The organism is Streptomyces sp. NPDC104367, from assembly GCF_055583825.1.
This window is the reverse complement of sequence record NZ_JBVJND010000007.1, coordinates 226,090-283,760: the sequence shown is the minus strand read 5'-3', so window position 1 is coordinate 283,760 and position 57,671 is coordinate 226,090. Positions and strand designations below refer to the sequence as shown.

Genomic DNA, 57,671 nt, shown 5'->3' with positions numbered 1-57,671 from the left:
CTGCGCGGGCTTCGTGCACGCGCTGGCGACAGCGGACTCGCTGATCCGGTCGGGGAACAGCCGGCATGTCGTGGTGGTCGGTTCGGAGCGGATGTCCGACATCGTCGACCCCACCGACCGCGGCACGGCCTTCCTCTTCGGCGACGGTGCCGGAGCCGTGGTCGTCGGCCCGGCGGACGAGCCGGGCATGGGACCGGTGGTGTGGGGCTCGGCGGGCGACCGCCACGGGGCCATCGCCCATTCCGGGCCCTGGCCCACCCCGGGCACGCCGGTCGCGGTGGCGCCGACGCTGCGTATGAACGGGCCGGCGGTGTTCCGCTGGGCGGTGGCCACGGTGCCGGCGGTGGCCCGTGAGGCCCTCGCCGCGGCGGGTGTGGACCCCTCCGACCTGGCGGCGTTCGTCCCCCATCAGGCCAACCTGCGCATCGTCGACGGCGCGGCGGCCGCGCTGCGGCTGCCGCCGCACGTGGTGGTGGCCCGTGACGTGGTCCGTACGGCCAACACGTCGGCGGCGTCGATCCCGCTGGCCCTGGAGGAGCTGCTCGCGCGGGGCGCCGTCCCGCGCCGCGGTCTCGCGCTGCTGGTGGGCTTCGGCGCGGGCCTCGGTCACGCGGCGCAGGTGGTGGCGCTGCCGTGACCGGGACCGGCCTGCCCAACACCGGCCCACCCGGCACCGGTGCACCCGGGACCGGTGTGCCCGGGACCGGTGTGCCCGGGACCGGTGTGCCCGGGACCGCCCTTCCCCGGCACAACGCTTCCGGGCACGACCCTTCCCTGCACGCCCCTTCCCTGCATGCCCATTCCGGGCACGACCCTTCCGGGAGACCCCCTTCAGGGATCCGCTCCGCGGGGTACCGGTGTTCAGGTGAGCCAGGGCCCGGTGACCGCCTGGACCGCCGAGCCGTCCAGGTCGGCCAGCTTGATCGCGGCGAGCCCGCGCGCCAGGTCCGAGGTCTGGACCCGGAAGGGCGGCTCCTCCGCGCCGAGCACGTCGACGACCGCGGCCGCGGCCTCGGCCGAGCTCTGCGCCTGCTCGAAGAGTCCCGCCGTACTGGCGAAGTACGCCTTGAACGCGGCCTCGTAGGGCCCGGCGTTCTCGATCAGGCCGGGTACGGACGGCTCCAGATGCGCCACGAACTCGCTGGCGACCGGGCCGGGTTCGACGACCGACACCCGCACCCCGGTCGTCGCGGCGACCGTGGCCAGCGACTCCAGGAAGCCTTCGAGGGCGAACTTGGCGGCGCAGTAGGCCTCGTTGAAGGGCTGCCCGATGAGACCGCCGAGGCTGGACACGGCGATGAGCCGGCCGCCGACGGCGCGCAGGTGCGGCAGCGCGGCCTTCGTCACCTCCACCGCTCCGAAGAAGTTCACCTCCAGCGTCGACCGGAAGGCCTCGACGCCGATCTGCTCGACGGTGCCGAGCCGCCCGACGCCGGCGTTGTTGACGACCGCGTCCAGACGGCCGTACTCGTCGATCACCTCGGCCACGGCGGCGGTGACGGACCCGGGGTCGGTGACGTCGAGGCGGGTGATCCGGACGCGGTCGCTCACGCCCGCCGCCTCGACGGCCGCGCGCAGCGCTCGGTCGCGGCCGGTGTCACGGAGGGTGGCGACGACGTGCCAGCCGGCCTCGGCGGCCCGGACCGCGGTGGCCAGGCCGATGCCGGAGGAGGTGCCGGTGACAAGGACGGTACGCAGGGCAGTCATGGATGTCTCTTCCGGTTGAGCGCGGCCGCACAGCGGCGGAAGCGGAACGGGCGTCCCGCCCACCGTGACACCGGCCCCGGAACCGGCCAACCCCTATGTTCCCGGCCCCCTTCCCTACCTTTCGCGTATCCGCGCGAACCACTTGACAACACGCCGGACCCGCTGGCGGCCCCAACAAGGAACAGTACGACCAAATGATCGCAATCACTTATCGGTTGATGCTAGCGTGCGGCCATGAGACCGGTCTTTGACATCATCGCGCTGCGCAGTCTGGTCGCGGTCGCCGACGAGGGCGGATTCCGCAGGGCGGCCGAGTCTCTGACGCTCAGTCAGTCGGCGGTGAGCCAGCATGTGCGGCGGCTGGAGAAGACCCTGGGACGGCCGGTCGTCGAACGGACCGGGCGCAGCACCCGCTTCACCACGGCGGGCAGACTCCTCCTCGACGAGGCGCGCCGGATCCTCGACGTGCACGACGAGGCGGCCCGCCGGCTGCTCGGCTCCGGGTCGGCCACCGTCGTCATCGGCTCCGCCGAGCACATCGCGGACCTCATCCTGCCGAGGATCACCGCGGCCGTCCACGAGACGATGCCGAACTGCCAGGTGAGGTTCCGTGTCGACCGCTCCGCCCGGCTCGTCGAGGCCGTGGACCGCAGGTCGGTGGACCTGGCGGTGTACGTGACCGAGGCGGTCGCCGTGGAGGGGGTGCCGGTCGGGGAGCTGCCCCTGAGGTGGTACGCGGCTCCCGGGTGGACCGCGCCGCCGGCCCCGGCCGCGATACCGCTGGCGGCGATCGAGGAGCCGTGCGCGGTGCGCCGTCAGGCTCTGGACGTCCTCGCCGCCCACGCCGTCCCGGCGTCGGTGATCTGCGAGGCCGGCTATCTGACCGGAGTGCTGGAGGCCGCCCGCGCCGGACTGGGCGTGGCCCTCCTGGCGGCCACCGGCCGGGGCTACGACGGGCTGGTCGAGTACCCCGGCCTCCCCCAGGCCCACCCCATCCGGATGAGCGCCCACGCCCGGCCGGGCACCGACCCCTCCATGGCCATGAACATCGTCGGAACGGTCCGCTCGCTCCTGACGGAACTGGCCGCGTCGCCCGCCGCCCCCGGCACCGCCCCGGGCCAGGACGGCCTCACCGACGCCCAGTGGAAGGCGGTCGTCCCCCTCCTCCCCCTCGGCGAGCGCGGCCCCTGCCCGGAGGGCCTCCGCGATCAGTTCGACGGGGTCATGTGGCGCTTCCGCACCGGCAGTTCATGGCGGAACATGCCCGAACGCTACGGCGCGTGGCAGACCGTGCACCACCGCTTCCAGCAGTGGGCGCTGGCCGGCACCTTCGAGACGCTCATCCGCACGTCCGGGACCACGACGACGCGAACACCGCTGCTGGCCCCTCTCAAGAAGGCCGCCGAGGAAGAACACCGACTCCGTACCCGCACCCGCCCCGACGAATCCGACTGACCCCGCTCCCGAGCCGTGGGCCGGTGCGGCACGTCGGGGTGGTGCCGCTCGCCGTACGGCACGCGCCGCCGGTTCCGATCGGCCGCACCAGCGAAGTCGTCCGCCGGACCCCGAGTGCGTCGGATTACCGGTGCGGCCCCTTCCTTCGGCAGGATGGGCACCATGACCGAGATCCGCACCCCACGCCTGCTCCTGCGCCGCTGGCAGGACGACGACCTCGCGCCGATGGCCGACATCAACGCGGACCGCCGTGTCATGCGCTGGATCGACGACGGCTCGCCGCGCGACCTGGACGACACGGCGGAGGCCATCGAGCGGTGGGAGGAGGAGTGGGACGAGGAAGGCTTCGGCCTCTTCGCCGTCGAGCTGCTGGCCTCGGGTGAGCTCGCCGGATTCACCGGCCTGTCCGTACCGGAGTTCCTGCCGGAGGTGCTGCCCGCCGTGGCGATCAGCTGGCGGCTCGGCTCCCCGTTCTGGGGCCAGGGATACGCCTCCGAAGCCGCCCACGCCACGCTGGAGTTCGCCCTCCAGGACCGCGGCCTCGACCGCGTCATCAGCATCAACCGGCTCGGGGACGACGCCTCGGAGAACGTCATCCGCAAGCTCGGGATGATCCCCGAGCGAGAGACGACGCACCCGGTGTACGGCTATCCCCTGCACGTGCACGCCATCGACCTGACCGAGTTCCAGGCGTGAAGCGCCGTATCCTCGCGCCCGAGACGTCAGCGGCCCGACCGGCACGGCACCGGTGCCCGAGTGCGATCGCGCCGCTCTCCCAGCCCGGCACGGAGGTCAGCCCGTAGGGGTGTTGTAGTTGACGATGCCCTCCACCATGAGGGCGACCGCGCCGGCCAGTGGGTTGGGGGTTCCGAGGGCCACGACGTCGGGCAGTCTGTGGGCCTCGCTCTCGGTGACGGCGACCATGCCCCAGAACGCGTTGAAGCCCGAAGGGTCCGCCGGCTTGTCGGTGGCCGCTCCCACGGTCAGGACCCCTCCCGTCTCGGCCACGGCCAGCGCGCCCATCTGCCGCAGCGTGTCGTGGTCCCGTTCCTCGGCGGCCACCACGCTCCACCCGGCCACCTCCGCCTGCCGTAAGGCGTCCAGCAGTCTGCCCGGTGCGTCCGCGCCCGCGACAACGATGTCCGGCAGGACGAGGGCGACCGGGCCCTGTGTCATCGGCAGGGCGGACCGGATCGCCCCGTCGAGACCGGACCCCAACGACTCGTCCTGGTAGACGAAGACCATCTGGAAGGTGTCGGCGTACCGCGCGAGATGGCTCACCGTGTCCAGCTTGTGCGTGCCGAACACCACGACCAGGCGCACGTTGAGCCCGCTCTTGGCGAGTTCGACGACCGCTTCCAGACTGCGGTCCAGCACGGTGACCCCGGGGGCCAGACAGTGCAGCTCCTTCGGGTAGGGGGCGCCGAAACGTGTTCCGTAGCCGGCACAGGGGAGGATCACGGAGACATCGGGTACGGGTGTGGACGAACTCTGCATCGCGTGGCACTCCGGTTGTGTGGACGATGGGGGATCTTGCACACCTCGCCGAGCACAGACTGCCCAGGGCTGACCGCGGCCGAACCTCCGGCCCCACCCGCACCACGGTCCCCGGACCGGCTGCTCCCCGTAACGCCCGAAGGTCCAACTCTGCGCTGAATCGGTCGAGTTGAGCGCCATGGCCGGGCGCGGTGACGCGTGGTGATCACCGTTCACCCGGGCCGCCGGGCGACCTACACTGCTGCCGATCATTCCCGACCGCATGGCCGACCCGACGAAAGAGGACGCTGGATGCGGGTGCTGTTGTCTACATACGGGACGCGTGGCGACGTCGAGCCGCTGGTGGCGCTCGCGGTGCGGCTACGGGCGCTCGGCGCCGCGGTGCGGATGTGCGCCCCGCCGGACGAGGAGTTCGCCGAGCGGCTCGCCGGCATCGGAGTGCGGCTGGTCCCGGTCGGGCCGGCCGTCAAGGAGCTGATGCGCGGCAAGACGCTGCCGTCGGCGACGGACCTGGCGCGCTACCGGAACGAACTGGTCGAGACGCAGTTCGCCACGTTCCCCGCGGCGTTCGACGGATGCGACGTGGTGGTGGCGGCAGGCCTGGGGCAGGTCGCCGCGCGGTCCGTGGCCGAGGCCGCCGGGATCCCCTACCTGTACGTGAGCTACGCGGCGGTCCACCTGCCGTCGCCGCACCACGCGCCACCGCCGCGGCCGGGCTGGCCAAAGCCGGGGACCGCCGACAACCGGACGCTGTGGGAGCTGGACGCCCGGAACGTCGACGCGCAGTTCGGCGAGGCGCTCAACACGCACCGGGCGGTGCTCGGTCTGCCGCCGGTGGACGACGTGCGCGACCACATCCTCACCGACCGCCCATGGCTGGCGGCGGACCCGGTGCTGGGGGCGTGGCGGGAGGCACCCGGCCTCGACGTCGTGCAGACCGGCGCGTGGACCCTCCCTGACGAACGCCCCCTCCCCCCGGACCTGTTGAAGTTCCTGGACGCCGGCGGCCCGCCGGTCTACGTGGGCTTCGGCAGCATGTCCCCGGCCGAGGGCATCGGCGGCATGGCCGTCGAGGCGATCCGCGCGCAGGGGCACCGGGTGCTGGTGTCCCGCGGCTGGGCGGACCTGGATCTCGTGGACGGCGGGGACGACTGCTTCGCCATCGGCGAGGTCAGCCACCAGAGCCTGTTCGGCAGGGTCGCCGCCGTGGTCCACCACGGCGGCGCGGGTACCACGCTGACGGCGGCCCGGGCGGGAGCGCCGCAGGTGGTGATACCGCTCCAGCTGTCGGACAACCCGTACTGGGCGGGCCGGGTGGCTGCGTTGGAGCTCGGAGCGGCCCTCGACGCCGCGACCACGACCGTCGAGTCGCTGGGTATCGCGCTCAAGACCGCTCTGTCACCGCAGACCCGGGCGCGGGCGCGGTCCCTGGGCGGCCGGCTGCGCGCCGACGGAGCGGAGGTGGCCGCGCACCGGTTGGCAGACGGGTCGTGGTGAACGACGGCGCCCCGTAGCCCGCGGAGCGGTCAGGGCGGGACTCAGCGGTCACACTTGCCGAAGTCCCGGGCGGGGCACGCCCGTTCGGGGCCGAGGCAGGCCGATGTCGCGGCACCCGCGGCCGATCGCCCCGCGACGGACACCGCGCCCCGGGTTGCTAGCGTTCGGATCATGGATGACGGCGTGTACGTGGGCAGTGCGGGCAAGGACGCGGCGGTGAACCGGGGGTGGCTGCTCGGGCACTTCATGGAGCGGGGCGATCCCCGCCACAGTGACGCCGTCGAGGTCAAGTGGGGTGTGCATCCACGCGGCGAGCGACGGGCGCAGTGGGTGGAGGGCGAGGTGCGGACGGCTCTGCTGGTGCTCGTCTCGGGACGCTTCCGGATGGAGTTCCCCGGCCGCAGCGTGCTGCTGGAGCAGCAGGGCGACTACGTGGTCTGGGGCCGGGGCGTGGATCACTCCTGGTGCGCCGAGGACGACTCCGTGGTCATGACCCTGCGCTGGCCGTCCGTCTCCGGATACGCCGTCCCCGACGAGGGGAGCGAGGCACCCCCGAAGTGAGCGCGGCACCGGCGAGGTGACACGGCACGACCGAAGTGGGCCGTTGGCCGCATGTGGTCCGCTATCTTCGGGCAAAACCCTTAATGTCGCGTGCCGAGCGCAAACAGTATTCCGCCGCCGGACGGGTGTGGCGTTGGTCACGGTTGACCGTCTATTCGAAGCGCATTTAGCATCGACGCAAATGAGCCACCGCACGGGGCCCGAATAAGCAGAACCGTCCGCGATCGCTACCCTGCACACACCTCGCTCAACTTTATAGAGTTTTTCCCGCGCTCCGCGCTGCTCGCGCAGCGGCGCGACGATGGCGTTGACCAGGTCGGATAACCGATCTCCCCAGCCGGGGCCCTACCAAAGAGCAGAAGAGCCGAGCCCTGTAGGCATTGCGCCGACGCCACTCTTCGCCCCCTTTTCACCGCGCTCTCTTCTCGTGAAGGGTAATCCGTGTCTTTACCCCGAATCACAGCCAATAATCGTTCCGACGAAGAGACAAAATCCGCGCCATTGTCACTGGCGCAGGAGCGTCTATGGGTGATGGCGCGCATGGACGGAGACGCCAGCGCCGCCTACAACGAGCCGATGCCCTTCGATATCCGGGGGCCGCTCGACCGGGACCTGCTCATCAGGGCGCTGGGTCTGCTCGCGGACCGGCACGAGGCGTTGCGCACCCGGCTGGTGCCCGCAGGGGGTTCGGCTCTGCAGGTCGTCGATCCGCCGGGCACGGGGTTCCCGGTGGCCTTCGAGGATCTGACGGGACTGCCGGACCGGGCGGAACGGTTCGCACGCATACGGTCGCAGGTGGAGGGCACCCCGTTCCGGCTGGGCGAGGAGCCCATGGTGCGCGGCTGCCTGACAGCCCTCGAACCGGACCATCACGTCATGATCCTGGTGGCGCACCACATCGTCTTCGACGGCTGGTCCCGCTCGCTGCTGCTGCGCGAGCTGGGCCTGGTGTACTCCGCGCTGCAGCGGGAGGAGGACGCCGAACTGCCCGAACTGACCTGGCAGTACAGCGACTACACGCGCTGGCAGTGGGAGTGGGTCTCGGGCGCCGAGCCCGCCGCGCACGCCGGCTACTGGACCTCCGCGCTGGCCGGCACCCCGGCCGTGATCTCCCTGCCCACGGACCGGCCCCGCCCGCCCGAACAGGACTTCCGGGGCGACCGGTTGGCCGTGACCGTCGACGAGGAGCTGACCCGGGCCCTGCGCGCACTGGCCTCGGACAACGATGTCTCCCTCTACGCGACCGTCCTCACCGGCTGGTCCGTGCTGCTGTCCCTGCTCTCCGGGCAGGACGACATCGTGGTCGGCGCACCCACGTCCAACCGCCGGCGCGGAGACGTCGAGGGGCTGATCGGCCTCTTCGTCAACACCCTCGCCCTGCGCGCGGATCTCTCCGGCTCCCCCACCGTCAGGGACTCCCTGAAGCGGGTGAACCAGCGGATCCGTGACGCCCTCAGCCACGTCGACCTCCCCTTCGAGCGGGTCGTCGAACTGGTCAACCCACCGCGGAGCCCCGCCTGCACAGCCCTCTTCCAGACCATGTTCGCCTGGGTCCCCTCCATGCGGGGGGAGTTCGAACTCCAAGGCCTGGACGTTGAGTTGCGGGAGGACGCGGCCCACGTACCCGCGAAGTTCGACATGGTCCTGGCGCTGGCCGACGAGGGCCGGATCCTCACCGGGGAGATCGACTACGCGGTGGCGCTCTACGACCGGGCGACGGTCGAACGGTGCGTACGCCAGTTCCTGCGCGTGCTGCGGCTGATGACCGAGCGGCCGGATGCCGAGGTCGCCGATCTGACGCTGCTCGACGAGGAGGAACAGCGTGCGCTGCTGGCCGGCTTCAGCACCGGGCCCGGCGTGTCCGGCCCGGCGTCGGCCGGTGTGCTGGAGCGCTTCGCCGCGCAGGTCCGTGAACGCCCCGGGCAGAGCGCGGTGGTCGCCGGTGACACGGAGCTGGACTACGCGACGCTCGACCGCCGGGCCAACCGTCTCGCCCATGCGCTGATCGCCCGCGGTGCCGGTCCCGACCGCGTGGTGGGCCTGCACACCGGGCGTACGGCCGAACTCGTCGTCGGCGTGCTCGGCATCCTCAAGTCCGGGGCCGCCTACCTGCCCCTCGACCCCGGCCAGCCCCCGGAGCGGCTGACCGCCATGGTGGACGACGCCGGACCGGTCCTCGTACTGACCGACCGGCGGGACACCCCCGACGGCGGCGGGCGGTCGTGGGAGCACCTGGCGAAGGTGGAGGCGGAGGGGACGCACGACGAGGCACCGGCCCTCGGCACGGACCCGGCCCGCCTCGCCTACGTCATCTACACCTCGGGCTCGACCGGCCGCCCCAAGGGCGTGGCGGTGACGCACCGCAGCGTCGTCAACCTCTTCGACCACTGGCGCGAACTCATGGGGGACGCCCCCGGCGAGGCCTCCTCGGCCTGGTCGAGCATCGGGTTCGACGCGTCGGTGCACGAACTCCTGGTCCCCCTGGCCACCGGCGCCGTACTCCACCTGGTGCCCGACGAACTCCGCGGTGACCCGCGGGCGTTGCTGGACTGGATGCGCGACCGCAAGGTCACCCAGGCGTTCCTGCCCCCGTCCTACGTCCTGTGGATCGGCGAGGATCCGGCCGCGCGGCTGGCCGGGTCGAGCCTGCGCCAGCTGCTCACCGGAGTGGAATCCCTGCCCGAGAGCACCCTGTACCGCATGCGTGAGCTGCTGCCGGGCCTGCGCATCTGCTTCGGCTACGGCCCGACCGAGGCCACGCTCTACTCCACCGCGTACACCGACCCGCAGCCGTACGAGCGGTCGTGTCCCATCGGGCGTCCGCTGCGCGGCACCCGTCTGTACCTGCTCGACGGCCGTATGCGCCCGGTGCCCGTGGGAGTTCCCGGGGAGGTCTACCTCGGCGGCGCGAGCCTGGCCCGCGGCTATCTCAACCGCCCCGACCTCACCGACGAGCTCTTCGTGCCCGACCCGTTCGTGCCCGGAGAGCGCCTCTACCGCACCGGGGACCTGGCACGGTGGCTCCCGGACGGCAACGCCGAGTACGTGGGCCGTCGCGACGACCAGCTCAAGCTGCGCGGGTTCCGGATCGAGCCGGGCGAGGTCGAGGCGGCGCTGCTGGCGGTCCCCGGTGTGCGGGAGGCCGTCGTGCTGGCCGATCGCGACACACCCGGCGGCCCGCACCTGGTGGCCGGCGTCGGATGTGACGGCGGGGCCCCGCGGCTGCCGTACGAGTGGCGGGCGGCCCTCAAGGACCGGCTGCCGGACTACATGATCCCGACGGTGGTGGCCGAGTTCCCGCGGCTGCCGTTGAACCGCAGCGGCAAGGTGGACCGGGCGCAGGTGCTGCGCGCCACGGCCGGGACCCGCGCGGGGCGGGTCAACGCGGCCGCGCCCCGTGACCACGTGGAGATGGCGCTGTACCGGGTCTGGCGCGGTGTGCTGCTGCACCCGGACATCGGCATCGGTGACAACTTCTTCGAGCTGGGCGGCACTTCGATATCGGCGATCAAGATGGCGTCCGCGGTCCAGGAGGAGCTCGGCGTCACGCTGCCCGTCCGGGACGTCATGCTGCACCCCACCATCGAGGCGCTCGCCGAGCGGGTCCGCGGCCACGGCGGTGCTGCCGCGCGGTCGCCGGAGACCAGCAGCCTGGTCGAGTTCCGTGCCGGCGGCGGCCGACGGCGTGTGGTGTGTGTGCACCCCGCCGGCGGCACCGCGTTCTGCTACCTGCCGCTCTCCGCCGAACTGGCCGACGACATCGGCGTGGTGGGGCTTCAGGCGCCCGGCATCAACCCGGGCGAGGCCACCCTGCCCGGTGTCGGGGCGATGGCCGAGGAGTACCTGCGGCTCGTCGCTCCCCGGGCCGACGAGGCACTGGTGCTGTGCGGGCTCTCCTTCGGCGGTCTGATCGCGTACGAGATGGGCCGCCGTCTGGTGGCGGCCGGGCACGAGAGGGTGAGCGTGGTCCTGCTCGACACCCACGGTGCCCAGGACGACGAGGAGCGCGCCGCGATGGCGCCGGTCGGCATGGCGGAGTTCCGGGAGAAGCTGGTGCGCTTCAACGGCATGTACCCGGGCATCGACGACGACCAGGTGGCCCGGTACCTCGACGTCTACAACCACCATCGCGAGACGGGGCGCGACTACGCCGTACCCGAGTCGTCCGCCCGTGTCGTGCTGATGCAGGCGACGGCCGTGGAGGACGAGGACGCCGAGGGTGCTGCCGCTCGTCTACGCGCGTTCTGGCGGCACCGGGCCGGCGGCGGGTTCGCGGTCGAGCCGGTCGCCTGCGGTCACTGGGACATGCTGGAGAGCGACGAACTCCCGCGCGTCGCCGCCGTCCTCACCACCGAACTGCACCGGCTGACGTCTGCCCCCGGCCAGGGCGGGCCGGAGCGCACGACTTCCTCAGGCACTTCGGAGGCACGATGAAACCGCGCGTCGAGACGTCCCCCGCCGATGCGGCCGAGGACCGGGACTCCCCTGCCGGAACGGCCCTTCGGATCCACCGCCGGGCCCTGCGCACACCGCACGCCGAGGCGCTCGTCGACGGCGACGTCGTCCTGGACTACGCGACGTTGAACGCGACGGCGGCCGCCGTCGCCGAGGAGCTGGCACGCCGGGGCGTCACGGCGGGGCAGGCCGTGGCGGTGGCACTGCCGCGGTCGTGGCGGCTGGTCTGCGTGATGCTCGGGGTGCTGCGGCTGGGGGCACGGGTCGTGCCCCTCGACACGCAGAGCCCCGCCGAGCGCCGTCACTTCGTCCTCCGGGACTCCGCCGCGGTCGCCCTGGTGCACGACGGGGTCGAGGCGTCCGGTCAACTCCCGCAGGAAGTAGTGCCGTTCGCGGTGGACGTCCTGCTGTCCGGGCTCCCGGACGCCGGCACCACCGTGCCGGCACCGTCCGCCCCCGCCGAGGTGTCGTTCCTGTTCTACACCTCCGGAACGACCGGGCAGCCCAAGGGAGTCGAGGTCGGGGACGCCGGCGTACGGCGGCTGGCACAGCCCGGCTACATCCGCGTCGAACCCGGTCTGCGCTACGCCTGCCTGGCCAATCCGGCGTTCGACGCGCTGAGTTTCGAGGTCTGGACGCCCCTGCTCACCGGTGGCTGCTGCGTGGTCCTGAGCGACGCGGACGTGCAGACTCCGCAGCGGTTCGCCTCGGCCCTGCGGCTCGGGCGCGTGGACACCGTCTTCATCACCACGGCGCTGTTCAACGCGATGGTCACGGCCGTGCCGGACTGCTTCGCCACGGTCGGCGAGGTCCTGGTGGGCGGTGAGCAGCTCAACCCCCGGGTGATGCAACGCTGGTACCGGGACAACGCCGACAGCGCCACCCGCCTGTTCAACGTCTACGGGCCGACCGAGTCCACCACCTTCGCCCTGTGCCATCCGATCCCACGGGACTTCGACGGGGACGTGGTGCCGATCGGCCGCCCCTTGCCGGGAACCGGTGCGCTCCTGGTCGTACCGGGGCAGGAGCGGGTCGCCGCGCCCGGTGAGGTCGGCGAACTCCTGCTGAGCGGGGCCGGACTCGCCGTCGGGTACCGCAACCTTCCCGAGGAGACCGAGCGGCGTTTCGTCCGGCTGCCGTGGCTCGACGCAGGCGCGGAGCGGTACTACCGCACCGGTGACCTCGTCCGGGCCGACGACGAGGGTCTGGTGGAGTACGTCGGCCGAACGGACCGGCAGGTCAAGGTCCGTGGCTTCCGGATCGAGCCCGGCGAGGTGGAACGCCGTGTTCTCACCCACCCGGCGGTCCAGCGGGCCTTCGTGTGCACGCGCCGCGCGGGGCCGGAGGGCCCCAACGAACTGCTGGCGTTCGTCGTCCTCGGCCGGGAGCTGTCCTACGAGGAGTTCGACGGCCACCTGGCGGCCCACCTGCCCGCCTACATGCGCCCCCACCAGATCCATCGCGTGGGCGAACTGCCGCTCAACGCCAACGGAAAGGTCGACCAGGCCGCCCTGCTGCGGCAGGCCGACCGGCCCTGGCGGCCCGCCGGCTCCGGCGCACCGGTCATGACGGAGACGGAGCGCCGGGTCGTGGAACTGGCCGAGGAGATACTCGGCACCACCGGTCTCGGGCTCGGCGACCGGTGGATCGCCAGCGGCGGCGACTCGTTGAAGGCGCTGAGGTTCTGCTTCGCCGTACGGCAGCGGTGGGACCGCGAGTTGACCCGGGCGGCCGTCCTCCACGGCGACCTGGCCGCCGTCGCCCGGTCGTTGGCCACGGTCGGGTCCGACGCGGCGGGCCCCTTGCCGGCGCCGGTGGTCTCCGGCGCCCGCTCGGCGCCCGCCACCAGCGAACAGCAGCGGCTGTGGCTGCTCCAGCGCCGCACCCCGGACTCGCGGGCCTACTCCGTCAACCAGGCCTTCCACGTGGACGGGCCCGTGGACACCGCCGCCCTCCGGCGGGCGCTGCGCGACCTGGTGGCCCGGCACGCGGCACTGCGGACGGGCTTCGCCGCCGGACCTGACTGCCTGGAGCAGAGCGTAGGCGAGCCCTACGACCCCTGGCACGAGCCGGGACCGAGGCGGACCTGGGACGAGCGGGAGGCGCACGCCTTCGCCGACACCTTCTTCGCCGAGCCGTTCGACCTCGCGGTCCCCCGCATGCTCCGGGCCTGCTGGCTGCCGCGCGCCGACGGCGGCACGCTGCTGCTGCACCTGCACCACATCGCCGTGGACGGCTGGTCGTTGAGCATCCTGCTGCACGACCTGTCGGCCGCCTACGCGGGAAGCGGCCGGTCCGGGGATCCCGGTCCGACCCCGCTGGACCTCGCCGTCTGGCAGGCCGGCCGGTTCGCGAGCCCGGCCTACCGGTCGCAGCGCGACGAACTCCTCGCGTTCTACCGTGATCTGGAGGAGCCGCCGGAGCCGCTGCCCTCCCAAAAAGCGGGTCCCGCGCCACGGGCGCACCTGCTGCGCACCTCGCTCGACGTCGTTCGGCGGGCCCGGGTGGACCAGGTGTGCGCCGAGTCCGGACTGACCCGGTTCCAGGTCCTGCTGACCGTCTTCTCCTGGTGCCTGTACGGCGTGACCGGTCTGGTCCGTCCGCGCGTCGCCGCGCCGGTCGCGGGCCGCGCGGTGCGCGAGTTCGAGAACAGCGCGGGCATGATGGCCAACACCGTGCTGCTGCCTCTGACCGTCGTACCCGGCGCGGACCTGCGCTCGCACCTCGACCGGGCCGGGGCCGGCACCGGGCAGGTGCTGGAACGCCAGGACGTGGCGCTCACGGACGTCCTGACCGGCTGGGAGGGTGTCGGCGACGGCACACCGTTCGACTTCCTGTTCGTCCTGGAGAACACCGACTTCGAGGCGCTGCGGCTGCCCGGCTGCACCCAGCGCCCGCTGTGGTGGGCGGCCCCGGAGGCCAAGTGCCCGATGACGGTCTCCGTGGTCGAGCACGCGGACGGACTCGACGTGCTGTGGGAGTACGCCGAGGACCGGTTCGGCGGCGCAGAGGTCGAGGCGATGGCGGAGCTGTTCCGGCGGGGCGTGGACGCGCTCGCGGCCGGTGGCCGGTCCACCGCCCGGGAACTCGTCGTACCGTACCGGCGGTCCCTTCCCGAGCACGGACGCGGACCCGCTCCGGAGCCGGGGTTCCGTACGATCGCCGAGGGCTTCGGACGGCAGGTCGCCCGCACGCCGGACGCCCCCGCCGTCGTCACCGCCGACGGTGACAGCCTCAGCTACGCGGCCCTCGACGCCCGTGCGGCGGCCCTCGCCGCGGAACTCGCCGACCGCTACCCGGTGCCGGCCGACGGCGGCCCCTGCCGGGCGGCCCTGTACCTGGATCCCTCCGTCGAACACGTGGTGGCGCTGCTGGCGCTGGCCAGGCTGAACATCACCGCCGTCCCGCTCGACCCCTCCTACCCCGCCGACGTGCTCCGCCGCGTCCTGGAGCGGGTCGACCCGCTCTGCGTCCTCACCACGCGCGACAGCGCTCCGGCGCTGGACACGCTGCTCCCCGAGGGCGTGCCGCGCCACCTCGTCGCACCGGCGGCCCCGGCGCCACGGGACGGCGACAGCGACAGCGACAGCACGAGTGCGCCGTACGGCCGGAGCGCGGTCGGCGTGCCCGCGCACGACGGCGCCCGCCCCCTGTACACGCTGTTCACCTCCGGCTCCACCGGCGTCCCCAAAGGCGTGCAGATCCACGACCGCACCCTGTGCGACCTGATCAGGTGGCAGTCCGGCCCCGGTGGCCTGACCGCCCCCGCGGTCACCCAGCAGTTCTCGATGCTCGCGTTCGACGTGTCCTTCCAGGAGATCTTCGGAACGCTCTGCACCGGGGGCAGCCTCCGGCTCGTGCGCCCCGAGTGGCGTCAGGACGCGCCCGCGCTCCTGGACCGGCTGGAGGCCACGGGCGCCGAGCGGATCTTCATGCCCTACGTGGCCCTGCAACTGCTCGCCGAGTACGCCGTCCGCCTGGGCAGGTATCCCTCGCGCTTGCGTGAAGTGGTCACCGCCGGAGAACAGTTGGTGTGCACCGAGAGCATACGGCGCTGGTTCGCCGGACTGCCCGGCGCACGCCTGTTCAACCACTACGGGCCGACCGAGACGCATGTGGTCAGCGCCCTGTGCCTGGAGGGCGACCCCGGGCGGTGGCCCGAACGGCCCGCCGTAGGACGCCCGGTGGCCGGCGCGGATCTGCGGGTGGTGGACGCCCAGGGAGACCCCGTGCCCGCCGGGTGCACCGGCGAGCTGCTGATCGGCGGCACCATGACCACCCGCTGCTACCTCGGCGAACCGGCCCTCGACGGTGCCCGGTTCGTCGAACTGCCCGGCGCCGGCCTGTTCTACCGCAGCGGTGACCGGGCGTTCTTCGACCCTGCGGGCCTGCTGCACTACGCGGGCCGCGACGACCAGCAGATCAAACTGAGCGGGCACCGGCTGGAACTCGGCTCCGTCGAGGCGGCTCTGCTGCGCCATCCGGCGGTGGTCAACGCCGTCGTGACCCGTGACGGGGAGAGGCTGACGGCCGGCCTGGAGCTCCGTGGCGAGGCGCCGTCCGCCGACGAGCTGACCGCGCACCTGTCCGCCCTGCTGCCCTCCTACGTCCGTGTGGACCGTTTCCGCAGGCTGGAACGGCTGCCCCGCACCCCCAGCGGCAAGCTGGACCGGCAGGCGGTCGTCCGGGCGCCGGGCGAGGAGATACGTCGTTCCGCGACCGCCCGGACGGCTCTGTCGGCCGAGGAGGAACGGCTGACCGCCGCGTTCGAGGAGGTCACCGGCACGGCGATCGCACCGGACCAGACCTTCTTCGAGGCGGGCGCCTCCAGTCTCGCGCTGATGCGCTTCCATCTGCGGTGCACGACGGCGCTCGGTCTGCGCTTCGGCGTCGCGGACCTGTTCGAGCACGTCACCGTCCGCGCCCTGGCCCGCCACCTCACCGCCCCCCGTCCGCTCACCCCGTCGGCCGCGGCGCACGACGCGCTCCCCGCGCCGGGCGAGCCGGTCGCGGTCGTCGGGATGGCGGTGCGGGTGCCCGGCGCCCCCGATCTGGCCGCCTTCTGGGACCTGGTGGTCTCCGGCGGCACCGGGATCCGCCGGATCGACGCGCCGGAGGGAGTCGTCGGCGCGCACAGCACGCTCGACGGCATGCTGGACTTCGACCCGGGCCACTTCGGCATCAGCCCGCAAGAGGCGCGCCTGATGGACCCCCAGCAGCGCCATCTGCTGATGGCCGGCGTGCAGGCCCTGGCGCACGCCGGGCTGGCGGACACCTCGGCCACCCGGGTCGGGCTGGTGGCCGGCGCGGGCGAGAACACCTACTTCCAGTCCCTGCTGCGCGAGGCGGACCCCGGCCGGCTGCCGGACGGCTTCCAGCTCGCCCTGCACCATGAGAAGGACTTCCTGGCCACCAAGGTCGCCTACCACCTCGGGCTGACGGGTCCCGCCTTCGGCGCCCAGACGGCCTGCTCCAGCTCCCTGGTCGCCGTACACCTGGCGGCCGGTCTGCTCCGGCAGGGCGAAGCCGACGCGATGCTCGCGGGCGGAGTGCTCGTCGACCCCGGGCTGACCGGCGGCTACCGCTACCGCCCGCAGCACATCTTCTCGGCGGACGGCGACTGCCGGCCCTTCAGCGACGACGCCACCGGCACGGTCGGCGCGAGCGGTGTCGGCGTCGTCGTCCTCAAGACGCTGCGGCGGGCGCGGCGCGACGGCGACACCGTCTACGCGCTGATCACGGGCTCCGCGATCAACAACGACGGTGCGGCGAAGATGAGTTACACCGCGCCGTCCCTGGCCGGGCAGCGGGAGGTGATCCGCACCGCCCTGTCCCGGGCCGGACGCACGGGCGCCGACCTCGGCTACGTGGAGGCGCACGGCACCGGCACCCGGCTGGGCGACCCGATCGAAGTGGGCGCGCTGCGGCAGGCGTTCGACGTGAGCGAGTCCGGTCGCTGCGCGCTCGGTTCCGTCAAGAGCCAGCTCGGCCACATGGGTGCGGCCGCCGGAGTGGTGGGCCTGGTCCGCGCGGTCCTCGCCGTGCACCACGGGACGCTTCCGCCGAACCTCAACTTCCGTGCCTTCAACCCCGAGATCGGTCCCGACCCCACGCCCTTCTTCGTGCCGACCGAAGCCGCGCCCTGGCCCGGAGGACGCGAACGGGTGGCCGCGGTCAGCAGCTTCGGGATCGGCGGCACCAACGCCCATGTCATCGTGGAGCAGGACACCGCGCCCGTGACGCCGGCCGCCCACGAGGTGGCGGAGTGCCTCGTGCTGTCGGCCTCCGGCCCGGACGCCCTCGCCTCCGACGCCGACCGCATCGCCGACTACCTCCGCCTCCACCCGGAGCGCCTCGGGCCGGTGCTGCGGCACCTCCAGTCCGGCCGGGTCCCGCGCCGTCTGCGGACCGCGGCGGCCGTGCCGGACGCCGCCGCGGCCGAACGCTGGCTGCGCGCGGTGGCCGTGGGAGTGGTACCGCACGGTACGGCGGACCCGGACGCCCCGGCCGTCCACGCGGACGGCCGTACGGCCGACGGTCTCGCCGCGGACTGGGCAGCCGGGCACCCCGTGGACTGGGGTACGGGCTCGGCTCCCGCGCCCTGGGACTTCCCGCCCCCGTCCTTCTCCCTCGCCGCGTACGACTTCGACCGACGGCCCGATGCCCCGCCCCGGGACCCGCCCGGGGGCTCGCCCGAGGACGGGCGTGCGGCCCCGGCCGCCGTGCCCCGGCGGCTGCCCCGGGAGAACTGGCTGCACCAGCCGCACTGGGTCAGGTTGCGCCGGGCCGCCGTCGCGGACACCACCGTGCCGTCCGGGCACGCGTCCGCCGTGGTCGTCGTGGCCGCCGAGGACACACCGCGGACAGCGCTCGCGCCCTTCAAGGCGGTGGCGCCCCGGGTGATACGGGTGTACCCGGCCGGTGCCTTCGCCCGCAGAGGACCGGACGCCTACGCCGCGGACCCCGCCGATCCTGCGTCGCTGCGCCGGCTGCTCGACGCGCTGTCCGAGGACGGTGTCCCGGCCTCCGCCGGCCTGGAGTGGGTGCACGCCCTGCCCCTCGACGTGACCGGGCCGGTCGGTCCCGCGGCCCTGGCACACGCCCGTCGCGCCTGCCTGGACAGCACGGCGGCGCTGGCCCGGGCGCTGAGCGGGCGGACCGGATCCCCACGGGTGTGGTGGCTGTCGTACGGCGCCCGGCCCGTGGCAGGGGTGGTGGACCGGCCCGAACTGGCGCTGCTCGCCGGGCCGGTGGAGGTCGGCCCGCAGGAGTCGGCCCTGCACGGTCACTGGCTCGACCTCCCCGACGGCGACCTCACCCGCTGGGCCGGGCAGGTGGCCTCGGTCGTCGCCGAAGCGGGTGCGGCCGGTCGTCCCGACGGTCCGGGTCTGCCGCGTCAGCTCGCGCTGCGGCAGGGGTACTGGTGGCGGCCGGACACCGTGCCGGTACCGGAGCCGGAGGGGACGCGGTCACTCGTCCCGGCCGGGGCGGACACCGTGCACCTGGTGCTCGGCGGCACGGGCGGGATCGGCAGCGCCGTCGCCGCCTGGCTGCTCGAACACACCCGTGGCCGGGTGCTGCTGCTGTCGCGGGACCCGCGGCTGCCCGGGGAGTTGAGCGGGTGGGCCCACCGCGTCGGTCTCGTCCGGGCGGATCTCGCGACCCTGGCCGTACCCGAGGTGGCGGCGGCCGTCGCCGCGCACACGGCACGGCTGGACGGCGTGGTCCACGCGGCCGGTCTGGGACACGGCGGGCTGCTCGTACGGCGTGACGCGGACGCGATGCGGGAGGCCTCCGCGGTCCGTGAGCGGGGCGCACTGGTCGTCGAGCACCTGGTCGAAGCCTTCCGGCCGGAGATCGCGGTCTACTGCTCCTCGATGTCGGCCCTGCTCGGCGGGGTCGGCCAGAGCGACTACGCGGCCGGTGCGAGCCTCCTCGACGCCTTCGCCCACCACCGGGCCACCGGGACGGAGACGACCGTCCGGATCGGCATCGACTGGGACGTCTGGCGCGAGACCGGGATGGCGACCCGGGTCCTGGACGCGGACAGCCGCCATCAGGCCCACCTCGCGGTCGGCCTGACCGTCGAGGAGGGCAGGGCGGTCTTCGCCCATGCCCTGGCCCTGCAACTGCCCCAGCTCCTGGTGTCCACGACCGACATCGATGTCTCCCGGGCCTTCTACGCGCCCGCCGCGGCAGCGGACCGGTCCGCGGGTTCCGGACCCGCGCGGGGGACGGACCCGGAGCCGGAGGCAGTCTCCGGCGCCGGCGGTCCCGGAGCGCGGGCGGAGGCCATGGACCGGGTGATCCGGGAGCTGCTGGGCGTGGCCGAACTGGATCCCGAGGACTCCCTCTACGACCTGGGCGCCGACTCACTGACCATGATCAGCCTGATCGCCGAGATCGAGGACGACTACGGCGTCGAGTTCGACCTGGCCTCCTTCAGCCACCGCGTCAGCCTCACGGAGATCCTCAAGCACATCGAGGCGGCCCTCACCGCCGTCGAGCCCACCGTCGAGCCCACCGCCGAGGCCACCGCCGAGGCCACCGCCGAGGCGCCCGACCGCGCCTCCCGGGTCGTCCTCGACATCTGGCAGGAGGGCACCGGTCCGGCCGTCCTGTGCCTGGTGCACCCCGTGGGCGGGGACATCCAGGCCTACCGCTCCCTGGTGGCGGCGCTCGGCCCCGAGCCGACGGTGTGCCTCATCGCCGACCCGGCGCTCCGCGACAGCGAGACGCCCGCGTGGTCCCTGGCCGAGCGGGCCGGTCACTACGACAGGGAGCTGCGGGCCCGCTTCGGCGGACCGGACCACCGGCTGCACCTGGCCGGATGGTCCTTCGGCGCCCGCGTCGCGATGGAGATGGCGGGACTCGCCGAGGCGAGCGGCCGGCCGCCGGAGGCGCTCTACCTGCTGGATCCGCCGCCGCCCGAGGCGACGGCGCTGGTCGCGGCCTACGACGAGGCCCGTCTGGAGAAGGTGTTCGCCGCCGAACTGGGCACCGGGGCCTCCTCGTCGCCGACCGAGCACGCGCAGGCGTACGCCGAGCGGCTGGCCCGCTGCTGCCGCGCGAACCTGCGCAGCCTCGGGGAGCACCGCGTGCGACCGCTCGTCTCCGTCCCCACGTACCTGTGGCTCGCCGAGCGTCCCACGGAGGGCCTGCCCGCCCCCGCGGACCCGCGGGAGGCGGACCGGCAGTGGAACGGCTGCCTGCCCGCGTCCGCCGTACGCGGGTACCTGCCCACGGACCACTACGGCGTCGTCGCGGCACCCCATGTGAACACGGTGGCCGAGGCCATCGGCGCGACGCTGGCGTCCCCGGGTTCCGGCGGTGCCGGTTCCCGGCCGGCCGCCGACCTGTAATCCCCCATCCCCGTTGGAGGTTGACATGGAGTCATACGAGCGCGAGGCGCTGGAAGCGGTGACCACGCGTCCGCTGCATCCCTACCGCACGCTCGCCGTCGAACGGATCACCCCCGTGCTGGGTGCGGAGGTCTCGGGCGTCGACCTGTCTCAGGAGATCCCGGCGGAGCAACTGGAGGAGATCCGGGCCGCGTTCCGCGACCACCATGTGCTGGTCTTCCGCGATCAGACGATCACCGCGGAGCACCACAAGCGCTTCGCCGCGGCCTTCGGTGAGCTGCGCCCCGTCAACCCGCCGCCGCCCGGCGGCGATCCGTACATCCTGGAGATCCGTACGGCGTCGGCCGCGGCGGACGTGGCGGGCAACGGCTGGCACGCGGACGGCACCGCCGACGCCGAACCGTCACTCGGGTCGATGCTCTACATCACCGAGGTGCCCGAGCCGGGCTGCGGCGGCGACACGCTCTTCGCCAACATGCATCTCGCCTACGCGATGCTCTCACCGGCCATGCGCGCCCTGCTGGACCCGCTGACCGCGATCCACGACGGTGCGCAGGCCCTGGCGGGGTACACACCGCCCGCGGACTACGTCGTCCCCAGGAGCGAGCACCCGCTCGTCGCCCGGCACCCCGAGACCGACCGGCAGCTGCTGTACGTCAACAAGGCCTACACCAGCCGTATCCCGCAGCTCTCGGCCGACGAGAGCCGGGCCCTGCTCGACGTGCTCTTCGACATCATCGCGCGCAGGCCGGTGCTGCACTGTCGCGTCCGCTGGACGCCGGGCACGCTCGTCTTCTGGGACAACCGCTGCGTCCAGCACCACGCGACGTACGACTACTACCCCTACTCCCGCTACGGGCAGCGCGTCGCCATCAACGGCGGCCCGGTCAAGGGCTGACGTCCGGGACGGTGAGGTGCCCGCGCCGGGGCGACGGACCTGGACGTGTTTCCTGGGTGGCCGGTCGCCCCGGGTGCCGTGGTCCCGGGCAGCGGTCGTTGTCCGAGCAGATCGTGGTGTTCCCCTGGTCGTGGGAGCGCATGGCGCCCAGGGCACCCGGTTCGGGGACGGCGTCGGACAGCGGGGCGGCCGTCACCGTCCGGGTGCTGACGGGTTTCCTCAGTGGTGCGCGGCGGGTGGAGTGCGGTGGGCGTCGAGCAGGCGTCGGCCGTCCCGATGGGCCGCGTGCCAGTCGGCCCAACGGCCCTCGGCGCGGGCGGCCAGGAGGACGAAGACCTCGCCCGTCCGGTCGGCCGCGACGGCCAGCGCGCACAGCCGGTCGGTGAGTTCCGCGGACGTGTCACCGTCGGCGGGCGTGCCGTGGAGTGCGCGTACGAGGGCGACGGTGACGGCGTCCCGGTCCGTGACGGGGTCGTCGGCGAGCAGCCGGCCGAGCGCCTCCGCGGTGGCGGGCAGCGCGGCGATGCCGAGGAGCGGGCGCAGTCCGGTGGCGTCCGGCTCGGGCAACCGGTCGAGGAACAGCTGCCGTTCCCGGTGACCGGTCCGGGTGAGCGCGTGCAGCAGCACCCAGCGGTCGAGCGAGGTGCGTCGCCGGCCGGCAGAGCCGGCGGCGTCGGGCGCCGGGTCGGTGCCGAGCATCGCGTCGGCCAGGGCCAGGTTGACCGCGCTGCGGCCGGATTCCGGGTGGGCGAGCTCGGTGTCCCGGAGCTCCTGCCAGCGGCCGGCCAGGATCAGCGCCGCGGGCAGGATCCGGGTGTCGCCCACCGCCCGGGCGATGCCGGCGATCCGCTCGCAGGCGGCCGGAGCGGGGTCGGCGCGCAGGAGCTCCTCCCGGATCAGGCCGGCGAGGTAGGGTCCGAAGTCCACGGGGGACTCCGATCCGTGCCCGGCCTCCGCTACCGCGGCGGCGTCGAGCCGGTCGCAGGCCCGCTCGGCCTGTGCCAGCCGGACCCGGTGGCGGAGCCAGTCCACGGTCAGGTCGAGGAAGTTCCCGGGACCCGGTCCTCGACCCCGTCCACCGGCGCCGGGAACCAGGGCAGGCCGGTGAGCGGCTGCCAGTACGACACCTCGGTGAACTCCCGCAGCGTGAAGTCGTCGTAGAGGTCGTCGTAACGGCCGTCGGCCGGTTCCTTCAGCTGGCCGTCGTAGCCGAAGCTGTCCAGCCAGACCGAGCCCGCCCACGGACAGTTGAGCACGAGCCGGGCCAGCATGTGGCTGCGGGTGGCGCCCAGGACCAGTGTCCCGTCGTCGGGGGCGGCGTCCTCGGGGAGGTCGTAGAAGGCATCCGCCGGATCGTCGAACTGGCCGTAGAACTCCCCCGGGCCGGCCTCGAAGAAGTCGGCGTCCCATTCCTCCTCCCACTCGGTGATCTCGTCCGGCAGCCCGGCCCAGGGCGCGTGGAGGGGGAACGGCCTGGCGTGGCCCGGGTCGTCCTTCTCTCCGAAGGGCTGTGCGGCGTAGCGCATGAGCCCGGTCCCGGGGTCGCCGAACTCCAGCAGGTAACGGCGGTAGTTCTCCGGCAGCCGCAGTCCGTTGCGGGCCTCGAACGCGGCCACCTCGGACTCCGCCAACGGCACGAACGCGCCGCGCCACGCCTCGCCGTCCCCTGGGCGCAACGCGGCCCATTGCGCCAGCAGTTCGCGTATCCGGGCGATCCGGCGGTCGATCTGTTCGCCGTCCAGCGGCTGTCGGGAGGTGGCCGGCCCAACCATGGTGCAGTCCTTCACTGTTGACTCCTGACGCCGTATCAGGGGCGGCGGCCGCTCTTGGCCTTCAGTTCCTCGAAACGCGGTGTGTCGCCGTCGCGGACCCGCCGCCAGGCGGTGCGGTACAGGTCGGGGGCCGGTTCCGTCGGGACGAGCACGCCCAGCGGGGTCCGTCCGGCCGCGGCCGGCTCGCCGTACAGCGACAGCTTCCACCGCTCCAGGGGCAGCGCCGGGGACGAGAGGGGCTCCCAGCCGCCCGGCAGGAACAGCGAGCGTCCGGCACGGGGCCGGGTGCCCGCGACCACCAGGTCGGTGGCGGCCAGTTCGGCACGGGCCGCCTTGATCCGGGCGGGCTTCCAGCCGGTCCAGCGGGCCGTGTTGCGGTCGGTGGGGTCGGGCATCGCGAGCAGCGTGAGGTAGAGGGCGGCGGCGTCCTCGCCGATGCCGTACTCCTTCGCCGCCTCGGTCACCAGGTCCGGTACGGACCGGGTGGGGTCCTGCGGGTACCAGGTGCCGTCCTTGCCGCGCTCCCCCGCGACCGGGTCGCCCGGGTCGGCGAGCAGCGCCGCGAAGCGCGGGTCGCGGGCGACGCCCAGCGCCACCTCGGCCGGGAACGGCGCTCCGTCCTGGCCGAGCCGCAGGGCGGGCAGGTAAGGGTCCTGGCCGAACTCGTCCAGCAGGGCGACGGACAGGGCGGGGGCGGGCAGGTTGTCGTGGGTGGCCATGACGACCGCGCCGTACCGCTCGAATCCCGCGGCGACCTCGGTGGGCGGGCCGGCCGCCTTGCGGAAGTCCGGCAGGTTGACGTAGGCGACGAGGTCGAGCATCAGCCCGGGGTGGGCCAGCCGGTCCCGTATCGCGCCGAGTGCGGCGGGCAGCGCGGCGCGCACCGGGTCACCGACGGGCAGCCGGTGGGCGAGCCAGGCGGCCAGGGCGACCGTGTCGACCAGGGTGGCCGCGGTGAAGCCGACGGCGTCGCCGTCGACCGGGGCGGCCCGGTCCTCGATCACCGCCCACTCCAGGTCCCGGCTGAGCCGGGGCTCGGCGGCGGGGTCGAGCAGCGCGGCCAGCGTCGCGGGTTCGGCCCGCAGCGCGCGCTGTGCCTCGCCGAGCAGTGACTCGGGGAGCATCGTGCGCCTGCCGACCCTGCTGTTCCAGACCTCCGCTGCGGTCGCGGCGTCCGGTCCGTCCGTCCACAGCCGGGCCGGCTCGCGGGGCAGGAGTGCGGCGACGACGGCCCGCAGGACGTCGGAGTCGATCCTGCGCAACTCGTCCTTGGCCAGGGCTGCTTCACCGACCTTCACACCGAGCACGGACCGTGCCTCGGCGGTCAGGAAGGACCGGTCGTCGCTGTCCACCTGGGGCAGTCCCGCCACGACCAGCCGGGCCGTGGTCGAGGTGACCCCGGTCAGCCGGGCGAACTCCTCGGCCGCCGCCGGGGTCCACGGGGCCGGTCCCCGCGCGGCCAGTTCGGCGCGGAACGCGGCCGGCCAGCCGGGCTCGCGGCCGTCGTCCCCGACCGGGGCGGAGGAGCGGACGGTGTAGGGCGCGGGGACCTCGAAGCGGCCGGTCGGGTCGTAAAAGAGGGCCTTGAACTCGCCGCCGTGCGTCTCGTGGCGCTCGTCGTGCTCGGTGACCGCGAGGAAGGCGCCGTCCTCCAGCTCCAGCACGCCGGTCCAACTCCCCTCTCGCCACTTGCCGTTCGGTGTGCGCAGCGCGTGCGCGTCGAGGTGCAGGGAGAACCGGCGCCAGTGCGCGGGCCCGGCCGGCGCGACCAGCCCGAGCGCGTCGAACTCCCCCAGCAGCGCGTCCAGTGCCTGCCGGTGCTCCGGCGGGGTGGTGGGCGAGGCGACCCGGAACGCCGTCGTCGTGAAGAGGTCGGGCAGGGGCGCGGTGTCCAGGTAGCCACCGGGCAGTTCGGGCCCGTCGAGGTGGAGGCGCGGGGCCGGTGCGCGATCCACCGCGGGGAGCACGGCTCCCGCGGGGTCCTGGGCGGCGAGCGGGTCCGTCAGCGCTTCCCGGCCGGTGCGCGGGAGTGTCGCGGAGGGTTCCGCAGCGCGCAGCGCCCCGCTCAGGACCCGCAGTCGGCGGAAGGCGTTGTCCCGGTCGGCCGAGTAGTGGTACCAGCGGCCGCGGGAGCCGTCGAGGCCGCTGAGCGCGTCGCGGAGCAGCCGGTCGGACGGGCCTGCGGGGCCCTCGTCCTGCCGGCCGCCGGCGAGTTCCGTGGTCAGCCGGCTCGCCGCCGCGTCGAGCACCGCCTGCTGTTCGGCGGCGTACCGCAGCACACCGCCGATGCCGGCCAGGAGCGCCCCGTCGGTGACGTCGGGCAGCAACTCGCTTATTCCGGCGGGGTTTTCGGCGGCGGCGAGGAGGGCGCGAGCGGTGTCGTCGTCGAGTCGGCGCAGTGCCGCGGAGCCCTGTGGGTCCCGGGGCCGCAGACAGTGCCAGTAGCGCAGCGGCGCGAGGATGGGGGTGCCCTCGGCGAAGGCGCCCGGGGCTCCGTCGACGCTCGCGGTGGCCGTGACGACTCCGTCCGGGTCGACGAGCTGGATCCGCCAGCCGTCGCGGACGGCGGCCACCGGCCGGCCGGCGCCGGGGAACCGCACCGCGGCGTACGGCAGGCCCAGGTCCTCCGGGACGATCACCTGGCGTCCGGCCAGGTCCTCGCCGCGCCGGGTGCCGTCGGGCAGCTGCGTCACGCGCCAGCCCAGCAGCCCGTCGACCGGTACTCCGGCGGGGGTGGCCTCGGCGGAGGGGAACGGTGCCAGGGAACCGTGGAGGTAGGCGTCGTCGGCGAGGAAGGCGGGCCGGCTCGCGCGGCCGAGTCGCCTGGTGGCGGGGTCGTACTCCAGCCAGCCGTCGCCGCCCCATGTCCAGTAGGAGGTGCCGTCGCCGAGGAGTCTCGCCTCCGTGGGCACGGTGGTGTCGCCTCGGTGCAGGACGCCGATGCCGGTGGTGCGGCCGCCGCCGGGCAGCGGCAGGGTCGGGACGCCGACGCCCTCCCGGTACCAGTTCATCTGGGTGCCCCGGGAGTCGGTGCTGCCCTGGAGGGTCAGGATCCGGTCGGGGGTGTGGTGCCAGTACCCCTGGAGGCCGTGGCCGTGGGTGCGCCAGTGGACGAGGAGTTCGCCGTCCACGAAGTGGAGGTCGGGTTCGCCGTAGGTGCCCTGCCGCGGCAGGCGCAGGTCGTGGGTGAGCACGGTGCCCTCGGTTCCGATGACCCGGACCCGCGCGGTGCCGGCGGTGATGAGGTACGGCCAGGCGTCGGCGACGTACAGGTCCTCGACGTCCTGCCCGCGTACGAGGTCCCTGGCCGCCTCCTCCCAGGCGGGCCAGCCGAGTTCGTCGAGCAGCCCGGCCCTGAAGGTGCGCGCGAGCAGCGGGGCGAGGTCGGTGGCGGCCACCGCCCGCATCTCCTCCTCGGCCAGGACGAGGGCTTCGGCGGGCAGCCAGCGCAGGCGGCGCAGGGCGTCGGGCAGGCCGGGCAGGCCGGTGGTGACGGAGCGCCGGGCGACCTCGCGCACCCAGTCGGCCAGCATCAGCCGGCCGCCGGGCGACCGGGCGAGGACCCGGATCGTGTCCAGGTCGTCCTCGTCGCCGTCGAAGACGTCGGCCCCCGCGCGGAAGGCGTCCGTGAACCGTGCGTCGGCCGCGAGGGCGAGCAGGTCGCGGCGGTCGTCGCCCTTCGCCCATGAGTGCAGGTCCATCCGGTGCGGGGAGGCGACGGGCACGCCCAGGACGAGCAGCAGGTCCAGCAGGTCCAGATCGTGTTCGGCCTGCAACGCCCGTCCGGACGCGACGAGTTCGCCGCGCAGCCGGTCGGCGGCGGTTTCCGCGATCCGGTACAGGGCGGGCAGGTGCGTGGGTTCGCGGTAGTTCTGTGCCCGGTCCTGGAAGGCCAGGAAGCGGACGAACCAGCCGGCCGTGCCGTCCTGGGGCCGCTCCGGTTCGGGCCGGGTGTCGTCCCAGAGCCCCACGAGGGCCCCGGACTCCTCCAGGAGGTCCAGCCACAGCCGCGGTGCCGTGTGGTCGACGGAGCCGGGCATGACGTTCAGCAGGATGCCGCGGACCGCGGGCTCGCGCCGGGCGAGCGCGGCCAGGGCCGCGCGGTGGGACTTCCACCAGCCGGGCGCCGCCTTGGCGGTGGCGGGCAGGGCGAGAAGGTCGGCCAGGTACTCCTGCTCGGCCGCGTCCCCGTCCCGGCCGGCCGCGCGGGCCAGTCTGCGCACGTCCTGCGCCAGCTGGGCCGAGGGTACGAGGCCGCCCGCGGTGCGCCGTACGCACAACCGGGTGAAGCGCTCCAGGGCCTCGTCCGCCGGTACCCGGGCGGCCAGTTCCTTCGCGTGGGCGGACAGCACGCTCGCCGACAGCGCCCCGGCCAGGGCGAACTCCAGGAAGACGGCGTCCAGTCGCTCCTCGTCCACGGTGAGCCCGTGTTCGGCCTCGGCCTGGCGGGCCCGGTTGAACAGCTGTGCCGCGTAGGTGGTGTTGCCCACCGACAGCAGGACGCGGGCGGCCTGTTCGTAGAAGGTCGGCAGGAAGTGCGGCACGGCGGCGGCCAGTCGGGCGGCGATCTCGCGGTACGCGTCGAGGGCGGCCTTGGCCCGGGACTTCGCCAGGCGCTCGATCCGCTCCAACTCCGGTACGACGCCGAGTGCGTGATGTCCGTCCTCGGGGTGGTGCACCAGCACCCACTCCGGGAAGCCGAGCGCCTGGCGCGCGCCCAGCCCGACCTCGACCGGTGCCGCGGCCGGTGCGAAGCCGAGGTAGCCGGCGGCCAGGTCGGCCGCCTCGCCCATCTCCCCGACGACCAGCCGCACGACCACGCGGTCGTCCAGCCCGGGGTGCGTGTACGACCGTGCCGTCAGCGGGACCGCCCGCTCGCCGGCCCCCTCCGTGCCGCGCGGCAGCACCGCACCGGCAGCCAGCAACTCCTCGTACGACACCTGCGTCTCCCCGCTCACGCGCCCGCCCCACCTTCCCCGTCAAGCCGACTCAGGATCGACACAGCCCGGCCGAGGATCCGGCACTCGGTGTGACGATGAGCTGAAGGTTAAGTGCACCCACTGACAAAACGTCCGCACGGGCCGGTCCGAAGCGTGACGACACCGCCCCCGGCCCACGCGACCGGGACCAGTTGCCGGCCCGCCCGGCAGGCCCGGCCGCCGCGCCCCACTCCTCGGCCCCGTCGCCGACGACGGTCGCGGGCCGCCCGGGAAATCGTGTGCCGTGGTCGTCAGGTGTGCCTACGCTTGCGGACATGGACAGGAGTTGGGGCGGCGGTCTCCTCAACGTCGTGGACGTGGAGGCGACGTGCTGGGCGGGGTCCCGGCCGCCCGGTGAGGTCAGCGAGATCATCGAGATCGGGCTGACCGTCGTCGACGTGGACGCCGGTGAGCGGGTCGCCCGGCATCGGATCGTGGTGAGGCCCGTGCGGTCCTCGGTCAGCGGGTTCTGCACGGAGTTGACCGGCCTGACCCGGCAAGAGGTCGACCGGGGGCTCGGGTTCGCCGAGGCGTGCCGGCTGCTGGCGGCCGGGCACCGTGCGGGTGCCCGGCCGTGGGCCAGTTGGGGTGACTACGACCGTCACCAGTTCACCCGGCAGTGCCGGGCGGCCCGGACGCCGTACCCCTTCGGCCGGCACCACACCGACGCCAAGGCCGTCTTCACCGAGTCGTACGGTCTGCCCAAGCGTCCCGGCATGGCGCAGGCGCTGGAGATCGCCGGGCTGCCCCTCGAGGGCCGTCATCACCGGGGCGAGGACGACGCCTGGAACATCGCGGCGCTCGTGCTGCGTCTCCGCGAGCGGGGCGGGTGGCCGAACGTGGTCCTGCCACCCGCCTGACCGCACCGGCCCGGACGTCCGCCCCGGGCCCCGGAGCGGTGTTCAGGTGCGGTCGCGGGAGCCGTCCGTGCTGTGCGGGATCGGTGGGGCGATGGACCAGAGGACCTCGCTGGTGTCCTCGGCGGGGTTGTCCCAGGCGTGCGCCGAGCGGGCCGAGAAGGTGTGGCTGTCGCCGACCGCGAGGAACAGCTCCTGGCCGTCGACCGTGAGGCGCAGGGTGCCGCGGACGACGACCACGAAGATCGTCTCGGAGTCGAGGGTGTAGGCACCGCCGGAGCCGCCGCCGGGGTCCAGCACCGTGCGCATCACCTGGACGTGCCGCTCGGTGACCGGCGTGAGCAGGAACTCGCGGATCCCCTCGCCGCCCATCTCCAGGGGCGTGCCCCCGCCGCCCCGCACGACCGGGGTGTCCGGGTAGTCGAAGAGGGAGCCCACGGAGACCCCGAGCGCCTCGCACACGCTCAGCAGGTTGGGCACGGAGATGGCGGCCAGCCCACGCTCGACCTGGCTCAGGAAGCCTTTGGTGACCCCGGTGCGGAGCGCGACGTCCTCCAGTGTCAGGCCGCGCTCCCGGCGGGCCGCCCGCAGTTTCGGACCCAGGCGGGACATGCGGGAGTCCCCGTCGCCGGAGGCGGCGGGCGGCTGCTCGGACTGGGGCATCGGGGCGTTCTCGCTTCCTGGAGCGGCCGCCCCGGTGAGGGCGGCGGATGCTGTGGTTTTCGCTTCGGGGGCTTCCCAATCGAAGTTTAGCCGTGTTAAACCATTGGCCAAGGTTTAGTGACACTAAACCGGCTCTCCCGGCGCGGCGCCGCCCGTCCGCGCGTGCCGACGCTTTTCCCCTCATCCCCGGAGTACGACGTGACCAGCCCTGCCTCCCTGCCCCAGCGCGCGTCCACCGTGCGCGCGGCGGTGTTCACCCGCCCCGGCGAACCCGTCGAGATCACCGATGTCCAGCTCGCCGCGCCCGGCCCCGGCGAGGTCGAGGTCGAGCTGACCGCGGCCGGGGTCTGCCACTCCGACCTGCACGTGGTCCGCGGCGAGTGGGAGGTGCCCGCGCCCGTGGTCCTCGGCCACGAGGGCGCCGGCGTCGTCACCGCCCTCGGCGAGGGAGTCGACGGCCTCGCGGTCGGCGACCACGTCGTGCTGTCCTGGGTCCCCGGCTGCGGCACCTGCCGCCAGTGCCGGCGCGAGCGCCCCTGGCAGTGCGAGATCGTGGCGAACGTGGTCGCCCCCGGCGGTGTGCTCTACGACGGCACCACCCGCTTCAGCCGGGACGGCCGGCCCGTCCACCACTACCTGGGCGTCTCCTCCTTCGCCGAGCGGATCGTGGTCCCCGCCTCCGGCGCGGTGGCCATCCGCGAGGACGCCCCGCTGGACGTCGTCGCCCTGGTGGGCTGTGCGGTCGCCACGGGCGTGGGGGCCGTCCGCAACACCGCCGGGGTCGAGGAGGGCTCCTCGGTGGCCGTCATCGGCTGCGGCGGGGTGGGCCTGTCCTGTGTCCAGGGCGCGCGGCTCGCGGGCGCCGCCCGGATCGTCGCCGTCGACATCGACGGCTCGAAGCTCGCCACGGCCCGCAGGCTGGGCGCCACCGACGTGATCGACTCCTCGCGGGAGGACGCCGTGGCGGCCCTGAAGGCCGTCGCACCGGAGGGCCTCGACTACGTGTTCGACGCCATCGGCAAGATCTCCACCACCGAGCAGGCCGTGGCGGCGCTCGGCCCCGGCGGCGCCGCCGTGATCGTCGGCCTGCCGCCCACCGGCTCGTCGGCGCGGTTCGACCCGCTGGTGCTGGCCGAGGCCAACCAGCGCATCCTCGGCTCCAACTACGGCTCCGTCGATCCGCGCCGCGACATCCCCGTCCTGGTGGACATGTACATGGAGGGCCGGCTCGACCTGGACTCCATGGTGTCCGGGCGCCGCCCCCTCGACGAGGTCCAGGAGGCCCTCGACGACCTGGCCGCCGGCCGGTCTCTGCGTACCCTGCTGATGAACGACCACCGGAGCACCACATGACCACACCCACCAGCGCACCCCCGTCCCAGGCCCAGGACCGCGGCCTGGCCGGACGCAGCGTCTCCAGCTTCGAGGTCGGCGCGCAGAGCGTCGCCAACGTCGCCCCCAGCGCCGTCATCGCCTTCGCACCGGCCTCCATGGCCGCGTCCGCGGGCAACGGGGCGTGGTTCTCGTTCGCCATCGCCATGGCCGGGGTCATCGCGATCGCCTACTGCGTGTGCGTCTTCGCGCGGCGGCGGGCCGGGGCCAGCTCGCTCTACGCCTTCACCCGGCTCTCCCTGGGCCCCGGCGGCGCCTTCGTCACGGGCTGGGCGCTGCTGATCGGCGCCGTGGCCATCGGCGCGGGCTCGCTGGCCGGGGCGGGCTACTACCTCGGGCGGGTGCTGCACTCCGCCCATGTCACGGCCTTCGACGGTGCCGCCGGGCAGGTGGTCCTGGACCTGCTGCTCGCCGCCCTCGCGGCCTGGCTGACCATCGCGGGCGTACGCATCGCCGCGCGGGTCTCCTCGGCACTGGAAGTGCTGTCGATCGTGCTGATCGTGGTCGTCCTCGTCGCCGTCTTCGTCCGCAGCGGCCACATCATCGACACCGACCAGCTCACCCTGAAGGGCTCGACGGCCGACGGCATGGTCTTCGCCGTGGTGCTGGCCGTCCTGGGCTTCGTCGGCTTCGAGGGGGCCGCGTCGCTCGGTGCGGAGGCGGCCGACCCGTTCCGGGCCATCCCGCGGGCCGTGATGGGCAGCGCGGTGCTCGCCGGCGTGCTGTACATGTTCGCCACCTACGCGCAGGTCGCCGGATTCGGCGGCGCGGACCGGCTGGCCGCCAGCAGCGACCCCATGGAGGACCTCGCGCACCGCAGCGGCATGGGCTTCCTCAGCCCGTTCCTCAGCCTCGGCTTCGCCGCCTCCTTCCTGGCCGTCGTGATGGCCTGCGTCACCGTCGCCGCCCGGCTGCTGTTCGGGATGGGCAAGGAAGGCGTCCTGCCCGGCGTCTTCGCCCGCACCCACGCGCGGCACCGCACCCCCTCCACGGCGACCTGGACGGTCACCCCGGTGGTCGCCGTCGTCACCGTCCTGGTCGTCGGCGCGGGCACCCAGCCGCTGCTGGCCACCACGTACATCGACACCGTGGGCACCTTCGGCTACATGCTCAGCTACGTGCTGGTCTGCATCGGCGCCCCGCTGTTCGTACGGCAGACCAGCGGCGGACGCACGGCCCTGACGGTCTTCGCGGGCCTCGGCGGCGTCGCGGTCATGGTCTACGTCTTCTACCGCAACCTCGTCCCGGTCCCTGCCTCCCCGATGAACCTGCTGCCGTACGTCTTCGTCGCCTGCATGGTCCTCGGCGTCGCCGGATACGCGGCGCTGCGCCTGCGCAACCCCGAGGCCGCCGGCCGCGCGGGCTCCTTCGCGGAGGACGCGTAGCCGAGGACGCGCGGCGAAGTACGGCCGGAGGCCGCGGGAGCAGGTACGCCCCGCGGCCTCCGGCACACCACGCGGCCCGGCGGTGACGCCGGGCCGCGGTCGGCTCAGGGCGCGGGTGCGCCCGGACCGGTCAGGGGCAGGACGCGGTCCCCTGGGCGAGAACGTGCGCGTCGGCGTTGTCCGCGACCTTCACCCAGAGCGCCGAGGTGCCCCGCCGGTCGTAGGTGCGCGTGAACTCGGACTGTCCCGTGCGGATGAACTTCACCTTGTAGCACCAGCCGGCGTCCACCCGGAAGGAGTCCCAGTCCTGGCTGTAGGGGGTGTGGCCGCCCCCGGCCGTGAGGTTCATGGTCTTCTGGCTCACTCCGTCGGACGAGCACTTGGGCTCGGTGGACGTCGAGTCGCCGGTGCTGTCGCCGCTCCGGCACCAGTTGAAGTAGGCCGTGACCCCGTAGGCGCTGTCGTTCACGGTCGTCGAACACAGGGTGAGCGTGCAGCCCGTGCCCGCCTGCGCGGTCGGCGCCACGCCCAGGACGGCGGCGCAGCCCAGCGCCGCCACCACGACCGCCGACCGGCCCCGCCCCGTGCCGAACAACTTGGCCGTCATCTCTTTCACGTGCATCTTCATGCCCTCTCTCACCGGCCGCGCCACCAGGGACGCGGCCGTCCGTGCCTGGTCACAGCCAACGCTCAGCCATCGGCCTTGCGAAAACCTTGCCGCCCCGGACGCCCCTCCCCGTGCGATCGGTTCAGGCCATGATTGATTTTTAAACGTCCATGTTTTGAGCACGGTGGTACACACTTCCCTCACATGGGTTATCTTCTCGATCCGGGCAAGACCTGTCAGAGGGCGCGCTCAAGCCGGGCCTTGGCCCGGCCCGGTCGACGGTTGCTCAGGTCGCTGGCGCACTCATGACGCTTCTGTGGGGGAAGTGCGTACGTGAACAACTGGCGAGAACACGCCCAACCTGAGCGGCATCAGGGTGCCGATCCGTCCGAAGGGACCGCCTTCGCCGGCCGACCGGACCGCACGGCAGAGGCCTCGTGGCGGACCGACGCCGGTGGACAACCACCGGACCCGGCCGCCCCGGAGCACGTGCACGACCCGCACGAGGTCACCATCCAGATGGACCGTGCGCAACTGCCGCCGCCCGGCGCCCCGGGCACCGCCGAACCCGCCGTCGCCCGGCCCGTGTCCGACAAGCCGGTCTTCGTCGACGAGTCCGGCCGGCGCAGCCGCCGGCTGCGCCGGATCGGCATCGGGTTCGGGGCCGCCTGCACCCTCTACGCCGGAGTGATCGGCGCGACCCTGCTCTCGGGCAACTCCGCGGCGCCCTGGCTGCCGGTGCCGGGCCAGCAGGGCGGCAGTTCGACCGACGAGGTCGCCACCTCGCCGGAGCCCTCCCAGACCGTGCCGCCGTCCACTTCCGCGACGGACGGCCCGGACGGGAGCGAGGCCTCCGGCGACGCCTCGACGGACGCCTCGCCGACCGGCACCGGCACGGGGGCGGCTTCGTCGGGTACGGACACGCAGACCACCGGGACGTCCCCGAGTTCCGGCGCGTCGGCGAGCGCGACGGCCACCCGGCCGGGCGCCACGGCGACCGCCCCGAGCACCGCGCCGACCCGGAACTCGTCGGCCAGTCCGGCCCCGAGCACCGGGGACGACACCGACGCGCCGTCCGCGCCGTCCCCGTCGTCCTCCGAGGAGGCCGACGCGTCACTCACGTGACCCCCGGCTCCGACCCCGACTGCTGAAACCTTTCTGCACTTTCCGGCCCCTCCGCTCCCCGCTCCCAGCGGCCCGTCCGGTCCATCCGCTCCATCCGCTCCATCCGCTCCGCTCCTGGAGAGCCCACCTCCCGATGCCATCCCTCATCAGCCGGCGAAGAGCCGCCAGCACCTCCTCCGACGGTTCCGCTCGCCGCCGTGTACCCCTGCGGCTGCTGCTCCCCATGCTGCTCCTGGTCGCCCTGATGGCGATGATGATGCTGCACGGCTACGTGCACAGCGAGATCTTCGCCGACCACCGCATCCAGCCCGAGGCGGCGACCGACAAGGTCCCGGAGAAGATCCTCGACGGCGGCCCGGTCATCGACACCCGCAGCGGCCGGGAGACCAGCCACCGGGTGCCCGACCACCGCATCGTCCTCACCTTCGACGACGGGCCCGACCCGGACTGGACGCCCAAGGTCCTGGACGTCCTGAAGAAGCATCACGCGCACGCCGTCTTCTTCGTCACCGGCACCATGGCCTCCCGCTACCCCGAACTCGTCCAGCGGATGGTGGACGAGGGCCACGAGGTGGGCCTGCACACCTTCAACCACCCCGATCTCTCCTACCAGTCGAAGAAGCGCATCGACTGGGAGCTGTCCCAGAACCAGCTCGCGATCACCGGCGCGGCCGGGGTCCGCACCTCGCTGTTCCGGCCGCCGTACTCCTCCTACGCCGAGGCGATGGACAACAAGTCGTGGCCGGTCACCCAGTACATCGGCAGCCGCGGCTACCTCACCGTCGTCAACAACACCGACAGCGAGGACTGGCGCAAGCCGGGCGTCGACGAGATCATCCGCCGTGCCACGCCCCACGGCGGCAAGGGCGCGATCGTGCTGATGCACGACTCGGGCGGCGACCGCCACCAGACCGTGCAGGCGCTCGACCTCTTCCTGCCCCAACTCCAGTCGCGCGGCTACACGTTCGACAACCTGACCGACGCGCTCGGCGCTCCCAGCGCCATGACGCCCGTCAGCGGCCTCGACCTGTGGAAGGGCAAGGCCTGGGTCTTCCTGGTGCGCATCTCCGACGGTGCCACGGGCATCCTGGTGGTCGCCCTCTCGGTGGTCGGCTCCCTGGTGATCGCGCGGTTCGTCCTGATGCTGCTGCTGTCCGCCGTGCACGCCCGCCGGGTGCGCCGCCGCGGCTTCGCCTGGGGAGCACCGGTCACCGAGCCCGTCTCGGTGCTGGTCCCGGCCTACAACGAGGCCAAGTGCATCGAGAACACCGTCCGTTCGCTGATGACCAGTGAGCACCCCATCGAGATCCTCGTCATCGACGACGGTTCCACCGACGGCACGGCCCGGATCGTGGAAGCCATGGGCCTGCCCAACGTGCGGGTGATCCGCCAGCTCAACGCGGGCAAGCCGGCCGCGCTCAACCGGGGCCTGGCCAACGCCCGTCACGACATCGTCGTGATGATGGACGGCGACACGGTCTTCGAACCGGCCACGGTCCGCGAGCTGGTGCAGCCCTTCGGCGACCCGAAGGTCGGCGCGGTGGCCGGCAACGCCAAGGTGGGCAACCGGGATCTGCTGATCGGCGCCTGGCAGCACATCGAGTACGTGATGGGCTTCAACCTCGACCGCCGCATGTACGACATGCTGCGCTGCATGCCCACCATCCCGGGTGCCGTGGGCGCGTTCCGCCGCTCGGCCCTGGAGCGGATCGGCGGCATGAGCGACGACACGCTCGCCGAGGACACCGACGTCACCATGGCACTGCACCGGGACGGCTGGCGGGTGGTGTACGCGGAGAAGGCCCGCGCCTGGACCGAGGCCCCGGAGTCGGTCCAGCAGCTGTGGTCCCAGCGCTACCGCTGGTCGTACGGCACGATGCAGGCGATCTGGAAGCACCGCCGGGCCGTGCTGGACCGGGGCCCGTCCGGCCGCTTCGGCCGCGTCGGCCTCCCGCTGGTGTCGCTCTTCATGGTCGTCGCCCCGCTCCTGGCGCCCCTGATCGACGTCTTCCTGCTCTACGGCGTCGTCTTCGGCCCGACCATGAAGACGATCGCGGCGTGGCTCGGCGTCCTCGCCGTCCAGGCCGTCTGCGCGGCGTACGCCTTCCGCCTGGACCGCGAACGCATGATCCACCTCGTCTCGCTCCCCCTCCAGCAGATCCTCTACCGCCAGCTGATGTACGTCGTCCTGCTCCAGTCCTGGATCACCGCCCTCACCGGCGGCCGCCTGCGCTGGCAGAAGCTGCGCCGTACCGGAGCCGTCGAAGCTCCGAGCGAATCGATCCCGGGACAGCGCTCCCGCAGCACCGATGATCGGAGCCCCGTCAGATGAGCCACGCACACCCGGCGGGGACCAGCCCGGAGCCCGCGCCGGCCTACGGGATTCCGTACGACCCGCCCACCGACCCCGCGGCCGCCGCCTCCGGCGCGTCCGCCGCACCGGCTGCCGCGGCGAAGAAGCCCGGCCGGGACCGCTACCTCGACCTGTTGCGCTCGATCGCCCTGGTCCGGGTCGTCGTCTACCACCTCTTCGGCTGGGCCTGGCTGAGCGTGGTGTTCCCGTCGATGGGCGTGATGTTCGCGCTGGCCGGCTCGCTGATGGCACGTTCCCTCAGCCGGCCCCCGCTCGGCGTGATCAAGAGCCGGGTGCGCCGACTGCTGCCGCCGATGTGGGTGTTCGGCGCGGTGGCGCTGGCCATGCTGTTCGCCGGCGGCTGGAACCCGGTGAAGGACCCCGACCACGGCGGCACCCTGGGTCTGGTCGAGCTGTTCAACTACATCGTGCCGATCGCCACCCCGCCCTTCCCCTGGAGCATCGGCTCCCCGTCGGGCCTGCTGGAGAACACCTGGGCCATAGACGCGGTGGGCCCGCTGTGGTACCTGCGCGCCTACCTGTGGTTCGTGTTCGCCTCGCCGCTGCTCCTGTGGGCGTTCCGGCGTTTCCCCTGGCCCACCCTGCTGGCGCCGCTCGCGCTCACCGCGATCGTCGGCACCGGCCTGGTCGACATCCCCGGTGAGACCGGCAACGCCGTCACGGACTTCGCGGTCTACGGCAGCTGCTGGGTGCTGGGATTCGCCCACCACGAGGGCGTGCTCGCGAAGGTCCCGCGCTACCTCGCCGTCTCGCTCTCGGCCCTGGTCATGGCCCTCGGCCTGTGGTGGGCGTCGGGGCATCTGGGGCCCGACGGCTGGGACCTCAACGACATCCCGTTCGCCCAGGCCTGCTGGTCCTTCGGGTTCGTCGTGATCCTGCTCCAGTACTCACCGTCCTGGCGGGAACTCCCCGGCCGCCTGCGCCGCTGGGACAAGCTCGTCACGCTCTCCAACAACCGGGCCGTCACCATCTACCTCTGGCACAACCTGCTCATCGCGGCGACCGTGCCCGTCATCGACCAGACGTACGACCTGCCCTTCATGCAGAGCGAGCAGGCGACGGCGCTGCTCGACACGGCCTACAACGTCCTGATGCTCCTCCTGGTCTGGCCGCTCATCGGCATGACGATCCTGGCCGTCGGCTGGGTCGAGGACATCGCCGCGAAACGCCGTCCTCGGCTGTGGCCGAACGGCGCGGCCCGGCGCGGCCGGGCCGGCTGACGCCATTGGTCCGCGGGTGTCCTGCCGTGCAGGACACCCATGCCCTTTGAGGCTATCCGGACAGGCGTTCGAGTAGGCCATCCAGGCAGGGGTGAGGGGCGGGCGTGCAGGAGTAGGTGCACATGTGCGGACCCGGGCTGATCAGCGGCGAGACTCTTTTCAAGATCACGTCCGTGTGAGGTGTGCCTTACTCGTGCCGGGGGCGCACGGACGCGGTTCGCAGCATCAGCAACAGGAAAGGCCGACCCGTGAACCGACCGCCGTTCGCACCTGAAATCGCCCTCTCGTCCAGGCAGGGCCTGGGCCTGTCCCCCCACCAGGTGACGCAACAGATGAACGCATGCGGGGTCTCCGTCGACATCACACTGGTCCACGCCTGGGAAGCCGGTGAGTACCGCCCCACGGAGAGCGAGTTGTTCGCCCTCGCGGACGTCCTGTGGTGCCGGACCGCGGACCTGATGGGCATCGAGGCTCCGCGGACGCTGCTGGAGCACCGTCTGACACGGCAGTTCAGCACGGCCAGGCTGGCCCGCTCGATCGGAATGGACACCACGGAGTACGAACGGGCCGAGGAGAGAAACAGATGGAGCGGTGACGGACGGCAGACAGCGGCTCTGCTGCGCATGCTGAACCTCACCCCGCTCCAGCTGGCGAAGGCCACCGGGCAGAGCGGCATCACGGTGTCGGGTCTCACGACGCAGCCGGAGCCGGCCCGCGACCGCGACGGCTCGCGCTGACACCGGCTCCGCGGGACCACCCGCCGACGGCCGAGGACACGGATGCGGCAGCCGCCAGGGCCGCCCGTGCCCTCGCTCGTCGGCGGACGGGTACGGCGCCGGCCGGGACTTCGAGCGGCCGCCCGCCGGCGTCGGGCGGGGCAGGGCATCGGCCGGCCGACGTCACACATGTCTTGACACCCGCGGTGTGACCTTCTTAGCGTCCACATAGTCATGGCCGAGATGTCGAGCCATGTTCGGTATAGCGAACTTCCGGCACAGCGAACCGCACCCGCTCCGCACGGAAAGGTCACTGCCCATGCCGCGTCCCCCACTGCCCAGACGGGACTTCATCGCCGCAGTAGGCGCCGCCTCCCTCGGCGCACCGGCCGTCACCTCCCTCGCCGCAGGCCCGTCCACCGCACCTCAGGACACCGTCCCGCAGGACACCGCACCGCAGCCCGCGGGCGCACTCGAATACCCCACCCTCCAGAGGCCGTTCGCGATGCCCGGCGCCAAGGACCAGGACTGGACCGGCGCGTTGTTCGTCGGGACGGGCGAGGCCCGGTTCGCGCTGCGCGTCGGACTGGTCACCGCGCAGGGCAGGCTGCTGCGGGAGAAGCTCACCAACTACCTCTGGCGGATCGGGCCGATGGCGCCCGACGGCGCCTTCCGGCAGGTGCGCCTGAGCACGGACGACCGTACGGTCATGCCCGCGCACCTCGACGCCCTGCGCGAGGTCATCGCCCACCCCGACCAGTGGGAGGCGAGCGCGGTGGCCGACGCGACGGCGAAACTCCCGCAGTTGCAGGCGAAGTACGAGCAGGCCCGGCGCGACAAGCGGGAGATCCGGGTGCGTTACGCGCGCACCCCCGACGGCGCCGGCCTGGTCGGCGCCGTCACCGCGCTCGACGACGACACCACGGTCGTCCTCGAACTGGGCACCCCCTGGGGCGAGTCGGCGGCCTTCCGGCTCGACGGCCAGGACCTGACCGGCAGCGCGCCCGGTGTCCTCGACCCCAGCAGCACGGGCCACCTCCGTCTCTCCCCCACCGAACCCGCCGACACGGCCGGCTGCTACGCCTCGCTCGCGGACCTGACAGCGGTCGCCGCCGGCGGCATCGGCACCCCGGGGACGGCGCTCGGCGCGCTGGTCTACCACCTCGGCAAGGTCCGCACGATCACCTTCACCGCCCGGATCGGCGACGGCCCCCAGGCCGCGGACACGCCCGAGGCGCACGGCGTCGAGAGCGCGCTGGCGGCGGCCGCGGCCCGCGTGACCGAGACCGGGCTGACCGGATCGGGCCCCGTGGGACGTGCGGCCGACGCGGTGCGCGACGCCCTCTCGCTCAACACCAACTACGACCGCGACCACCAGCGCAACTTCGTGCTGTGGGGATGGGGCGGCGGGGGCGGGCTGTTCACCGGCTGGGACTCGGCGTTCGACGCCGTGGACGCCGCCCTCGTCAGCCGGCCGCTCGCGCTCCAGCACGAGACCGACGTCTTCGACGCGTCGGCGCCGCCCAACCAGGTGCCGCTCAAGGGCCCGCGCTACGACCAGCAGAACTCGGGCCAGATGCACGCGTACGCGGTGTGGCGCCTCTACACCAAGTTCGGCGACCGCACCGTCCTGGAGAAGGCGTACCCGCACCTCGTCACCTTCCACGACCTGCTGCCCGAGTGGGACACCGACGGCGACGGACTGCTGGAGAGCCCGTACTTCGGCGACCGGATCGGCGGCCGGGGCAACCACCTGGGGCTGGACGACAGCCCCGTCTACGCCGGCTACCACCGCATCCCCAGGGAGGGCGGCAGCGGCGACCCGCGCGCCCACACCGACCTCACCGACGTGGCGCTCAACTCGTACTACGCGCTGCTCGCGGAGACCCTCGCGAAGATGGCCCGGGTCCTCGGCGAGACGGCGGACGCCGTCCGGTTCGCGAGCCGGCACGCGACGGTGAAACGGCTGCTGAACGAGCGTCTCTGGCACGCCGGGAAGGGCCTCTACCTCAGCCGCTACCTCGACGGCACCTGGAACGAGGTCGTCACGCCGACCGTCTTCTACCCGCTCTTCGCGGGGATCGCCACACGGAGCCGGGCCCGCACCCTCGTCGAGGACCACCTGCTGAACCCCGGGGAGTTCTGGGGCGACCACGTGATCCCGTCCGTCGCCCGCGACGACCCGGCGTACTGCTCGGGCGGCCCGGTGCACCCGGAGTCCGAGCACTTCAGGTTCTTCGACCGCTACGGCGAGGACACCGCACCCGAGCAGTGGAAGGGCGCCTGCTGGCCGCCGATGAACGCCACCGTGTACGACGGGATCAAACGCTACGGCTTTGACAACGTTGCCGGACGGTTCGCCGCCCGCAGCACCGCGATGTACCTCGCCGCGTGGGACGAGGAGAGCTGGTTCCCCGAGTCCTTCGACCCGGAACCCGGCCAGTCCGTGATGGGCCCGGCCGTCGACACCGCCTGGCGCACCTACTCCTGGTCCAACGCGATGGCGGTGCAGGGCCTGCACGAACTGCTCTGCGACAACCCGTGGGACGGCGACCCGGCGGCCCTCATGTTCGGCTCCCTCACCCTGCCCGGCACCAACACGCTGGCCAACGTGGAACTGCGCGGACACACGTACACCGTGTCCGCGGGCCCGAACCGCACCACGCTCGTGCGCGACGGCAGGACCGTCTTCCGCGCGACCGGAGCCCGCGTCGCCGTCCGCAACTACGTGCCGACGAGGTCGGGAGCCGCCTTCGACGTCAACGCCGAAGGACCGGCCCGGATCGAGGTGTTCCCGGCGAACGGCGCGCCGCGCGGCTGCGACGTCCCGGCCGGCCGCAGCCACGTCGCTCTCTGAATCGTTCCGATCCCCGACCACAGCAAGGGACTTCCATGCCCGGATCCAGCAGAGCGACGCCCCGGCGCACACGATGGGCGCGCGCACTCGGCGCGCTCGCCCTCGCCTGTCTGACCCTCGCCGCCCCCACCGGCGCACGCGCCGACACCGAGCCCACCGCCGTGCAGCGGATCGCGGTGGACGCCGACGGGACCGGCCGCACCTTCGACGGCATCGGCGCGATCAGCGGGGGCGGCGGCACCTCGCGGCTGCTCGTCGACTACCCCGAGCCCGAACGCGGCCGGATCCTCGACTACCTCTTCAAGCCCGGCTACGGCGCCTCCCTCCAGATCCTCAAGGTGGAGATCGGCGCGGACACCAACTCCAGCAACGGCGCCGAGCCCAGCCACATGCGCAGCCGCGGCCGGGGCGACTGCGACCGCGGCTACGAGTGGTGGCTGATGAAGGAGGCGCTCAGACGCAACCCCGACATCCGCTTCTACGGCCTGGAATGGGGTGCGCCCGGCTGGTTCGACGGCGGCTTCTGGTCCGCCGACAACATCGACTACCTGATGCGCTGGCTGGGCTGCGCCGACCGGCACGGGCTCTCCGTGGACTACCTCGGCGGCTGGAACGAGAAGGGCTGGGACGCCGCCTGGTACGGCAGTCTGAAGGCCGCCCTCGTCGCGCACGGCCACGCGGACGTGAAGGTGGTCGCCGCCGACAACGCGGGCTGGCAGGTCGCCACGGACATGCGGAACGACCCGGCCTTCGACGCGGCGACCGACGTCGTCGGCATCCACTACCCGTGCACGGCCGTGCACTGCTCCTCCTCGGCGGACGCCCTGAGCCTGGACAAGCCGCTGTTCGCGAGCGAGTCGGGCTGGAACAACTACCTGACCGGGGCGACCCGGCTCGCCGCCGAGATGAACCACGAGTACGTCGACTCGCGCATCACGGCGTTCATCAACTGGCTCGCCGTGTACGCCTGGTACCCGACGGTGCAGATGCAGGGCAGCGGACTGCTGCGGGCGAACGAGCCGTGGACCGGGCACTACGACCTGGGCCCGACGCTGTGGACCGTCGCCCAGACCGCGCAGTTCACCCACCCGGGCTGGCGCTACGTCGACTCGGCGAGCGGCTACCTGGACGGCGGCGGCACCTACGTGACGCTGCGCTCGCCGGGGCGCAGGCCCTCGTACACGACGGTGTTCGAGACGACCGGGGCCACGGCGGCGCAGCGCGTCGGCCTCACCCCCACCGGGGAGTTGCCGCGCGGCGCCCTGCACCGGTGGACGACGGCTCTGGAGTCCACCGATCCGGCCGACTGGTTCGTGCACGGTGCCGACGTCCCCGCGGACGCCTCCGGCGCGCACGAGGTGACGCTGCCGCCCGGCACCGTGACCACGCTCACGACCGTGTCCGGCGGCAAGGGGACGGCGGCCGGGACGGCACCCCGGTCGGGCACCATGGCCCTGCCCTACCGCGAGGACTTCGACGGCTACCCGACGGGTGCCACGCCGCGCTATCTCTCCGACATGGAGGGCGCGTTCCAGGTGACGCCCTGCGCCGCGGGCCGCGGCGGCCGGTGCCTGGGGCAGGCCGTCACCCGGCAGCCCACCAAGTGGTCGCGGGTGCCCAGTCCGCTCACCCTGACCGGGGACAGCCGCTGGAGCGACTACACCGTCTCCGTGCGGACCCGCATCGACGGCGGCGGGTCGGCGTCGCTGCTGGGCCGGGTGGTGAACCAGGTCAACAACGCCGGCCCCGACAAGATCAACACCTGGGAGGGCTACTACCTGGACCTCACGGACACGGGGACCTGGACGCTCAGGGTCGTCGCACCCGACAAGACCACCCGCACCCTGGCGGTCGGCGGCGGCCTGCCGTCGGGAGCGGCCGGCTCCTGGCACCGCCTGCGGCTCGGCTTCGCCGGGGACACGATCACCGCGACGGTCGACGGGACCGAGGTCGCCCGTGTCACCGACGGCACGTACGACCACGGGCAGGTCGGCCTGGCCCTCGGCTCGTACACCGCCTCGCAGTTCGACGACCTGACGGTGCGGCCGCGGGCCTGAGGAGGCGTCGGGAAGGGTGCCCGGCCCGGGTGGACGTCCGGGCGGGCACCCTTCGCGCGGGTCAGGGCTTGGCGGCGTACGTCACCCCGGCCAGGTTCTGCGCGGTGGAGCCCCACACCTGGTCGTACATCGAGGTGTCGGCGCCGAGGGTGTAGAGCAGGAAGGCGGTGGTGACGCCCTGGGTGAGCTGCTGCTGGGCGGCACGGGTGATCGAGCCGCTGTCGCAGCCGATGCCCCAGGAGTCGACGAACCCGCAGTGGAAACCGCCGGTGATGACGCGCAGTTGGGCGGGCGCGGGCTTGGCGTCGTACATCTTCTGCTGGTTGTCCGCGACCGGGGCGATCGAGTCGGAGCTGCCGCCCACGAACTGGGCGGGCACGGTGAGCGTGCCGGAGGCGGTGACGGCGGAGGGGTCGGTCTCGGCCGCCGCGAGGGTGGAGACGGTCCTGACGGCGCTGTTGCGGGAGGCTGCCAGCAGCGCGGCGCCGCCGCCCATGGAGTGGCCGGTCACGCCCAGGTGCGCGGTGTCGACGGCGCCGAGGAAGCGGGAGCCGCTGGTGGTGTTCTGCGCGGTGAGCCAGGTGAGCCCGGCGTTGAGGTCGTCGGCGAAGCCGGTGTGGCTGGGGAACAGGCCGCTCTGCGACTTGGGGGTGACGGTGACGAAGCCCCAGGAGGCGTAGTGGCCGAGGAGGGTGGCGTACTTGGAGATGTCCTGGAAGAAGCCGTGCCCGAAGGCGAGACCGGGGTGGGCGCCGGCGGCCACGGGGGCGTCGGCGCCGCTGGAGGTGCCGGGGTACCAGACGCGCGCGCTGAAGGAGCGGCCGGACGCCGAGACGGTCACGTCGGTGTAGGCCACGGCGTAGGGGCCGGCGGCCGAGGGGTCCGCGGCGGCCGCGGCGGCGGCCGAGGCCGCGGGCGCCACGCACAGCAACGCGGCGGCCGACAGGGCCAGGGCGAGCAGGGCGCGTAACGGTCTGTGGAACACGGGGTCACCTTCTCGGTGTGGGGGATGGAAACAGCGTTTCCCCAAGACAGCAGAAAGCGGCGGTTCCGACAAGGGCCGCGACGGAACGCCCGTCACGTTTCCGCCACGAGAACGCTGTTGGCACAAGGGGAACACCACTGCCGGGCACGGGCCGCGAACAGGCGGAGGCGGGCAGGCGCGCCGGGCCGCCGTCGCGCTCAGCCGGTCCCTTCGGCGAGCGCCGACCCTGTCACCAGGCGCCCGTCCCGCAGGGCCGCGACCATGCCGGCGAGCAGCAGCGCCTCACCGAGGTTGCCCAGCGGCGGCGCGGCGACGGCCGCCGCTGGCGCGGCGAACACCGCGAGCGCGCCGAGCGCGAGCCACGGAACCGACCTGCGCCTCCAGAGCAGCACGCCGGCGACGAGCAGCAGGAGCATGGAGAGCACCGCCGCGACGGGTGCTCCGGCGTGCCCCGTGTCCACGTACCGCAGGGTGTCCTGCCAGCGACGGGGCTCCAGTTGCAGTCCGGGCAGGGACAGGAGGACTCCCGTCACCGCCAGCGCCGCGCTCAGCGCCCAGGCCGCGATCGTGGCCCGGCGGCGCACTCCGGCGAGCCCCGCCCCGCAGACGACGGCCAGCGGGGTCAGGACGGCGTGCACCACGAAACGCCCTCCGTTCAGGGCCTCCAGCGCGACCCCCTCCCCCACGGCCGCTCCCGCGCCGACCACGAGCGAGTCGTAGGCGAGGGCGCACCCGAGCACCGCGGCCCAGCGGCCGGCGCCCCGCCCCGACCGCAACGCCACTGTGGACAGCGCGAGTTGCAGCAGTCCGAGTCCCACCAGAGCGGCAGAGAACATCACTTCGGCTTTCTGTACGGCGGATCAGTGCTCGCGCAGCAGGGTGCCCGCTCCCTCGATCCGCTCCGTGATCCCGTTGTCCCGCAGCGCCATCCACCAGGTCGCCGCGTTGATGGCGATCACCGGAAGCCGGAGCCAGCGTTCCGCCTCGTCCGCGAGGCGGATCATCGACAGGTTGGTGCCGCACTGGACGAGGGCGTCCACGCCGTCCAGCGCGGCCAGTTCGCGCAGGGCCCGGCGGAGCCGCTCCTCGGTGACGTGGGCGATGGAGACCGCGGTGGGACAGCGCAGGCCGACGATGCCCGCCACCTCGAACCCCAGCTCGGTGAAGAAGCGGCGCACGTTGGCGTCGCCGACCGGCTGGTACGGCGTCACCACCCCGATCCGCCCGGCCCCGAACAGCCGCAGCGCGCGCTCGCACGCCTCGGCGCCCGTGGCGACCTCCAGGCCCGTGATGTCGTGGATCTGCTTGACGAACTCCCGGTTGCCCTCGACACCGCCCCAGAAGGTCTCGGCGGACATGCCCATCACCATGTAGTCGGGCTCGCAGGTCAGCACCCGCTCGCAGGCGGCGCCGATCTCCGATCGGATCTGCTCCAGCAGCCGTTCCATGCCCGAGTCGCCGTCCATGTCCTGGTCGCGGATGTGGATCCGGGAGAAGTGCGCGGTGACGCCGGGCACGGTCATCCCGTAGAAGTCCGGCTCCACGATGGTGTTGGTGCTCGGTGCGATCACACCGAACTTACGGCGCCAGCCGAGGGCGTCCGTCATGGGGTCACCGTCCGGTGGTCGGGGGAAGGGGCAGGGGATCCGTCCGAGGCGGCCCCGGTACCGAGGCCGGCGGCGGGATCCGGCGGCGCGGACAGTGCCCTGGTCAGCCGCCACGCGGCCAGGACCGCGGCGGCCTGGGTGAGGGTGTTGCAGGACTGCTCCACCCATTGCAGGGCGACGCTCTGGTCCGGGCGCGCGGCGAGCGGGCCCAGGACGTACATGCCGAGCAGCCACAGCCCGGCCGCTGCGGCGGCGAGGGTGTCTGCCGCGCCGCGGGCCAGCAGGATCAGCCGTACGGCGCAGACGGTGACCGCCGCGATGGCGAGCGTCATGACCGGGGCGGTGGCGGCGAGGGCGAGCGACAGGCCCGCGGTGGCGAGCCAGACTCCGGCGAGGACCACGGCGAGCCGCCGTCCCCGGACGGCGGCCGGCTCCAGCCTGAGCAGGGCGAGGGCCAGGAGCAGGAAGCCCGCGGAGAGCAGGGGGAACAGGGCCTCGTCGAGTGGCTGGAGGTCCGGGCCGTCGAGGGCGACGACCAGTTTCCACACCGCCTTGGACAGACCGCCGGCCGCGATCAGGGCGGCGGCTGCCGTCGCGAGGACGCGCCCCGCGCGGCCGGTGCGGGCGGCGGGCGCGATCAGGCGGGCCGCCGCGAGGGCGGTGCAGAGCACGGGCACGAAGTCCTCGACGGCCAGGGCCACCGGGTAGTCGGGGTGGCTCATCGGCGGGCCTCCTCGTCCTGTCGTGCGCCCTGTTCGGGCGGTTCGGCGGCGCCGGGCCGCCGTTCGGGCATGACGTGGCGGCGGCGTACGGCGGCGGTGGCGAAGCGGGCGGCGGCCTTGCGGCGGGTCAGCCAGGCCACCCGTCCGCCGTTGCGGGTGCCCCCGTGGAGCACCTGGTCGGCCAGCCAGGGGCTGACGGTGTCGACGGTGTCGGCCAGGATGTCGAGGACCTTGCGGACCCGGGCGTACTCGTCGTCGGTGTAGCCGTGGGTGAGGACGTCGGTGACGACCATGCCGGGCGACAGGTTCATGGCGCGCACGTCGTGCGGCCGTACGGCGGCACGGGCGCGCAGGTCGGTGGCGAGCGCCCGGGTGAGGTAGGTGACGGCGCGCTTGGTGGCGCCGTACGCGCCGAGCCCGGGCAGGGTGCGGCCGTCCGAGCCGAAGCCCTCCATGTTCCAGATCCGGCCGCGTCCCAGGTCCAGGAAGCCGCTCGCCGCGACGGCACTGCCGTTGGCGACCCCGAGCAGGTTGGCCTCGGTGACCGCGCGCGTCTCGGCGGCGGTCAGTTCCCACAGGGGGCGGCGGGCGGTCGTGGCGCCGGCGTTGTTGATCCAGACGTCGACGGTGCCGAAGGTGTCCCGGGCCGCGTGCCACAGGCCGGTGAGCCGGTCGCGGTCGGTGACGTCCGCGGGGTGTCCGAGCAGCCGGTCCGGTGGGGCGTCCAGCCGGTCGACGGCCGCTGTGACGGCCTCGGTGGTCCGCCCGCACAGGGCCACCCGGCAGCCGCGGTCGAGGAAGGCCCGGGCCAGCCCGTGGCCGATGCCGCGGGTGCCGCCGGTCACGACCACGACGGGGCCGGCCGCGGTCATGACGCGGTCCAGTCGAGGAGGCCGTGGAGCACGGCGGCGAGGCTCTGCCCGTCGAACACCTCGTAGGTCACGGCGAGCCGGCCGCCCGCGCGCATCCCGGGCGCGGTGTCGAGGGCGAACTCGCGGGCCACCACGCGCCGGGGGGCGCCCGCCGAGAAGTGCCAGACGGGGAAGTTGGCGCGCCCGAAGGCCTGGGCGTTGCCCCAGGCGTCGGGGCCCTCCCAGAACTCCCGGGTCCCGTCCCGGCGGCGTACGACGGTGGCGGCGCGGTCGAGCCCGCAGCCTCGCCAGGTGATCCGGTGCTCGGTGCGCAGCAGGTCCAGGGGGGTGAGGCGGTTCTCCACGTGGACGGTGCCGAGCGGTTTCTGCGCGGCGTCCCAGGCTTCCAGTTCCCCGGTGAACGCGCCCGCCTGCTTGGTGGGCAGGATCCACGGCACCGGTCCGTGGCGGGTCTCGGCGGCGAGGTGTGCCGAGACCGCGTCCCGGGTGGCGGGGTTGGTGTCGTGGTCGGTGGTGCGGTGGTAGACGCCGTTGAAGCAGCCGACGACGGTCCAGCCCTGGTGGAGGACGGAGGAGTAGACCTGGGTGTCGCCGTCGGGCAGGACGTGGTTCCAGGTGTTGAGCCCGACCTGCCAGCCGGGGCCGTAGTAGTGGGCGTCGACGAATCCGCCGTAGGGGCGGCCGGTGCCGTGGAAGTCGGGACCCCGGTAGACCCGGGTGTGGTCGGAGTCGGTGACGTCGAAGGCGAAGGGGGCCGCGAGCCGGAACCGGCCGGCCAGCGGTCCGCCGCCTTCGAGGCCGCCGTCCATGCGGTAGACGGTGGCGCCGTCGGTGTGTTCGGAGGAGCGGCGGATGTCCTCGTAGCCGCACCAGGTGCCGGTGGCGTCGAAGAGCGAGGGGCGGCCGTGCCATTCGCCGGTGATGCGCCGCTGCCAGACGCTGGGTCCGGTGGTGCCGGTCACGGGGTGTCCTGCGCCGCCGGGCGGCCGGTGATGAGCAGGGTGCGCAGCGCGTCGGTGGTGGCCGCGCCGAGCAGCCGGTCGACCTGGGTCCAGACCGGGTCGATCTCGCGGCTGAACAGCAGGTCGCGGACGCGTCGGTCGCGGTCGGCGAGGGGGTCCCCGGTGTCCGCGGCCTCCTTGGCCGCGTCGTCGGGGAAGTCGGCGGCGAGGGCGAGCCAGTGGTCGAGGTAGGCCTCGGCGAGCGGTCCGGCCGCGGTCAGCGCGGCCTCGTCGGCGCGGTGCACCAGCATCCAGGGCGACATCAGGGCGCGCTGGCGCGGGCCGACGCGGGCCGGTGCGAGTCCGGCGATGCCGGCGGCCCGCTCGTGGGCGGCGGTGAGGGGGCCGTAGACACGGTCGGTGTAGAGGGGGTGGGAGGCGAGGTCGGTGCGCTGGACCAGGTCGAGGTGGAAGGCGTAGGCCTCGCCGGTGCGTACGGCGTCCAGGGTGAAGTGGGGCAGCGGTCCGGCCGGGGTGCCGAAGGCGAAGACCATGTGGCTGTCGAGGCCGATCGGGGGCACGACCAGGGAGATGTGGACGACGGAGTCGACCGGGCCGTCGCCGGTGAAGCACCGTACGGCGCCGACCGGGCCGGGGAAGGCGGCGCCCGTCAGGGTGGGCCAGGGGGTGGGGATCTCGGTGACACCGGTGGCGGCGGTCAGGCGGTCCAGGACGCGGGCCGAGAGCGCGGCGGGCGGGCTGGGCGCGGTGTCCGGTGCGGGGGCGTCGGTCATGTCGGTCACTCGCTCTCCGCGGGAGGTGTGGACTCGGCGGACTGTTCGGCGTCCGCGACGGTGGGGTGGAAGCCGTGGGCCTTCTGCTCCCAGGCGCGGGCGAACTCGGCGACGGCGCGCCGGCCGGGTGAGGCGATCACGGTCGAGGTGCGTGCGGGCACGTCGCCGGTGATGCGGTCGGCGGGGCCCAGCGCCCAGCCCTTGGCGGCGAGTTCCTGGCGCCGGCGGCGGTAGGCGACCGAGATCAGGTCGGAGCGCAGATGGAGTTCGGCGCCGAGGTCGGCGGGCAGGAGTTCGGGGCGGGTGGCGTCGACGACGGGGGCGTCCTGGCCGAAGATGCGGTCCACCCGTTTGCGGGTGTTGCCGTCGGCCCAGGAGCCGGTGAAGAAGTCCCGCAGGGCGACCCATTTGACGAGGGTGGTGGTCTCGTCGACGGGGATGTTGGTGTCGTAGATGATCATGTTGCCGAAGGGCAGCCGGACGTGCAGCTTGATCAGGTTGGGGAGCATCCAGCCGGCCGTGGTGACCACGGGGGGCCTTTCCTTGCCCTGGGAGCGGCGGTCGGCGTAGAGCTTGGCCCACAGGCCCTTCGCGGTGGGCGGGTGCAGGGCGACGGTGGCGAACGCCGACCATTCGTCGGGCTGTTCGAGGGTGTACTCCTCGACCTCGGGCCGGTCCGGGTTGCCGAAGGAGCCCGCGTGCACGAACGGGGTGTGGGCGATGTCGCAGCCGTTCTCCAGCACCCGCTCGTAGTTGGAGTGCCACAGGTACTCGCCGGTGACGGCGCGGAACCGGCCGCCGTCGGCGACGAGTTCGCCGAACTCGGGCCAGAGCGGCAGCGGCGGGCGTTCCTCCTCGGGCAGGTCGCCGAGGAACACCCAGACGAAGCCGTACCGTTCGGTGACGGGGTAGGAGTCGACGCGGGCCTTCTTCGGGATGCCGCGGCCGGGCAGGTTGGCCGGGATGAGGGTGCAGGCGCCGTCGGGGTCGAAGCGCCAGCCGTGGTAGGGGCAGACGACGCGGTCGCCGGACAGGGTGCCGCCGGACAGGGCGGCGCCGCGGTGGGCGCACAGGTCGGACAGGGCGACGGGAGTGCCGTCCGCGGTGCGGTAGAGGACCAGGCTCTGGCCCAGACAGACCGCCTTGACGGGCTTGCGGCCGACGCGGTCGGCGAACTCGACCGCGTACCAGAAGTTCTTGAACATGTCGGGAGGGCGCTCCTCGGGTCGTTCGAGGCGATGTCCTGCACAGGGGTGCGGTTCAGCGGCGGCGTACGGCGAGCAGGCCGGGGTGCGGTGGCCGGAGCAGGCCGTCGAGGCGGTGGGCGGCGTCCGGGGCGGAGCGCAGCCGGGCCAGGCAGAACTCGGTGACCAGCCGGCCGAGCAGGTCGCGGGGCGCGCTCCGGTCGGAGGCAGGTTCCTCCAGGAAGCCCCGGGCCGCGGTGGGGTCGTGCGGGTGGCAGGCGGTGAAGTGGCCGGCGTCGGCGAGCCGGGCCCAGACGCTCGCGCCGCCGGCGTCGGGCACGGCCTCCAGGAAGGTACGCAGCACGGGATCGGCCGGGGTGCCGTCGGCGGCCGGGGCGTAGCGGTCGGCGCTGGCGGCGATGACACCGTCGTGCTCGCCGGACAGCAGCAGCACCGGCGGGCCCTCGCCCACGGGCAGCACGGTGCCGTCCGGCCAGCCCAGCATCCGGGCGACGAGGGTGTGGGCGCCGTAGGCGAACACGGCACGCACGCCGGGTGTGCGGGCGGCGGACTGGAGGGCGACGGTGCCGCCCGCGGAGTGCCCGCCGAGGGCGACCCGGTCGAGGTCGAGCAGCCCCGTGAGCGGGGCGCGGCCGGCCAGTTCGGCCAGGGCGTGCAGAAGGGCGCCGATGAGCGGGGTGGTGGGACGGGTGCCCCAGCCGGCGGGCGAGGCGGCCTCCAGGTCGACGGCCGGGGTGAGTCCGTGGCTGCCCGCGAAGAGCTCACCGACCAGGTCGGCGCTGACCACGACGAGTCCGGCGCGGGCGAGGGCGGCGGCGAGCCAGCGGTAGGAGTCCTGGCCGACGTTGATGCCGGGCAGGAGCAGCACGACCGGGTAGGGGGCGCCGGCCGGGTCGGCAGGGATCTCGCCGGTCAGCCGCTCGGCGTCCGATCCGGTGGGCCGGGCCGGGTAGAAGACCCGCAGGTGGGCGGTGTCGAAGGGTTCCTTCAGACCGGGCACGCGGCACGCCCACCACAGGGCCCGTACCGGGGTCCCGGCCCCGTCCGCCGCGCTCACCGCGGTCTCGGCAGTTCACGGTCGCCGCCCCACAGGGCCCGGACGAGCCGGCCGGTGGTCTCCTCGCCGAAGTAGCGGACGCCCATCACGTTGGCGGGGTCGCGTTCGGCGATGTTGCGGCGGGTGGCGAGGTCGGCGGCGGCGAGCGCGTCGCGTTCCGGGTCCGGGACGCTCTCGGCGGCGTCCACCCAGCCGAGCCAGCGGTCGACGTGCGCGTGGGTGAGGCCGCGGACCAGGGTGATGTGCTCCTCGTCGCGGGGCAGGGAGTAGCAGTAGGCGGTGGGTGAGAGGCTGGCGCGGATGAAGCCGGCGCGGCTGGTGAACCAGTCCAGGCGCGGGTGGCTCTCGCGCACCTTCAGCCATTCCTCGTCCAGGGGCGCGTAGTAGCGGTCGTAGGCGTCGCCGTCGGCGAGCAGGTTGGTGCGGGGTACCGAGTCGAGGTAGAACCAGCCGCCGGGCCAGCACAGCAGGGCGATCGCGAGGTGCGGGACGCGGATCCGCGGGCCGAGCCAGACCGTGAGGTGGAGGTTGGCGAAGCCGCGGGTGGGGTTGCCGAGCCAGGAGTGGACCATCCAGTCGACCTCGGGGCCGCTGTAGGCGGCGAGGGAGCCGCCGGGGCTGTCGGGCGGGCTGCCGTAGGACTGGAGGGCGAGGGTGGACGGGTCGCGGGTGAGCTCGAAGCGGCGGTCGATCTTCGCCTTGAGTTCGGTGAGCAGCTCCTGCCAGCGCAGGAAGGTGTCGGTGACGTCGGTGACGGGGGCCGCGTCCGTCATGTCCTGCACGGCCTTGAGGGTCTCGGCCATGGCGCTCCTCGGAGGATGGCTGGGGCGGGAGGGCGACCGGCGGCGGTTGCCGTGCCGGTCGTTGGCGTCGGTGCGGCGACGGGCGGTGACGAACGGTCGGGGGTGTGCGGGGTCAGGGGGCCGGGTTGTCGGCGGTGTCGGGGGGTGTGCGGGTCAGGGGGCGGGGGCGCCCGGGTCCTGGGCGGTCAGGGCGCCGGCCAGTCGCCAGGGGCGGCCGTCCACGAGGTCGGTGCGGCGCGAGACGAGGCGCCGGGTGGCCTGGGCCGGGTGGACGGCGGCGAGGGTGAGGGGTCCGGCGGCGGGGGTGGTCAGGGGGTGGCTGATGCGGCCGGTGAAGCCGCCCTCGCGGCTCTGCCAGAGGCCGAAGTTCGCGGGCAGGGCGTGGATCGCGCCCTGTTCGGGTCCGGCGGCGACGACGTTGACCCGGTTCTCGGCCGCGCGTTCGGGCAGGCCCAGGTCGTGTTCCCAGGGTTCGGCGGGGGTGTGGCAGACGGCGACGGTGTCCGCGCCGGCCAGGGCGGCGAGCCGGAAGGTCTCCGGGTGGAGCGCGTCGTCGCCGACGACCAGGGCGACACGGCCCCAGTCCGTGTCGTGGGTGCGGGGCGGGGCGGGCTTCTCGACGGCCCACCCGCTGTGCCGGGCGCTGGGGTGGAGCTGGGGGACGCGCAGGACGGGGCCGTCGGCGCCGACGAGGAACCCGGTGTGCACACCGGCCTCGGGCAGAGTACAGGCGGCCAGGGCGTCGGTGCCGCGCAGCGCCTCGGCCAGTTCGTGCAGCAGGTGGGCGGTGATTTCGGGGTCGGGGACGGTGCCCTCGGGCAGGACGCCGCCGGGCAGGAAGAACAGTTCCGGCAGCACCGCGAGCCGGGCGCCGGCCGCCGCGGCGCCGGAGACGAGGGCGAGTGCCTCGCGGACCGTGCTGTCGCCGGTTCCACCGGGCCGCAGGACCGCGACGATCGCCTCAGGTGCGCGTTCGCCGGGGAAGGGGGCCGGTGGCCGGGGCGCGGCGGCGACGGGCCCGTAGAGCCAGGGGCGGCGGGAGGTGAACAGGTCGGTGCCGTCGGGGCGTTGCTTGTCGTCGGCGGTGGCCGGTTCGATGTCGGCGACCACCACGGCCTCGCCGGTGCGGGGTGCGCGGGCGGCGACCGAGCCGTCGGGGCGGACGATCTGGCTCTCGCCCGCTCCGTGCAGGGCGTGGGGCGGCACGCCCAGTCCGGCGCTGACGGCGGCGAGCCGCTCGTCCGGGATGAGGGGGCCGACCTTGTTGGCGGCCACCACCCAGACCTTGTTCTCGGCGGCGCGCACCGGTATGTGGAGGGAGGCCTCGTCGAGCGCGAAGGAGTTGAGGCTGTTGAGCAGGACCTGGGCGCCGCGCAGGGCCAGTCCCCGGCACACCTCGTTGATGACCCCCTCCATGCAGGAGTAGAGGCCGAAGCGGGCGAGCGGGGTGTCCAGGACCGGTCCCGCGCGGTCCGCCGGGTCGAGGTGGTCGTTCTCGCTGCCCATGAGGATCTGTTTGTCGGCCCGTCCGAGCAGGGTGGCGTCGGGCCCGAACAGCAGGCTCGCGGCGGTGATCCGCATCCCGTCCGAGCGGCCCGGCGCGGCGCCCTCGGCGGCGAGGGTGACGTGCGCCTTGACGTACATGCGGTGGCCGGCGGCGGCGTCGGCGATCGCGGTGAGGAAGGCGTCCCCGGGGCGGCACGCCTCGCGCAGCGCGTGCGCCCGGTCCCGGTACCAGGAGAGGTGGTTGCAGAACTCCGGCAGCACCACCAGCCGTGCCTCCCGGGCGGCTGCCCCGTCGATCGCCCGCAGTACGGCGGCCAGGTTGGTCTCACGGTCCTCGCCCACGGCGAACTGGGCCGCGGCCACCCGTACGGAGCCGGCGACGCGGGCCATGGCATCCTCCTGTGGTTCCTCTAGCGGAACAGCGTTTCCCAAACATACACTCGCTGCCGCCCCCGCGACAGAGGGGATTTCCCGATCCGACCCCGGAGGGCCGGCTGTGCTCACCCATGTCGTCCTCATGCGTTTCACCGACCCGGCCGACGCGCCCGAGGCCCGTCGGCGCCTGGCCGAACTCGCCCCGCTGGTACCGCAGATACGGTCCATCGACCTCGGGCTCGACATCGTCGGCTCGCCGGTCTCGTACCACCTGTGCATGGTCACCCGGCACGACGACGCGGCGGCCCTGACGGCGTACCAGTCGCATCCGCTCCATCTGGAGCTGGCCGCCTGGCTGCGACCGCGTCTGGCGGACCGGGCGGTGGTCGACCATGCCGAGGGCGCGGGCGGCGCCGGCTGAGCCCGGGACGGACACGGGGGTGCCGCGAGCCCGGCCGGCGGCACCCCCTTCCTCACGCGCCGGCGCCCGCGAGGGTCTCGACGACCCCGGCCGCCAGCAGGGTCCGGTAGTAGGTGCCGCCGGGGTAGTAGGTCGCGGTCGTGGTGCCCGAGAAGGCGTCCGAGGCCCAGCCGACGGCGAGGGTCTGGAGCGCGGTGATGTTCTGGGCGCTGGAGGCCCCGCAGCCCAGGCTGCCGATCGCGTCGGTGCTGGAGCCCTCGGCGTCCACGTGCGACCCGGTGGTGAGTTCCACGCCGAGGAACGCCGCGTCGGGGTAGGCGGCCTCCAGCGCGGTGGTGCCGGAGGCGCTGCTGTTGCACAGGTAGGGCGGTGAGGAGATGGTGTGCACCGGCAGCGCGGTGGTGGCCAGCCCGGCCAGCGAGGCGGCGGTGTTGTCGCCGATGGCCGAGGCCACCGGGTCGAGCAGCACCAGGCCCTTCAGCCGGGCGAAGGCGGTCGGCGAGGTGCTGTGCAGCCGCTGGGCGACGTACTCGACGGCCTCGCCGCCCGCGGAGTGGCCGGAGAACAGCAGGGACGAGGGCAGCGAGGTCCCGGCCCGTCCGGCACCGGCGGCGGCCCGGGCGTAGCTGGTGGCCAGCTGCCCTGAGGCGTCTCCGGCCGAACTGAACCAGTTCGCCACGTTGTTGAGGAACGGCTTGTTGTTGCCGAGGTTCTGCAGCGTGCAGCCGAAGATGTCGGCGCTCGGCAGCGTGGGGACGAACACCAGGTAGCCGGCGGCGGCGTAGTGCTCCCCCAGGTCGGCCATGTTGGCGCCGGACCGCGCGAAGCCGTGCTGGAGCCAGATCAGCCCCTTCGGGGTGCCGGAGGGGAAGTACCAGTCGGCGTCCTGGTGGTAGGCGAGTCCGGCACAGGTGACGTCGACGGTGGTCGACGCGGCCGTGACGCCTGCGGTGTCGGCCCGCGCGGGCGAGGGGACGACCAGGGCGGCCAGGACGGCGGCGACCGCCGGGGCGAGGTATCTGAGTCGGGACAGCACACGCATGGAGGCCTCCGAAGCCGGCACGGCCGTTTCCTAGGTGGAAACACTGTTCCGCACCGTTGGTGGGAGATGACAGCGAAGACCCCGGGCGGTGTCAAGTGCCGCACCGCGTAACCCAAATGTTTCACCGCGACCGATCCCACCCCTGGCCTACCTGTCCCCCTGAGTGGAACTCTGTTTCCTGTACGGGAACATGCGTACTTCCCTTCCCCGCATCGGAGAGCCCGTGAGATTCCGCAGAACACCCCATGGAACGCCGCGCAGTTCAATGCTCAGAACGCCCCGCGCCCCACTGGCGGCCCTGCTCGCCGTCCTGTTCGCGCTGCTCGCCCAGCCGGTCACGGCACCCGCGTCCGCGGCCACCGCCGTCGCCTCGTACCAGACCACCGTGGGCGACGACCAGGCGGACGTGTACCACCCCTCCGGCACCGGCACGAAGCTTCCGGTGGCGCTGCTGCTCCAGGGCGCCAAGGTCGACCGCTCCTTCTACTCCCAGTACGCGTCGGCCCTCGCCGCACAGGGCTTCGTCGTCGTGGTGCCCAACCACTACCGCCTGGTTCTCTTCGAGTACGAGCGCTACGCGGCCGAGGACCAGATCACCGCCACGGTCGACTGGATGAAGGACGAGAAGTACGACTCCGCCTCCCCGCTGTACAAGCGGATCGACAGCGGGAAGCTGGTCCTGCTGGGGCACTCCTTCGGCGGCGCGGCGGGCCTCGCAGCGGCCGAGGACAAGTGCAGCCTCGTCTTCTGTCCGACGCTGAGCTTCAGCCTGCCCAGCCAGGTCAAGGCGGCCTCGTTCTACGGCACCAACAACGGGTTCCTCGGCATCTTCGCCGACATCGACAACCAGATCCCCGTCCAGCTGGTGCAGGGCACGGCCGACGGCATCGCTCCCCCGGCCGACGCCGAGCAGAGCTACGCGCACCTGCTCGACACCCCGCGTCAGATCGTGCGCGTGGCCGGCGCCAACCACTACGGCATCACCGACGTGCAGAGCCCGTCACCGGCCGAGGCCGAGACCAGCACGCAGACCCTCACCCAGAGCGAGAGCATCGCGGTCTCGGCGCGCTGGGCGGGCGCCTTCCTGCGCGCCGCGCTCGGCGACAGCGCCGCCGCCGACTACGTCTGGAACACCGGCGACGCCGCCGACCCGGCCGTGACCGTCACCGGCGCGCCCTGAGCGGCTCCCGGCCACCGCGCGTGCCCGGGGCCGGGCGGACCGCTCAGCCCGGCACCGGGTACGCGCCCGGGGCCATGCCCCCGCCCCCGCGGCGGAACGGGCCGGGGGCGTGCGTCACACACGGCTGGGTGTACTCCTCCAGCCCCTGCGGCCCGTACTCCCGGCCGTGGCCGCTTCGCTTGACCCCGCCGAAGGGTGCCCGCAGGGACATCCCGGTGCGGTTGTGGGTGTTGACGAAGCAGAACCCGGCGTCGAGACGGGCGGCGAAGGCGAACGCCCGCTCCTCGTCGGCGCTCCACACGGACGCGCCCAGGCCCAGCTCGCCGGCGTTGACCCGGTCCACGACGTCGTCCTCGCGGTCGTAGGGCAGCACCGGCACCAGGGGGCCGAACTGCTCCTCGCCCACCACGGGCGCGTCGTCGGCCACTCCGGTCAGCAGCACCGGGCGTACGAAGTGGCCGGCGGCCAGGTCGGTGTCGGGGCACACCGTGCCGAGCGGGACGGCGGACGCGCCACGCCCTGCCGCGTCCGTCAGCAGTGCGCGCAGCCGTGCGGCGGCCTCCGCGGTGATCACGGGGCCGACCGTCACCCCGGGCCGCAGCGGGTCGCCGAGCCGGACCACGCGCTCGGCCGCGGCGGCGAACGCGGCCGTGAACGGCGCGTACGCGTGCCGGGGCACGTAGACGCGCTTGACCGCCATGCAGACCTGTCCGGCCGTGGCCAGG

39 protein-coding genes (2 of these 39 only partly in view) are annotated in these 57,671 nt (G+C 73.4%); 19 read left to right on the top strand and 20 right to left on the bottom strand.

The features are described 5' to 3' along the window. Window positions 1–637: the 3' portion of a beta-ketoacyl-ACP synthase III gene (locus tag ACZ619_RS13545; protein ID WP_469598220.1), read on the top strand. The gene continues 398 nt to the left of window position 1, outside the view; 637 of the gene's 1,035 nt are visible here — the last part of the coding sequence; its start codon lies beyond the left edge, outside the window; the stop codon is at window positions 635–637. 224 nt (window positions 638–861) lie between these two features. Here ACZ619_RS13545 and ACZ619_RS13540 read toward each other — a convergent pair whose 3' ends face one another. Then, entirely contained in the window at window positions 862–1,707 is an 846-nt protein-coding gene (locus tag ACZ619_RS13540) for an SDR family oxidoreductase (protein ID WP_469598091.1), read from the bottom strand. A 234-nt stretch (window positions 1,708–1,941) separates the two neighbouring features. Between ACZ619_RS13540 and ACZ619_RS13535 the strand changes: the two genes are divergently transcribed. Together ACZ619_RS13535 and ACZ619_RS13530 are read left to right on the top strand one after the other, a co-directional pair. Next, the gene (locus tag ACZ619_RS13535) at window positions 1,942–3,162 is read left to right on the top strand and encodes a transposase (RefSeq protein WP_469598089.1); all 1,221 of its coding nucleotides are present in this window, start codon (window positions 1,942–1,944) and stop codon (window positions 3,160–3,162) included. Between the two features lie 162 nt (window positions 3,163–3,324). Beyond that, window positions 3,325–3,858, top strand: coding sequence for a GNAT family N-acetyltransferase (locus tag ACZ619_RS13530; protein WP_469598087.1), 534 nt, complete (start codon window positions 3,325–3,327; stop codon window positions 3,856–3,858). A 96-nt stretch (window positions 3,859–3,954) separates the two neighbouring features. Here ACZ619_RS13530 and ACZ619_RS13525 read toward each other — a convergent pair whose 3' ends face one another. Further along, entirely contained in the window at window positions 3,955–4,623 is a 669-nt protein-coding gene (locus ACZ619_RS13525; protein ID WP_469598085.1) for an NTP transferase domain-containing protein, read from the bottom strand. A 327-nt stretch (window positions 4,624–4,950) separates the two neighbouring features. On the opposite strand from ACZ619_RS13525, the gene ACZ619_RS13520 reads away from it, so the two are divergent. The 5 genes from ACZ619_RS13520 (at window position 4,951) to ACZ619_RS13500 (ending at window position 21,432) form a co-directional block, all read left to right on the top strand. Next, complete coding sequence (locus ACZ619_RS13520) at window positions 4,951–6,156, top strand: glycosyltransferase (RefSeq protein WP_469598083.1); 1,206 nt, start codon at window positions 4,951–4,953, stop codon at window positions 6,154–6,156. Between the two features lie 171 nt (window positions 6,157–6,327). Beyond that, window positions 6,328–6,717 (top strand): cupin domain-containing protein, encoded by a 390-nt coding sequence (locus ACZ619_RS13515; protein WP_469598081.1) that lies wholly within the window; start codon window positions 6,328–6,330, stop codon window positions 6,715–6,717. Between the two features lie 441 nt (window positions 6,718–7,158). After that, entirely contained in the window at window positions 7,159–11,151 is a 3,993-nt protein-coding gene (locus tag ACZ619_RS13510; RefSeq protein ID WP_469598078.1) for a non-ribosomal peptide synthetase, read from the top strand. Next, window positions 11,148–20,534, top strand: a complete 9,387-nt coding sequence (locus tag ACZ619_RS13505; protein WP_469598076.1) for an amino acid adenylation domain-containing protein — start codon at window positions 11,148–11,150, stop codon at window positions 20,532–20,534. The genes ACZ619_RS13510 and ACZ619_RS13505 overlap by 4 nt, the downstream gene beginning before the upstream one ends. Before the next feature lie 25 nt (window positions 20,535–20,559). Further along, entirely contained in the window at window positions 20,560–21,432 is an 873-nt protein-coding gene (locus ACZ619_RS13500; protein ID WP_469598073.1) for a TauD/TfdA dioxygenase family protein, read from the top strand. Window positions 21,433–21,651: 219 nt separating this feature from the next. On the opposite strand, the gene ACZ619_RS13495 is transcribed toward ACZ619_RS13500, so the two are convergent. From ACZ619_RS13495 to ACZ619_RS13485, 3 genes are read right to left on the bottom strand one after another with little or no spacing between them, the layout of a single operon-like run. Further along, complete coding sequence (locus tag ACZ619_RS13495) at window positions 21,652–22,464, bottom strand: hypothetical protein (RefSeq protein WP_469598071.1); 813 nt, start codon at window positions 22,462–22,464, stop codon at window positions 21,652–21,654. A 2-nt stretch (window positions 22,465–22,466) separates the two neighbouring features. Then, entirely contained in the window at window positions 22,467–23,204 is a 738-nt protein-coding gene (locus ACZ619_RS13490; protein ID WP_469598069.1) for an SMI1/KNR4 family protein, read from the bottom strand. A gap of 35 nt (window positions 23,205–23,239) precedes the next feature. Next, window positions 23,240–28,162 (bottom strand): DNA-binding protein, encoded by a 4,923-nt coding sequence (locus ACZ619_RS13485; RefSeq protein WP_469598067.1) that lies wholly within the window; start codon window positions 28,160–28,162, stop codon window positions 23,240–23,242. Between the two features lie 296 nt (window positions 28,163–28,458). Between ACZ619_RS13485 and ACZ619_RS13480 the strand changes: the two genes are divergently transcribed. Beyond that, window positions 28,459–29,043, top strand: coding sequence for a 3'-5' exonuclease (locus ACZ619_RS13480; RefSeq protein WP_469598065.1), 585 nt, complete (start codon window positions 28,459–28,461; stop codon window positions 29,041–29,043). Between the two features lie 42 nt (window positions 29,044–29,085). On the opposite strand, the gene ACZ619_RS13475 is transcribed toward ACZ619_RS13480, so the two are convergent. Next, window positions 29,086–29,703 (bottom strand): helix-turn-helix domain-containing protein, encoded by a 618-nt coding sequence (locus tag ACZ619_RS13475; protein WP_469598063.1) that lies wholly within the window; start codon window positions 29,701–29,703, stop codon window positions 29,086–29,088. Between the two features lie 198 nt (window positions 29,704–29,901). On the opposite strand from ACZ619_RS13475, the gene ACZ619_RS13470 reads away from it, so the two are divergent. Both ACZ619_RS13470 and ACZ619_RS13465 read left to right on the top strand, forming a co-directional pair. Next, a complete protein-coding gene (locus ACZ619_RS13470; protein WP_469598060.1) occupies window positions 29,902–31,056 on the top strand; it encodes a Zn-dependent alcohol dehydrogenase in 1,155 nt (384 codons plus the stop codon). Continuing rightward, window positions 31,053–32,480, top strand: coding sequence for an APC family permease (locus ACZ619_RS13465; RefSeq protein WP_469598058.1), 1,428 nt, complete (start codon window positions 31,053–31,055; stop codon window positions 32,478–32,480). Before ACZ619_RS13470 ends, ACZ619_RS13465 begins: the two co-directional genes overlap by 4 nt. Window positions 32,481–32,610: 130 nt before the next feature. Here ACZ619_RS13465 and ACZ619_RS13460 read toward each other — a convergent pair whose 3' ends face one another. Next, window positions 32,611–33,108 carry a hypothetical protein gene (locus ACZ619_RS13460; protein WP_469598056.1) on the bottom strand — a complete coding sequence of 166 codons (498 nt, stop codon included), beginning with the start codon at window positions 33,106–33,108 and terminating at the stop codon, window positions 32,611–32,613. Window positions 33,109–33,576: 468 nt separating this feature from the next. Here ACZ619_RS13460 and ACZ619_RS13455 point away from each other — a divergent pair, with 468 nt between their 5' ends. From ACZ619_RS13455 to ACZ619_RS13430, 6 genes are all read left to right on the top strand, one after another. Continuing rightward, window positions 33,577–34,212, top strand: a complete 636-nt coding sequence (locus ACZ619_RS13455) for a hypothetical protein (protein WP_469598054.1) — start codon at window positions 33,577–33,579, stop codon at window positions 34,210–34,212. A 133-nt stretch (window positions 34,213–34,345) separates the two neighbouring features. Further along, a complete protein-coding gene (locus ACZ619_RS13450; protein WP_469598052.1) occupies window positions 34,346–36,544 on the top strand; it encodes a polysaccharide deacetylase family protein in 2,199 nt (732 codons plus the stop codon). After that, complete coding sequence (locus ACZ619_RS13445) at window positions 36,541–37,806, top strand: acyltransferase family protein (RefSeq protein ID WP_469598049.1); 1,266 nt, start codon at window positions 36,541–36,543, stop codon at window positions 37,804–37,806. The genes ACZ619_RS13450 and ACZ619_RS13445 overlap by 4 nt, the downstream gene beginning before the upstream one ends. Window positions 37,807–38,138: 332 nt before the next feature. Further along, window positions 38,139–38,543, top strand: coding sequence for an XRE family transcriptional regulator (locus ACZ619_RS13440; protein WP_469598047.1), 405 nt, complete (start codon window positions 38,139–38,141; stop codon window positions 38,541–38,543). A 298-nt stretch (window positions 38,544–38,841) separates the two neighbouring features. After that, the gene (locus ACZ619_RS13435) at window positions 38,842–41,379 is read left to right on the top strand and encodes an MGH1-like glycoside hydrolase domain-containing protein (RefSeq protein WP_469598046.1); all 2,538 of its coding nucleotides are present in this window, start codon (window positions 38,842–38,844) and stop codon (window positions 41,377–41,379) included. 35 nt (window positions 41,380–41,414) lie between these two features. Further along, a complete protein-coding gene (locus ACZ619_RS13430) occupies window positions 41,415–43,436 on the top strand; it encodes a galactosylceramidase (protein ID WP_469598043.1) in 2,022 nt (673 codons plus the stop codon). A 61-nt stretch (window positions 43,437–43,497) separates the two neighbouring features. Here ACZ619_RS13430 and ACZ619_RS13425 read toward each other — a convergent pair whose 3' ends face one another. The 11 genes from ACZ619_RS13425 to ACZ619_RS13375 all read right to left on the bottom strand — a co-directional run bounded on the left by ACZ619_RS13425 (window position 43,498) and on the right by ACZ619_RS13375 (window position 54,318). Next, window positions 43,498–44,421: an alpha/beta hydrolase family protein gene (locus tag ACZ619_RS13425; protein ID WP_469598040.1), complete on the bottom strand. Its 924-nt coding sequence runs from the start codon at window positions 44,419–44,421 to the stop codon at window positions 43,498–43,500. A gap of 197 nt (window positions 44,422–44,618) precedes the next feature. Further along, a complete protein-coding gene (locus tag ACZ619_RS13420) occupies window positions 44,619–45,257 on the bottom strand; it encodes a hypothetical protein (protein ID WP_469598037.1) in 639 nt (212 codons plus the stop codon). Window positions 45,258–45,281: 24 nt separating this feature from the next. Further along, window positions 45,282–46,028 (bottom strand): maleate cis-trans isomerase family protein, encoded by a 747-nt coding sequence (locus tag ACZ619_RS13415; RefSeq protein ID WP_469598034.1) that lies wholly within the window; start codon window positions 46,026–46,028, stop codon window positions 45,282–45,284. Next, window positions 46,025–46,750, bottom strand: a complete 726-nt coding sequence (locus ACZ619_RS13410; protein ID WP_469598032.1) for a hypothetical protein — start codon at window positions 46,748–46,750, stop codon at window positions 46,025–46,027. The genes ACZ619_RS13415 and ACZ619_RS13410 overlap by 4 nt, the downstream gene beginning before the upstream one ends. Next, window positions 46,747–47,622, bottom strand: a complete 876-nt coding sequence (locus ACZ619_RS13405) for an SDR family NAD(P)-dependent oxidoreductase (protein ID WP_469598030.1) — start codon at window positions 47,620–47,622, stop codon at window positions 46,747–46,749. The genes ACZ619_RS13410 and ACZ619_RS13405 overlap by 4 nt, the downstream gene beginning before the upstream one ends. Then, complete coding sequence (locus ACZ619_RS13400) at window positions 47,619–48,584, bottom strand: hypothetical protein (RefSeq protein ID WP_469598027.1); 966 nt, start codon at window positions 48,582–48,584, stop codon at window positions 47,619–47,621. Before ACZ619_RS13400 ends, ACZ619_RS13405 begins: the two co-directional genes overlap by 4 nt. Further along, window positions 48,581–49,366 (bottom strand): hypothetical protein, encoded by a 786-nt coding sequence (locus ACZ619_RS13395; protein WP_469598025.1) that lies wholly within the window; start codon window positions 49,364–49,366, stop codon window positions 48,581–48,583. The genes ACZ619_RS13400 and ACZ619_RS13395 overlap by 4 nt, the downstream gene beginning before the upstream one ends. Beyond that, window positions 49,363–50,562, bottom strand: coding sequence for an aromatic ring-hydroxylating dioxygenase subunit alpha (locus ACZ619_RS13390; protein ID WP_469598023.1), 1,200 nt, complete (start codon window positions 50,560–50,562; stop codon window positions 49,363–49,365). The genes ACZ619_RS13395 and ACZ619_RS13390 overlap by 4 nt, the downstream gene beginning before the upstream one ends. A 55-nt stretch (window positions 50,563–50,617) precedes the next feature. Further along, window positions 50,618–51,562 (bottom strand): alpha/beta hydrolase, encoded by a 945-nt coding sequence (locus tag ACZ619_RS13385; protein ID WP_469598021.1) that lies wholly within the window; start codon window positions 51,560–51,562, stop codon window positions 50,618–50,620. A gap of 53 nt (window positions 51,563–51,615) precedes the next feature. After that, window positions 51,616–52,422 (bottom strand): hypothetical protein, encoded by an 807-nt coding sequence (locus tag ACZ619_RS13380; RefSeq protein WP_469598018.1) that lies wholly within the window; start codon window positions 52,420–52,422, stop codon window positions 51,616–51,618. 153 nt (window positions 52,423–52,575) lie between these two features. Beyond that, the gene (locus ACZ619_RS13375) at window positions 52,576–54,318 is read right to left on the bottom strand and encodes a nitrilase-related carbon-nitrogen hydrolase (protein WP_469598016.1); all 1,743 of its coding nucleotides are present in this window, start codon (window positions 54,316–54,318) and stop codon (window positions 52,576–52,578) included. 106 nt (window positions 54,319–54,424) lie between these two features. Between ACZ619_RS13375 and ACZ619_RS13370 the strand changes: the two genes are divergently transcribed. Continuing rightward, window positions 54,425–54,724, top strand: a complete 300-nt coding sequence (locus ACZ619_RS13370) for a Dabb family protein (protein ID WP_469598014.1) — start codon at window positions 54,425–54,427, stop codon at window positions 54,722–54,724. A gap of 52 nt (window positions 54,725–54,776) precedes the next feature. On the opposite strand, the gene ACZ619_RS13365 is transcribed toward ACZ619_RS13370, so the two are convergent. Continuing rightward, a complete protein-coding gene (locus ACZ619_RS13365; protein ID WP_469598012.1) occupies window positions 54,777–55,766 on the bottom strand; it encodes a hypothetical protein in 990 nt (329 codons plus the stop codon). Between the two features lie 265 nt (window positions 55,767–56,031). Here ACZ619_RS13365 and ACZ619_RS13360 point away from each other — a divergent pair, with 265 nt between their 5' ends. Further along, window positions 56,032–56,946 (top strand): alpha/beta hydrolase family protein, encoded by a 915-nt coding sequence (locus ACZ619_RS13360; protein ID WP_469598011.1) that lies wholly within the window; start codon window positions 56,032–56,034, stop codon window positions 56,944–56,946. Between the two features lie 43 nt (window positions 56,947–56,989). On the opposite strand, the gene ACZ619_RS13355 is transcribed toward ACZ619_RS13360, so the two are convergent. Beyond that, window positions 56,990–57,671: the 3' portion of an aldehyde dehydrogenase family protein gene (locus ACZ619_RS13355; RefSeq protein WP_469598008.1), read on the bottom strand. Its footprint extends 776 nt past the window's final position; the window shows 682 of its 1,458 coding nt (coding positions 777–1,458); its start codon lies off the right edge, out of view; it ends in the stop codon at window positions 56,990–56,992.

Bases quoted from the DNA above. Each gene is read 5' to 3' on its own strand.
- ACZ619_RS13540 (WP_469598091.1), bottom strand. From the start codon at position 1,707: ATGACTGCCCTGCGTACCGTCCTTGTCACCGGCACCTCCTCCGGCATC.
- ACZ619_RS13535 (WP_469598089.1), top strand. From the start codon at position 1,942: ATGAGACCGGTCTTTGACATCATCGCGCTGCGCAGTCTGGTCGCGGTC.
- ACZ619_RS13530 (WP_469598087.1), top strand. From the start codon at position 3,325: ATGACCGAGATCCGCACCCCACGCCTGCTCCTGCGCCGCTGGCAGGAC.
- ACZ619_RS13520 (WP_469598083.1), top strand. From the start codon at position 4,951: ATGCGGGTGCTGTTGTCTACATACGGGACGCGTGGCGACGTCGAGCCG.
- ACZ619_RS13515 (WP_469598081.1), top strand. From the start codon at position 6,328: ATGGATGACGGCGTGTACGTGGGCAGTGCGGGCAAGGACGCGGCGGTG.
- ACZ619_RS13505 (WP_469598076.1), top strand. From the start codon at position 11,148: ATGAAACCGCGCGTCGAGACGTCCCCCGCCGATGCGGCCGAGGACCGG.
- ACZ619_RS13500 (WP_469598073.1), top strand. From the start codon at position 20,560: ATGGAGTCATACGAGCGCGAGGCGCTGGAAGCGGTGACCACGCGTCCG.
- ACZ619_RS13490 (WP_469598069.1), bottom strand. From the start codon at position 23,204: ATGGTTGGGCCGGCCACCTCCCGACAGCCGCTGGACGGCGAACAGATC.
- ACZ619_RS13480 (WP_469598065.1), top strand. From the start codon at position 28,459: ATGGACAGGAGTTGGGGCGGCGGTCTCCTCAACGTCGTGGACGTGGAG.
- ACZ619_RS13475 (WP_469598063.1), bottom strand. From the start codon at position 29,703: ATGCCCCAGTCCGAGCAGCCGCCCGCCGCCTCCGGCGACGGGGACTCC.
- ACZ619_RS13465 (WP_469598058.1), top strand. From the start codon at position 31,053: ATGACCACACCCACCAGCGCACCCCCGTCCCAGGCCCAGGACCGCGGC.
- ACZ619_RS13460 (WP_469598056.1), bottom strand. From the start codon at position 33,108: ATGAAGATGCACGTGAAAGAGATGACGGCCAAGTTGTTCGGCACGGGG.
- ACZ619_RS13450 (WP_469598052.1), top strand. From the start codon at position 34,346: ATGCCATCCCTCATCAGCCGGCGAAGAGCCGCCAGCACCTCCTCCGAC.
- ACZ619_RS13445 (WP_469598049.1), top strand. From the start codon at position 36,541: ATGAGCCACGCACACCCGGCGGGGACCAGCCCGGAGCCCGCGCCGGCC.
- ACZ619_RS13440 (WP_469598047.1), top strand. From the start codon at position 38,139: ATGAACGCATGCGGGGTCTCCGTCGACATCACACTGGTCCACGCCTGG.
- ACZ619_RS13435 (WP_469598046.1), top strand. From the start codon at position 38,842: ATGCCGCGTCCCCCACTGCCCAGACGGGACTTCATCGCCGCAGTAGGC.
- ACZ619_RS13430 (WP_469598043.1), top strand. From the start codon at position 41,415: ATGCCCGGATCCAGCAGAGCGACGCCCCGGCGCACACGATGGGCGCGC.
- ACZ619_RS13420 (WP_469598037.1), bottom strand. From the start codon at position 45,257: ATGTTCTCTGCCGCTCTGGTGGGACTCGGACTGCTGCAACTCGCGCTG.
- ACZ619_RS13415 (WP_469598034.1), bottom strand. From the start codon at position 46,028: ATGACGGACGCCCTCGGCTGGCGCCGTAAGTTCGGTGTGATCGCACCG.
- ACZ619_RS13410 (WP_469598032.1), bottom strand. From the start codon at position 46,750: ATGAGCCACCCCGACTACCCGGTGGCCCTGGCCGTCGAGGACTTCGTG.
- ACZ619_RS13405 (WP_469598030.1), bottom strand. From the start codon at position 47,622: ATGACCGCGGCCGGCCCCGTCGTGGTCGTGACCGGCGGCACCCGCGGC.
- ACZ619_RS13390 (WP_469598023.1), bottom strand. From the start codon at position 50,562: ATGTTCAAGAACTTCTGGTACGCGGTCGAGTTCGCCGACCGCGTCGGC.
- ACZ619_RS13380 (WP_469598018.1), bottom strand. From the start codon at position 52,422: ATGGCCGAGACCCTCAAGGCCGTGCAGGACATGACGGACGCGGCCCCC.
- ACZ619_RS13375 (WP_469598016.1), bottom strand. From the start codon at position 54,318: ATGGCCCGCGTCGCCGGCTCCGTACGGGTGGCCGCGGCCCAGTTCGCC.
- ACZ619_RS13365 (WP_469598012.1), bottom strand. From the start codon at position 55,766: ATGCGTGTGCTGTCCCGACTCAGATACCTCGCCCCGGCGGTCGCCGCC.
- ACZ619_RS13360 (WP_469598011.1), top strand. From the start codon at position 56,032: ATGCTCAGAACGCCCCGCGCCCCACTGGCGGCCCTGCTCGCCGTCCTG.